The 57,671-nt window shown below is 36.7% G+C and carries 49 protein-coding genes (2 of these 49 running past the window's edge); 31 read left to right on the forward strand and 18 right to left on the reverse strand.

The features are described from left to right. Nucleotides 1-1,096, reverse strand: partial view of a cyclic nucleotide-binding domain-containing protein gene (locus E4O07_RS12820; protein ID WP_371921984.1) — the 5' portion only. The gene continues 212 nt to the left of window position 1, outside the view; the window shows 1,096 of its 1,308 coding nt (coding positions 1-1,096); it begins with the start codon at nucleotides 1,094-1,096; its stop codon lies off the left edge, out of view. A gap of 66 nt (nucleotides 1,097-1,162) precedes the next feature. Here E4O07_RS12820 and glgX point away from each other — a divergent pair, with 66 nt between their 5' ends. Further along, entirely contained in the window at nucleotides 1,163-3,304 is a 2,142-nt protein-coding gene (gene glgX / locus E4O07_RS12825) for a glycogen debranching protein GlgX (RefSeq protein WP_253686431.1), read from the forward strand. A 68-nt stretch (nucleotides 3,305-3,372) separates the two neighbouring features. Next, a complete protein-coding gene (locus E4O07_RS12830) occupies nucleotides 3,373-5,343 on the forward strand; it encodes an alpha/beta hydrolase family protein (protein ID WP_253686433.1) in 1,971 nt (656 codons plus the stop codon). On the opposite strand, the gene E4O07_RS12835 is transcribed toward E4O07_RS12830, so the two are convergent. The 5 genes from E4O07_RS12835 to nox form a co-directional block, all read right to left on the reverse strand. Beyond that, nucleotides 5,333-6,619 carry a site-specific DNA-methyltransferase gene (locus E4O07_RS12835; RefSeq protein ID WP_253686435.1) on the reverse strand — a complete coding sequence of 429 codons (1,287 nt, stop codon included), beginning with the start codon at nucleotides 6,617-6,619 and terminating at the stop codon, nucleotides 5,333-5,335. The two genes, E4O07_RS12830 and E4O07_RS12835, sit on opposite strands and share 11 nt — an antisense overlap. A gap of 88 nt (nucleotides 6,620-6,707) precedes the next feature. Further along, entirely contained in the window at nucleotides 6,708-7,610 is a 903-nt protein-coding gene (locus tag E4O07_RS12840) for a Fic family protein (protein ID WP_253686437.1), read from the reverse strand. A gap of 209 nt (nucleotides 7,611-7,819) precedes the next feature. Further along, nucleotides 7,820-9,382, reverse strand: a complete 1,563-nt coding sequence (locus E4O07_RS12845; RefSeq protein ID WP_253686439.1) for an ATP-binding cassette domain-containing protein — start codon at nucleotides 9,380-9,382, stop codon at nucleotides 7,820-7,822. A gap of 8 nt (nucleotides 9,383-9,390) precedes the next feature. Further along, nucleotides 9,391-11,070 carry an ATP-binding cassette domain-containing protein gene (locus E4O07_RS12850; protein ID WP_253686441.1) on the reverse strand — a complete coding sequence of 560 codons (1,680 nt, stop codon included), beginning with the start codon at nucleotides 11,068-11,070 and terminating at the stop codon, nucleotides 9,391-9,393. Between the two features lie 129 nt (nucleotides 11,071-11,199). Further along, nucleotides 11,200-12,534, reverse strand: a complete 1,335-nt coding sequence (gene nox / locus E4O07_RS12855; RefSeq protein ID WP_253730564.1) for a H2O-forming NADH oxidase — start codon at nucleotides 12,532-12,534, stop codon at nucleotides 11,200-11,202. A gap of 161 nt (nucleotides 12,535-12,695) precedes the next feature. On the opposite strand from nox, the gene E4O07_RS12860 reads away from it, so the two are divergent. After that, nucleotides 12,696-14,000 carry an ATP-binding protein gene (locus E4O07_RS12860; RefSeq protein WP_305879947.1) on the forward strand — a complete coding sequence of 435 codons (1,305 nt, stop codon included), beginning with the start codon at nucleotides 12,696-12,698 and terminating at the stop codon, nucleotides 13,998-14,000. Nucleotides 14,001-14,109: 109 nt separating this feature from the next. Here E4O07_RS12860 and E4O07_RS12865 read toward each other — a convergent pair whose 3' ends face one another. Both E4O07_RS12865 and murB read right to left on the reverse strand, forming a co-directional pair. Continuing rightward, nucleotides 14,110-14,253 carry a hypothetical protein gene (locus E4O07_RS12865; protein WP_253686447.1) on the reverse strand — a complete coding sequence of 48 codons (144 nt, stop codon included), beginning with the start codon at nucleotides 14,251-14,253 and terminating at the stop codon, nucleotides 14,110-14,112. A 200-nt stretch (nucleotides 14,254-14,453) separates the two neighbouring features. Further along, the gene (gene murB, locus E4O07_RS12870; protein WP_253686449.1) at nucleotides 14,454-15,425 is read right to left on the reverse strand and encodes a UDP-N-acetylmuramate dehydrogenase; all 972 of its coding nucleotides are present in this window, start codon (nucleotides 15,423-15,425) and stop codon (nucleotides 14,454-14,456) included. A 61-nt stretch (nucleotides 15,426-15,486) separates the two neighbouring features. Between murB and E4O07_RS12875 the strand changes: the two genes are divergently transcribed. The 4 genes from E4O07_RS12875 to E4O07_RS12890 are packed head-to-tail and all read left to right on the forward strand — an operon-like array spanning nucleotide 15,487 to nucleotide 19,885. Further along, nucleotides 15,487-16,965, forward strand: coding sequence for a cysteine--tRNA ligase (locus E4O07_RS12875; protein WP_253686451.1), 1,479 nt, complete (start codon nucleotides 15,487-15,489; stop codon nucleotides 16,963-16,965). Between the two features lie 44 nt (nucleotides 16,966-17,009). Next, a complete protein-coding gene (locus tag E4O07_RS12880) occupies nucleotides 17,010-17,552 on the forward strand; it encodes an RNA polymerase sigma factor (RefSeq protein WP_253686453.1) in 543 nt (180 codons plus the stop codon). After that, nucleotides 17,536-18,216: an anti-sigma factor family protein gene (locus E4O07_RS12885; RefSeq protein ID WP_253686455.1), complete on the forward strand. Its 681-nt coding sequence runs from the start codon at nucleotides 17,536-17,538 to the stop codon at nucleotides 18,214-18,216. Before E4O07_RS12880 ends, E4O07_RS12885 begins: the two co-directional genes overlap by 17 nt. Beyond that, nucleotides 18,206-19,885 (forward strand): transglutaminase domain-containing protein, encoded by a 1,680-nt coding sequence (locus E4O07_RS12890; RefSeq protein WP_371921931.1) that lies wholly within the window; start codon nucleotides 18,206-18,208, stop codon nucleotides 19,883-19,885. The genes E4O07_RS12885 and E4O07_RS12890 overlap by 11 nt, the downstream gene beginning before the upstream one ends. 33 nt (nucleotides 19,886-19,918) lie before the next feature. Here the strand turns inward: E4O07_RS12890 and E4O07_RS12895 are convergent, their stop codons facing one another. Both E4O07_RS12895 and trkA read right to left on the reverse strand, forming a co-directional pair. After that, entirely contained in the window at nucleotides 19,919-21,361 is a 1,443-nt protein-coding gene (locus E4O07_RS12895) for a TrkH family potassium uptake protein (RefSeq protein ID WP_253686459.1), read from the reverse strand. A gap of 7 nt (nucleotides 21,362-21,368) precedes the next feature. After that, on the reverse strand, nucleotides 21,369-22,769 hold the full coding sequence (trkA, locus tag E4O07_RS12900; protein ID WP_253686461.1) for a Trk system potassium transporter TrkA: 1,401 nt from the start codon (nucleotides 22,767-22,769) through the stop codon (nucleotides 21,369-21,371). Nucleotides 22,770-22,895: 126 nt separating this feature from the next. On the opposite strand from trkA, the gene E4O07_RS12905 reads away from it, so the two are divergent. From E4O07_RS12905 to E4O07_RS12930, 6 genes are read left to right on the forward strand one after another with little or no spacing between them, the layout of a single operon-like run. Then, nucleotides 22,896-25,727 carry a PD-(D/E)XK nuclease family protein gene (locus E4O07_RS12905; protein WP_253686463.1) on the forward strand — a complete coding sequence of 944 codons (2,832 nt, stop codon included), beginning with the start codon at nucleotides 22,896-22,898 and terminating at the stop codon, nucleotides 25,725-25,727. A gap of 23 nt (nucleotides 25,728-25,750) precedes the next feature. Continuing rightward, nucleotides 25,751-29,143 carry a UvrD-helicase domain-containing protein gene (locus E4O07_RS12910; protein WP_253686465.1) on the forward strand — a complete coding sequence of 1,131 codons (3,393 nt, stop codon included), beginning with the start codon at nucleotides 25,751-25,753 and terminating at the stop codon, nucleotides 29,141-29,143. A gap of 56 nt (nucleotides 29,144-29,199) precedes the next feature. After that, entirely contained in the window at nucleotides 29,200-30,984 is a 1,785-nt protein-coding gene (gene ptsP / locus E4O07_RS12915) for a phosphoenolpyruvate--protein phosphotransferase (RefSeq protein WP_253686467.1), read from the forward strand. Then, nucleotides 30,971-32,410: a ribosome biogenesis GTPase Der gene (gene der, locus E4O07_RS12920; protein WP_253686469.1), complete on the forward strand. Its 1,440-nt coding sequence runs from the start codon at nucleotides 30,971-30,973 to the stop codon at nucleotides 32,408-32,410. The genes ptsP and der overlap by 14 nt, the downstream gene beginning before the upstream one ends. A gap of 36 nt (nucleotides 32,411-32,446) precedes the next feature. Next, nucleotides 32,447-32,761, forward strand: a complete 315-nt coding sequence (locus tag E4O07_RS12925; RefSeq protein WP_253686471.1) for a MerR family transcriptional regulator — start codon at nucleotides 32,447-32,449, stop codon at nucleotides 32,759-32,761. Next, nucleotides 32,758-34,182, forward strand: a complete 1,425-nt coding sequence (locus E4O07_RS12930; protein WP_253686473.1) for a small ribosomal subunit Rsm22 family protein — start codon at nucleotides 32,758-32,760, stop codon at nucleotides 34,180-34,182. Before E4O07_RS12925 ends, E4O07_RS12930 begins: the two co-directional genes overlap by 4 nt. Here the strand turns inward: E4O07_RS12930 and E4O07_RS12935 are convergent, their stop codons facing one another. Both E4O07_RS12935 and E4O07_RS12940 read right to left on the reverse strand, forming a co-directional pair. Continuing rightward, nucleotides 34,183-36,321: a methyl-accepting chemotaxis protein gene (locus tag E4O07_RS12935; RefSeq protein WP_253686475.1), complete on the reverse strand. Its 2,139-nt coding sequence runs from the start codon at nucleotides 36,319-36,321 to the stop codon at nucleotides 34,183-34,185. Between the two features lie 28 nt (nucleotides 36,322-36,349). Continuing rightward, on the reverse strand, nucleotides 36,350-38,632 hold the full coding sequence (locus tag E4O07_RS12940) for a peptidase U32 family protein (RefSeq protein WP_253686477.1): 2,283 nt from the start codon (nucleotides 38,630-38,632) through the stop codon (nucleotides 36,350-36,352). Nucleotides 38,633-38,787: 155 nt separating this feature from the next. Between E4O07_RS12940 and E4O07_RS12945 the strand changes: the two genes are divergently transcribed. After that, complete coding sequence (locus E4O07_RS12945; protein ID WP_253686479.1) at nucleotides 38,788-39,450, forward strand: hypothetical protein; 663 nt, start codon at nucleotides 38,788-38,790, stop codon at nucleotides 39,448-39,450. Between the two features lie 37 nt (nucleotides 39,451-39,487). Continuing rightward, nucleotides 39,488-39,967 carry a hypothetical protein gene (locus E4O07_RS12950; RefSeq protein WP_253686481.1) on the forward strand — a complete coding sequence of 160 codons (480 nt, stop codon included), beginning with the start codon at nucleotides 39,488-39,490 and terminating at the stop codon, nucleotides 39,965-39,967. 19 nt (nucleotides 39,968-39,986) lie between these two features. Here E4O07_RS12950 and E4O07_RS12955 read toward each other — a convergent pair whose 3' ends face one another. The 3 genes from E4O07_RS12955 to E4O07_RS12965 form a co-directional block, all read right to left on the reverse strand. After that, on the reverse strand, nucleotides 39,987-40,814 hold the full coding sequence (locus E4O07_RS12955) for a sigma-70 family RNA polymerase sigma factor (RefSeq protein ID WP_253686483.1): 828 nt from the start codon (nucleotides 40,812-40,814) through the stop codon (nucleotides 39,987-39,989). Nucleotides 40,815-40,959: 145 nt separating this feature from the next. Beyond that, a complete protein-coding gene (locus E4O07_RS12960; protein WP_253686485.1) occupies nucleotides 40,960-41,976 on the reverse strand; it encodes a KamA family radical SAM protein in 1,017 nt (338 codons plus the stop codon). A 19-nt stretch (nucleotides 41,977-41,995) separates the two neighbouring features. Further along, the gene (locus tag E4O07_RS12965) at nucleotides 41,996-43,231 is read right to left on the reverse strand and encodes a M20 family metallo-hydrolase (RefSeq protein ID WP_253686487.1); all 1,236 of its coding nucleotides are present in this window, start codon (nucleotides 43,229-43,231) and stop codon (nucleotides 41,996-41,998) included. 158 nt (nucleotides 43,232-43,389) lie between these two features. On the opposite strand from E4O07_RS12965, the gene E4O07_RS12970 reads away from it, so the two are divergent. From E4O07_RS12970 to E4O07_RS12985, 4 genes are read left to right on the forward strand one after another with little or no spacing between them, the layout of a single operon-like run. Then, nucleotides 43,390-44,637, forward strand: a complete 1,248-nt coding sequence (locus E4O07_RS12970) for a Crp/Fnr family transcriptional regulator (protein ID WP_253686489.1) — start codon at nucleotides 43,390-43,392, stop codon at nucleotides 44,635-44,637. 14 nt (nucleotides 44,638-44,651) lie between these two features. Continuing rightward, the gene (locus E4O07_RS12975) at nucleotides 44,652-45,251 is read left to right on the forward strand and encodes a hypothetical protein (RefSeq protein ID WP_253686491.1); all 600 of its coding nucleotides are present in this window, start codon (nucleotides 44,652-44,654) and stop codon (nucleotides 45,249-45,251) included. Then, a complete protein-coding gene (locus E4O07_RS12980) occupies nucleotides 45,241-45,756 on the forward strand; it encodes a DUF192 domain-containing protein (protein ID WP_253686493.1) in 516 nt (171 codons plus the stop codon). Before E4O07_RS12975 ends, E4O07_RS12980 begins: the two co-directional genes overlap by 11 nt. Before the next feature lie 13 nt (nucleotides 45,757-45,769). Then, complete coding sequence (locus tag E4O07_RS12985) at nucleotides 45,770-47,086, forward strand: ATP-dependent 6-phosphofructokinase (RefSeq protein WP_253686495.1); 1,317 nt, start codon at nucleotides 45,770-45,772, stop codon at nucleotides 47,084-47,086. A gap of 36 nt (nucleotides 47,087-47,122) precedes the next feature. Here E4O07_RS12985 and E4O07_RS12990 read toward each other — a convergent pair whose 3' ends face one another. Together E4O07_RS12990 and E4O07_RS12995 are read right to left on the reverse strand one after the other, a co-directional pair. Beyond that, nucleotides 47,123-48,610 (reverse strand): DUF5312 family protein, encoded by a 1,488-nt coding sequence (locus E4O07_RS12990; RefSeq protein ID WP_371921985.1) that lies wholly within the window; start codon nucleotides 48,608-48,610, stop codon nucleotides 47,123-47,125. A 178-nt stretch (nucleotides 48,611-48,788) separates the two neighbouring features. Then, nucleotides 48,789-49,280: a PTS sugar transporter subunit IIA gene (locus E4O07_RS12995; protein ID WP_253677851.1), complete on the reverse strand. Its 492-nt coding sequence runs from the start codon at nucleotides 49,278-49,280 to the stop codon at nucleotides 48,789-48,791. 177 nt (nucleotides 49,281-49,457) lie between these two features. Between E4O07_RS12995 and E4O07_RS13000 the strand changes: the two genes are divergently transcribed. The 12 genes from E4O07_RS13000 to E4O07_RS13055 all read left to right on the forward strand — a co-directional run bounded on the left by E4O07_RS13000 (nucleotide 49,458) and on the right by E4O07_RS13055 (nucleotide 56,668). After that, on the forward strand, nucleotides 49,458-49,964 hold the full coding sequence (locus E4O07_RS13000) for a YfbM family protein (RefSeq protein WP_253677852.1): 507 nt from the start codon (nucleotides 49,458-49,460) through the stop codon (nucleotides 49,962-49,964). A gap of 69 nt (nucleotides 49,965-50,033) precedes the next feature. Next, entirely contained in the window at nucleotides 50,034-50,714 is a 681-nt protein-coding gene (locus E4O07_RS13005) for a hypothetical protein (protein WP_253686500.1), read from the forward strand. Between the two features lie 148 nt (nucleotides 50,715-50,862). Beyond that, the gene (locus E4O07_RS13010) at nucleotides 50,863-52,155 is read left to right on the forward strand and encodes an ATP-binding protein (protein WP_253686502.1); all 1,293 of its coding nucleotides are present in this window, start codon (nucleotides 50,863-50,865) and stop codon (nucleotides 52,153-52,155) included. A 117-nt stretch (nucleotides 52,156-52,272) separates the two neighbouring features. Further along, a complete protein-coding gene (locus tag E4O07_RS13015) occupies nucleotides 52,273-52,716 on the forward strand; it encodes a hypothetical protein (protein WP_253686504.1) in 444 nt (147 codons plus the stop codon). Further along, a complete protein-coding gene (locus tag E4O07_RS13020) occupies nucleotides 52,692-53,156 on the forward strand; it encodes a winged helix-turn-helix domain-containing protein (RefSeq protein WP_253686506.1) in 465 nt (154 codons plus the stop codon). Before E4O07_RS13015 ends, E4O07_RS13020 begins: the two co-directional genes overlap by 25 nt. Nucleotides 53,157-53,257: 101 nt before the next feature. Further along, nucleotides 53,258-53,641 (forward strand): VOC family protein, encoded by a 384-nt coding sequence (locus E4O07_RS13025; RefSeq protein ID WP_253686508.1) that lies wholly within the window; start codon nucleotides 53,258-53,260, stop codon nucleotides 53,639-53,641. A 261-nt stretch (nucleotides 53,642-53,902) separates the two neighbouring features. Continuing rightward, nucleotides 53,903-54,145 carry a single-stranded DNA-binding protein gene (locus E4O07_RS13030; RefSeq protein WP_371921932.1) on the forward strand — a complete coding sequence of 81 codons (243 nt, stop codon included), beginning with the start codon at nucleotides 53,903-53,905 and terminating at the stop codon, nucleotides 54,143-54,145. Between the two features lie 136 nt (nucleotides 54,146-54,281). Beyond that, a complete protein-coding gene (locus E4O07_RS13035; protein WP_253677892.1) occupies nucleotides 54,282-54,512 on the forward strand; it encodes a helix-turn-helix domain-containing protein in 231 nt (76 codons plus the stop codon). Between the two features lie 251 nt (nucleotides 54,513-54,763). Beyond that, nucleotides 54,764-55,159, forward strand: coding sequence for a DUF3021 family protein (locus E4O07_RS13040; RefSeq protein ID WP_253686509.1), 396 nt, complete (start codon nucleotides 54,764-54,766; stop codon nucleotides 55,157-55,159). Nucleotides 55,160-55,234: 75 nt separating this feature from the next. Then, a complete protein-coding gene (locus E4O07_RS13045) occupies nucleotides 55,235-55,399 on the forward strand; it encodes an ASCH domain-containing protein (protein ID WP_253686511.1) in 165 nt (54 codons plus the stop codon). A 254-nt stretch (nucleotides 55,400-55,653) separates the two neighbouring features. Next, entirely contained in the window at nucleotides 55,654-56,211 is a 558-nt protein-coding gene (locus E4O07_RS13050; protein ID WP_253686513.1) for a DUF4143 domain-containing protein, read from the forward strand. Between the two features lie 232 nt (nucleotides 56,212-56,443). Continuing rightward, the gene (locus E4O07_RS13055; protein WP_253677896.1) at nucleotides 56,444-56,668 is read left to right on the forward strand and encodes a hypothetical protein; all 225 of its coding nucleotides are present in this window, start codon (nucleotides 56,444-56,446) and stop codon (nucleotides 56,666-56,668) included. Between the two features lie 48 nt (nucleotides 56,669-56,716). On the opposite strand, the gene miaA is transcribed toward E4O07_RS13055, so the two are convergent. Beyond that, nucleotides 56,717-57,671, reverse strand: the 3' portion of a protein-coding gene (miaA, locus tag E4O07_RS13060; protein ID WP_253686515.1) for a tRNA (adenosine(37)-N6)-dimethylallyltransferase MiaA. 38 nt of this gene lie beyond the right edge of the window; 955 of the gene's 993 nt are visible here — the last part of the coding sequence; its start codon lies beyond the right edge, outside the window; its stop codon occupies nucleotides 56,717-56,719.

Raw genomic sequence — 57,671 nt, forward strand, 5'->3', positions numbered from 1 at the left:
TTAAAAAAGCCATTTCGCCTATAAAGATGTCTGCAGGGGTTAAAACGGACATCAGCTTATTGTTTACATAGACAGCGTACCGTCCCGAGCTTATATAGAAAAGGTCGCTTGAGTCTTCGTTTTCACGGCAAACAATCTGCATATGCTTAAAGGTTAGTAATTGCTGCGATTTTAAAATAGCCGGGGTCAGGTTTGCTATGTGTCTTTGGTTTTTTACCTCAAAAGAAACCTCATTTCCGATGTTATTGTAGCGTATATTTTTTACCAGAGTTTGAGAAAGTTTAATGCCCATACCGTGGAGGCCTGCTTCAAAGTCTGCTTCAAGGTGGCTCCTCCAGTCAAAGCCATTTCCTTCATCCTTGATAGTTATCTTTGTTTTTTCGGGCAATACCGAATATGTGATATAAACCTTTTTCTTTTTTATTTCGGGATTTTTTTGTTTTTCGGCAATAAGGTCAAGCATATTCTTGCCGCTTCTCAGCCATTTGTTCTTTTCCTCATAGGAAATATTACAGTTTCCATGCTCTACAGCATTAAGCAAAAATTCCATCATTGCCGTTTGTAAGGATGATCTTTCCTCTTCATTAACCCTGTCGGTATTGTATAGGTAGGTTCCAATTAGGTTTGCATAAAAGACAATTTCGAAAGGGTCCGTATCGCTTACGAAGTGTCCCGTTTCTTTTTCGTCAGGTCTTTGGTGCATACCGCGGTTAAAAAGGAAGTGCTGATGCTGATTTAAAATTTTTATTATTTGAGTTGTATTTTTTTCAAAGTCTTTTCGTGTACATACAAATAAAAAGTTCGGCTCTTTTATTTGTTCCAGTTTTGCCTTTTCATGGCGAGTCTCCGTTATTGCTATAATTCCTCCGAATAAAAGCCAAGGATCATCTTTTATGATTTTTAAGCAGGCCTCTGCATCTATATTGGGATCTGCAAAATCAATAATCTTAATTTCAGGCATTTCATATTTAAAGAATGAAACGATGTTTTCATATTTATCGAGAACGGCAATGTCGACGTTTTCAATATTCTCTGCAGCGGCTTTTAATCCGTTGACCGTAGTTTTTATTGTGCTTATTATGGGTACCTTTTTCATCATTATTTCCTTTAAAATATACTCCGCATTATAGCATAAATTTGAAATACATACTATACTTTAACGATGAATATGAACGATTTATCTTTTTTTCAAGGAAGATCCGCACCCCTTGGGGCTCAGTTGAGCCCGGATGGGGTAAATTTTAGTGTTTTTTCCAGAAATGCAAAAGAAATGGTCCTTCACTTATTTGAAACGGTAGAGGATTCCGAGCCTATAATCTCATATAAACTGGATCCGCAAATAAATAAAACAGGCGATATTTGGCATGTGTTTGCAGCAGGGCTGAAAAATTGGGCCTTTTATCTGTATACGGCAGACGGGGATTTTTTACCCTCAGCCGGCCATTTATTTGATACAAATAATTACTTGCTCGATCCTTATGCGCGGCTTATAAGTGCTCACTCCATATTTAATTCGGAGCAAATTTTTAATCAAATAAAAAGCAAGGTCTCCGGCGGTAAAAATCAAAATAAAAGAACGGCAAACGGTTTTCCTAAGTGTGTTGTTGTAAATGAAAGGGAATTCGATTGGCAGGGAGATAAGCCTTTAAATATCCCGCTCCAAAAATGTGTAATATATGAGGCCCATGTAAAAGGTTTTTCTTTTTTAAACGATAAGATAAGCCCTACTAAGAGGGGAAAGTATTCAGGGCTTGTGGAACTGATTCCTTATTTAAAAGATTTGGGAATTACCTCTCTTGAGCTCCTGCCGGTTTTTGAATTTGATGAAAACGAAAATATGAACGTGAACCCGAAAACAGGCCTCAGGTTAAAAAATTATTGGGGTTACAGTACCATTGCTTTTTTTGCCCCTAAAGCCCTCTATGCCGAGGATCCCGGGAATGCCGTAAACGAGTTTAAATTTATGGTGAGGGAGTTTCATAAGGCCGGTATCGAAATAATCTTGGATGTGGTTTTTAACCATACTGCAGAAGGAAACGAAAACGGTCCTGTTTTTTCTTTTAAAGGATTGGATAACTCCATTTACTATCATCTTGAAGATAATAAGCTTTATTATAAAAACTTTTCAGGCTGCGGTAATAGTATAAAGGCCTCAGAAACTCCGGTCATAAAATTTATTCTGGATTGCTTACGTTATTGGGTAACCGAAATGCATGTGGACGGATTCCGTTTTGATTTGGCTCCTGTTTTGGCACGAAATAAAACCGGAAATATAGATTTCAATTCTTTTATGATACAGGCCATTGCAGATGATCCGGCTCTTCATTCTACGAAGATTATAGCTGAAGCCTGGGATGCCGCCGGCGCCTACATGGTTGGAAAATTCCCCGGACGCTGGGCGGAGTGGAACGATTTATTTAGGAATTCGGTCAGGCAGTTTTGGCTTCAGCCGAATCCCGACATAAGGCACTTAGCAAGCAGGGTAACCGGTTCATCTGATTTATATTTTCAAAGCGGAAGACGGCCTTATCAGTCAATAAATTTTGTTTGCTGTCATGACGGCTTTACCCTCTGGGATTTATTAAGCTACTCCGAAAAACATAATGAAGAAAACGGAGAAAATAACCGTGACGGTTCAAACGAAAATTTAAGTTATAATCACGGAATAGAGGGACGGGCTTCTAACGAGGTTGAGCTTATGAGGATGAGGTCTGCAAAAAATATTTTGACAACCCTTATTCTTTCGGCCGGCACACCTATGATTAACATGGGAGATGAGGTATTCCGTACACAAAACGGCAACAACAATACCTATTGCCAGGACAATGAAATGTCGTGGTTTGATTGGGAGCTTGTTGAAGAAAATAAGGACTTTTTTGAATTCACAAAAAAACTTGTAAACTTGAGAAAAAGACATTTTTCTTTTTTAAGAAAACATTTTTTTACGGGTGTGCCTAAAAATAACGGAACTCCAAACGATATTACATGGTTTGATTATCAGGCTAAGACACCGGACTGGACCAAGCCTTCTAATTTTTTAGCCTTTCTAATAGACGGAAATAAAATTAATTTGGAAAGCGATGAAGACGACAATGATTTTTATGTTATGGCCAATAGTTACAATAACGATATGACGGTAAGACTTCCTCCCCCTTCTTCAGGCGGAAAGGTTTGGCACCGCCTGATAGATACCTCGTACACGGGCGGCAAAGATTTTTTAGATGAAGATAATACCGAGCAAATTATGAATCAACAAGTGTATGTCGTGCTGGCTAGAACTATTGTGGTTTTAATTGCGAAATAGAATAGTCCCCTTGTTCAAACTTCTCAATAGTGTTATAGTAATTTAACAAGAATATTTGAGGAGAATTTATGAAAACAATAAAGTTGGACGATTTTAAAAATTATTCATTTTTAAGTAATGTTAAATTTTCGGAAGACGGAAAATATGCGGCCTATGTGTGTGCCCATGCCGACCTAACCGAAAACGATTATAACAAGGCCCTTTTTCTTTTGGACATGGAAACAAAAAAGACAAAGCAGTTGACGGGCGAGGACGTAAATTCTTTTTACGGCTTTGACGGAGACAGGCTTCTTTTTTCTGCAAGAAGAACAAAAAAAGAAAAGGAAGAAAAAGAGAAAACCTTTGTTTATTCCATTCCCGTGTCGGGCGGTGAAGCCTTGCTTGCCTACACCTTTCCCCATCCCGTTTTAAAAATGGAATTTGCCGATAAAAAGACGGCTGTCGTTTTACACTCATGGAAGGATGACCCTTTTAAAAAGCTGCCTAAAGAAAAGGCCGAAGAAGCAAAAAAAGACGAGGCCGATTATGAGACCTTTGAAGAGATTCCCTTTTGGAGAAACGGAGGCGGTTTTACTTCACGCAAGAGGAACAGGCTCTTTGTTTACAATCTTTCAAACATGAAGGGTACGGCCCTCACAGATGAGTTCACTCAGGTTGACGGCTTTGACTTCGATAAAAAGACCCAAGAGATTTTATTTACAAAGTCTACTTATACAGATAAGATGCCCATCTATAACGAACTCATGCTCATGCCCTTAAAAACCAAAAAGGCAAAGCTCTTAAATGCAGGTCAGGATTTTATGTATGCCGATGCCAAATTCTTCGCAGATAAAATTCTTTATACGGGTGCCGACGGAAAAAAATACGGCGTTAATCAAGATGCCGATATTTATCTTATCCCCAAAACCGGAACCGGAGCCAAGATGATTTCGCCCAAGAATTACGACAAGAGCTTATGGAATTCCGTAGGTTCAGATTCAAGGTACGGGGGCGGAGCTAACTCTCATGTCAAGGACGGAAAATATTATTTTATTACAACCGAGGATGATTCTTCTTTTGTAAATGTCATTGACGAAAAAGGAGAATTAAAACAAGTTATTACAGAAAAGGGCTCGGTAGATTGCTTTGCCGTTCATGAGGATAAAATTCTTTTTATCGGGTTTAGAAAGCAGGAATTGCAGGAGGTTTATCTTTTTGACGGCGAAAAAGAAAACTGTCTTACAAAGCACAATGCTTACGCTTCAAAACTTCAAAAGATTGTTCCCGAAGAATTCGAGTTTACAAATGACGGCGTTAAACTCCACGGCTTTGTTTTAAAACCCTTAAACTACAAGGCCGGAAAAAAATATCCCGGTATTTTGACCATCCACGGCGGGCCTAAGACAGTTTACGGCTCAATCTTTTATCACGAGATGCAGTTTTTAGCCCAGTCAGGCTACTTTGTGTTTTACACAAACCCGCGAGGTGCCGATGGAATGGGCCGGGCCTTTGCCGACATCCGTGGCAAATACGGTACAATCGACTATTCCGATTTAATGAAGCTTACAGATGAGGTTCTAAAAAAATACAAGGATATCGATAAGGATAGGGTAGGCGTTATGGGAGGCTCTTACGGCGGCTTTATGACCAACTGGATTATCGGCCACACAAACCGCTTTGCTGCAGCCTGCTCCCAGCGTTCTATTTCAAACTGGATTTCCAAATTCGGTACGACCGATATCGGTTATTATTTTAACTCGGATCAAAACGGAGGTGTTACTCCTTGGAAGGGGTTTGAAAAAATGTGGGATCACAGCCCCCTCAAGTATGCCGATAAGTGCAAGACTCCGACTCTCTTTATTCAATCGGATGAGGACTACCGCTGTTTTGAGGCCTGCGCCTTCCAAATGTTTACGGCCCTCAAATATCACGGCTGTGAAGCAAAGCTTGTCTTGTTCCACGGGGAAAATCACGACCTCTCCCGAACAGGAAAGCCCAAGCACCGAATCCGCCGTTTAACCGAGATATTTAACTGGTTTGAAAAGTATCTTAAAAAGTAGGCTTTTGCTCTCCGCTTAATTTCAAATACTTGAAACCGAAAGTTTTTTCCGGGAACCTTTTTTGGATTAGTGAGGAGGCTCTTATAATTCTTTCCCTGCCCAGCTCGGCTATCGTTTTGAAACCGGACGTGAGGGCAGGGGAGTCCTCAGGGCAGGGCTCGTCCCTTTGTACCAAAATAAATTTTCGGGTTTCGTTAAACTCTGCGTTTAGTTCCATTACGGCTTGGGCTGTTGTTGCCGAACCCGAAAAAAAATCTAAAACAATAGCATCCTCCGAATCGGGAACCAGTTTAAAAAGATATTTTAAAAGAGTGACAGGTTTTGCATAATCGAAAAGCTTTGCTCCGAATAAAACTTTTTGTTCATAAGCACTTTGTATATTTGTTTTAACATACTCCGTTGGGAGGAGCGATTTAGGAACGGTTTTTTCTTCTTTTTCAAGGTAGGTTTTTACCCATACCGTCCAACGGGTAGGATTGCCGTTTATGCCCTTAAAAACGGACTTGTCCGTTTTTTTAAATACGATTAAATCTTTTTCTAAAAGGTTTAAAAAACTTTTTTCGACAAAGCGGTAAATATACCCTTCTTTAGGAACGATAAAATTTCCGTCAGGAGTTTTTATCGGATATCTTTGATTTTTTGCCTTCGTTTTATTTTTCCATGCAAATTGCTGATACCTAAAAAGCCGGCCCTCATCGTCCCTGTATTTATACATTTTTTTTGCCTTTTCAGGCATCGGGGCTGTCATGGGTTTTACCTTAGCTTTATCCTTGGCATATAAGACGATGTACTCATGAGATGTGTTGATATGTTTTTTCCGCAAGCCTCCGCCTGTCGAGTTATTCCAGACAAGGGTAGAAATAAAATTTTCCATACCGAAAATTTCGTCAAGGATGATTCTTAAATAAGGATAGGCCTTATCGTCAATGCTTATAAAAATAAGCCCGTCATTACTTAATAAGGTTTTTGCGAGGCTCAATCTTGTATAAAGATAATTCATCCATTCGGCCATGCTTTGAAAACTATCGGCATAAGTAAATTTTTTTCCCGTATTATACGGAGGGTCGATGTATATTATTTTTATTTTTTCTTTATAATCTTTTTGCAAAAAAAGAAGAGCGTATAGATTATCTGATTCTATATAAAGATTTTCTGCAATGTCTGCGTTAAAACTTTTGTGTTTGTTTTCGGTAAAGATAAAATTATTTTGATTTTTTAATAGATTTTCCAATCTTTGTGCGGTCTCATTTTTTCCTTCCCATGTAAAAAGTTTCATATCTGGCACACTCATAAATAACTATATAATAAAAAAAATTTTTATGCAATAATGTGTCGGGTAAATAAGAATTACCTGAAATTAATGACTAATTATACATAATACCAAAATAATCCAAACATTGTTTCATTAAATCCTGTCCGGTAAGACATGTATCTCTTAAATAACCTCTTTCATTTTTCCAATTTTTAATTCCTCTGTAATAGTAAATTTTTAGTTCTTCAGTAATTATGAAAGGGACGATATTATGTTTAAGACATTCCTTAAACATTATTAATCTTCCAATACGGCCATTGCCGTCTTGGAATGGATGAATAGCTTCAAATCGGACATGAAAATCTAAGATGTCATCAAAAGTGATCGCCGATTTTGAATTATATTCCATTAATAATACTTTCATCTCTGATGCAACATCAGAAGGTTTTGTAGTTTCATCGCCGCCCGCTTCATTTTCCGGCATTTTATAATCCCCAACCTTAAACCATGATTTCCGGTTGTCAGTTGTGCCGTACTTTAGAATATAATGAAGCTGCTTTATAAAACTTTCTGACAGTTTCGTATGTGCACCTTCTATTATTAAATCAATACAATGGAAATGATTTACCGTTTCAATAATATCATCAACTCTAACAACCTCATCTGTAATGCCAAGTGTTTTTGTTTCAAAAATAAATCGAGTTTGGTCATGTGTAAGTTTTGAACCTTCAATGTGATTTGAATTATAAGTAAGGTCAATCTGAATTTTGTGATAAATTCCGCCTTTTAAACCCGTTTCCTTTTCACGTTTAAGAAACGATAAAAGAGTATCCTGTTTTGCTGTATGACGAGTTTTTCGGCGAGGTTTTTTTGCATCGGAAGGGATTTTCCATGTTTTACCTTCTAAAAGAGCTCCAATAATTCTACCCTGCAAACAGTAATTCCTTACACTCCGTTCACTAATTTTCCAGTGTTTTGCAGTTTCTTTAACAGATATGTATCTTATCTTATTCATAGGTATATTATAACATATTATCGGCAATATATAAAGCGGATTTATGTAGTTAAATTCAATTTTATTTTGCCTTTAATAAAACGGTTTATTTGTACATTTATATTACTTTACCGGCCCACAGGGCTGCGTATATAACATTCGCTTAACCTGCTTTTGTAAAAAGAACAGATCCGATTTGAAGTTCGTTATTTTAATTAGTTCTATTTGTATTAGCACACCTTTATCTGATTCTGATCAATGCAATAAATTTTATCAAACAACTGAGCTGTAGCCGTTCTGTTTGTAACTGCAATTACGGTCAAGTCTTTATATGATAAAAGATGTTTGACGATTTTTGTTTCTATTGCAGAATCAACACTACGAGAAAATTCATCCAAGAGAATAATTGGAACTTCAGAATTATAAACAAGACTACGAACGAGTGCTAAGCGCATATTCTCACCGTCAGAAATGGTCATTTGATTCATATCGATTTTTGTATCAAAGCCATTTGGCAGACTATTTAAAAAAGTGTTTAATTCAAATTCGGTACAAAGCTTTTCAATCTTTTCTTTATTTATATCAAAATCTTTATTAAATGTTAAATTTGTTTTTAGAGAAAGATTGAATAAATGAGGTTTACTCCACACTGCTGTAACAAGCTCCGGACATGTATGAGCAATTATCTTTAAAAGGGTAGACTTTCCTGAACCATTTTGACCTGTAATAGCAACTTTTTCACCTTTTCCTATTTTTAAACATGCATTATCAAAGATAGTCTTCTCAGCCGTTTTATATTGAATATTTTGCAAATCCAAAATTGTATTATCATGTATTTGCTTTTTTTCTAAAGAGTACTCTGCCTTATTTTTTGTATTTAAAAAATCAATATGCCGGCTGACACTGAGTGAAAGAGTTTTTATATCAATAATTCCATGTATAATATTATTTGAGGCCGAAGATATTATTGAACTTACAAACATAATATTTGCAATATCAGAAATTAAAATATAATCTGAAAATGAATATAAAAATAGAACACCGAGCATTTGCATTATTAATGACTTTAACTGAGTTATCGTATTAACTACTTTTTCCAAGTTAGACATTTTTACACTGACATTTAATTCTTTTCTATTTTTTTCATCAATAAGATACGCACAAACTTCATCTGCTGCATTTAGTTTCACAGACACAATTGCATCAAAAACATCTTGGGTTATAATTTGTGACTCTAATCCATTCTCATCAATTTCTTGTCTATAGCTTTCAAATTTTTTGCGGGAGATAAATAAAAACAAGTCTAATCCAATTGATATTGCAACTAAAAATAACGCAAATGGAGAAAACAAAGAAAGAATTACCGATACCGTTATAAAAATTAACATATCCGAAAAAAACCTGATCCTTGCAAGGTAGAAAGGAATAATAGTTTGCGGTAAACTTATGATTGAAAAAATACCGCTGCCGGCTTGTGAGTTTCCAAATATTACCGAAGAATCATTGGTACATTTCTCGAAACTCTTTTGCATAATTTTTGATAATGGTTGAAACATTAAGTATTTTTCGCCCAATAAATTAAGACTAATTGTCAACGCTGAATATATAAACATGGTAATAGCAGTACATGTTAAATATATAAATTGATTTTGATTAGTAAATATTCTCGATACGAATGCATTTGTTGCAAGAACTATGGCCGATAAAATATGCAGAACAAAAATACACAGTACAATTAGTTTCTTGTCATTATAATATAATTTTTTATATTCTCTAATATAGTTTGTTTCCATATACCCTCCTATTTTGCATCTTCTGTATTGCCTATTTGATGAGAATAAAATTCTTTTACCTCATCAGTATTCAAGGCTTGCTGCATTGGCATATCAAGCCCAATTGTGTTTCCCTTTAAATAAATAAGCCTATTAAAATATTTTGCCGTTGTATAGTTATGACTTATTGCAATAATTGCTTTTACCTTTTGCTGTGCAAATGTTAGAATAATTTTTTCAATTTCCGCAGTCATTCCGGACGTTGCTTCATCTAAAAATAGAACTTGAGGCTGTGCAAACACACAGCGTAAAATAGAAATCACTTCGCGTTCACCATCAGAAACTTCATCAGAGCTAATTACACTATTTAAATCTGCAAGCCGCGGCATATACTTTAAAATCCCCATTTTTTCTAATTGGCTTTTAATTTCAGTTTCAGAAAGAGAATTATTGAATTGAAGGTTTTCCAAAATAGAACCTGTTATAACATAACCTTTTACATCACAATATCCAATTTGTTTTCTCATTGCCTGTAAGTCAACAGCCGCCATGTCTACACCGCCGATTGTCAGCGAGCCTGTACACGGGTAATCAACACCCATAAGTGCATTTAATAAAACAGACTTGCCGGTACCGCTTCCTCCAATGATTAACACTTTTTCGCCGCCATGTATATTTAAATTGAATTTATTAATCAATGTCTTTTCTCTAAGCGTAACCGAAAAATCGGTAAGTTTGTACTTAAATATTTCAAATTTTGTATTTCCGGTTTTTTCATCAGGCGTTTCAAAAAGCTCTTGAAGAGGTTCTTGAGTAATTTTTACATTTCTATAAATCTGCTTTAGCAAAAAAAGATTATACAGATTTGGTATCATAAGTGTCAAAAAATAAAAGCCAATAAAAAAACTTGAATCTGTTGCATTATTAAAATAGATATAAACTAATATAGCAAGCAGCGGAATAATGCGTTGAGAATTTACGAATACAAGTTGTTGTAATCTTTGAGTTTTTGAAACCGCATATAAGCCATTCATTGTTAAATCATCAAAATCGGTTTTAAATTTATTTTGAAAAAATGGATAAATATTATTTGTAGATATATCCAACGCTCCTGTTAAAACATCCTTTAACTCTCTAAAAGTTTTTGGAAAAAGTTGATTTACATTTCTTTTTATATTTTGTATTTTTTTTAAATATACAAGATGAACAATGATTGAAGGTATTGAAAAAACTAAGAATAGCAATGTGAGCCAAAAATTTTTATAAAAAAGGAAAGCAAGAATAATTGCAGTCAATAAGCTTTGCGATACATTTTCAAAAAAAGCAATCGTATTCGATATGGAACTGGCAGAAAACTGATAAATTGATGATACAATATCCCCTGCGTTGTGCTCATAAAAAAATGAAAACGGCAAACTAAAATATTTTTGTATAATTTTATTTTGCATTTTTAGTGCAGATTTTTTAAAAAATCGCGAGTTCAGCATTAGCTTAAAAACTATTTGAAATATAAAAAAAGTTAAGATCACGCCTGCTGTTTTTAAAACTTCCAAAAATTTCAGATTCCCTAAACTTGCCTCAGCCGCAATTTTTGAAATCATATTCGAAGAAGCAATCGTAAAATAAAAATTTACACAACCAAATAAAATTAAAAGAAGTAAAAAATACTTATTTAACTTAAAAATATCAGACGGATAATTTTTTTTCATAGACTTACCTTAAAATTAATTCATCAATACAATTTGAATTTAATATTTTTCTTTTTGCGTGCGTTAGTGCGTCGTCCTAACTCTTGTACGGCTCGCTTAAAATTGCAAGCCGTACACAATTGTTAAAGCTTATTTTGCTCCCAAGGCCGCCATCGTTATATAATTATACGGTTTGTTGAAGTGGGGTAAAAAGAAGATGTCTAAGAGTTTAAGCTTATCGATTGTAAGTTTCTCTTGAATAGCAAGGGAGAACATGTGGATGCCCATAGACATATCATAGGTTGAAGCCATTTGAGCTCCGATTATAACCCTTGTTTTTTTGTCGTACACGATTCTCAATTTTACGGGCGGATTATCGTGTTCCATAAATTCGGGGCGCTGCAAGTCTTCAAAGTCGGTAAAGTCAACGTCAAGGCCGAGTTTTTTTGCGCGCTCTACAGTAAGGCCGCTCGATACCATCTTTAAGTCATAGATATTGATACCGTTAGAACCTTGAACGCCGATACCTTCTAAGGGAACGCCTGCTGCATTATGGGCGGCCACAATTCCGCTTCTTACTGCATTTGTTGCAAGGGCGATGTAGGATTTTTCTCCTAAAGAATTATCGAAAACGGTTGCGCAGTCGCCTATGGCGTAAACATCCTTCATGCTTGTTTCTTGTTTTAGGTTGACCGAGTAGGCTCCGTTTTTAAAGGTTTCAAGCCTATCCTTTCCGAGGCCGGTGTTGGGTCTGAAACCGATGCAGACTACCACCATGTCGGCAGGATATTCTCCCTTGTCTGTAACAACGGCTTCTACCTTTGAGGTTCCCTTAATCTCTTGAACGAGTTGATTGTATGCAAGTTTTATTCCGTGATCGCTTAGATTTTTATCCATTAAATCGGTAAAGGGTTTATCGTAATAGTTGGAAAGACTTGAGGGCATCGCATCGATGAGGACTACATTTTTTTGATGGCGTTGGAAGGCTTCGGCAAGCTCGACACCGATGTAGCCTGCTCCCACTACGGCAATGTTTTTGATTTCGGGATTTTTTAGTTTGTCGATAACTTCTTGAGCATTTTGAAAAATCTTTACTTGCTGCACATTTTCCAGATCCATGCCCTTAATCTTGGGCATTATGGGAATTGAACCTGTTGCAAGGATCAATTTATCGTAGGATTCTTCTATAGGCTGAGAGCCCTTTACCGTTCCGTATACGATTTTTTTATCGAAGTCGATTCGGGTAATATCGGCTTCCATTGTAACCCTAGCTCCTTTTGCTTCCAGTTTTTCCTTATTGGAATAAAAGAGACCCTCAGAGCCCCTGATTTGATTTCCTATCCAAAGGGCCATTCCACAGCCTAAAAAGCTGATATTGGTATTTTTGTCAAAAACAACTACTTCATTTTCTTTTGAAAGATCCGTCAAAAAATTAATGGCCGATGTTCCGGCATGATTTGCACCCACCACTACAATTTTGATCATATTTAGCTCCTTTACTGCTTTAAAATGCAGTTCTTATATTTTACACATAAATTCTTATTTAGTATAGGGTGCAGACTGTATTGTAAAAAAACGCAATCCATGTTATTATATATACGAAAAAAAAGGTGGAAATACACCTAAATTTTTCGACTGAGGTGCATGTGATGATTAAAAGAGATTATTATCTAGAACAGCTGATCCGTAAAAAAGACAATGGCCGCGTTAAAATAATTACGGGTATTAGGCGCTGTGGAAAATCTTATTTGCTATTTAAGTTATACCGAGAATATTTGTTATCGCAAGGCATAAAAGAAAATCAGACTATCTCAATCGCCTTAGATGAGATTGAAAATATAGAATATAGAAACCCATTTAAGTTGAATGAATATATAAAAGATAAGGCTAAGAATAAAAACAAAAAATACTATATATTTATTGACGAAATTCAATTATCAGAAACTGTAAAAAACCCTTACATTGAAAATTCTGAAAACAATATTACCTTTGTTGATGTACTTCTTGGTTTAATGAAAATTGAAAATTTAGATATTTATGTGACGGGCAGTAATTCAAAAATGCTATCTGGTGATATTCTGACACAATTTAGGGATCGAGGTGATGAAATCCATGTAAATCCCTTATCTTTTTCTGAAATATACGATTTGTATGAAGATAAAGTACAGGCTTTTCAAGATTATGCTATTTATGGAGGTATGCCCTATATTTTTTCTTTGGAGAGCGATGAAGAAAAAAGTAAATATTTAAAGGATTTGTTTTATGAAACATACTTAAAAGATATTCTTGAAAGACATAAGATTCAAAATGAAAAAGAAATTTTTGAAACCTTGTTGGACTTTGTATCATCTGCCATCGGATCTTTAACTAACCCGAATAAATTAGCAAAAAGATTCTTATCCGAAAAAAGGATAAAGATTTCTTCTTTAACAATTTCTAAATATCTTGCATATTTTGAGGAGGCTTATGTATTGTATTGTGCAAAGCGTTATGATGTTAAGGGAGCACGATATTTTAGCACACCGGTCAAGTATTATTTTGCCGATGTAGGCCTTAGAAATGCCAGATTAAATTTTAGGCAAGTGGAAGAAACTCACATTATGGAAAACATTATATATAATGATTTGAGGAGAAGAGGTTATAATGTTGATGTAGGAGTGGTAGAGCATGAAGTGAATAAGGATGGATCTAGAAAAAAAATACAGCTGGAAGTTGATTTTGTCGTAAATAAGGGACATATAAGATACTATATTCAATCGGCATTATCTGTGGCAGATGAGGAAAAAAAAGAGCAGGAAACAGCATCTTTAAAAAAAATAGGAGATTCATTTAAGAAGATAATTGTTGTAAAAGATAAGATTGTTCCAAGGCATGATAATACAGGGATTTTATATATAGGTCTGGAACAATTTTTATTACAAGAAACTTCTTCAGATTTAGATATATTATAGAAATTATTATGACAGGCAAAAGACAAAAAAAGACCCGCTTTCGCGGGTCTTTAGTTTTATGGATAAATCTTTACCTAAAGATTTTATAGCCTAAACAATGTTTACAAAATTAGATTGTAAAGTAATTGCTTCCTACGTGAGCCTTCCAAACAAGGGCCTGTTCGTGGACTTTGTCTTGGGGTGTTAGTATTTCAGATCTTTGAGGGATTCCGTTTTTTTTGTTCGACTTAATAAGCTTTAATAATGTTTTCATATTTTTCTCCTTAAATATGTTGGCAGTCTTTTATCTGCTCTTGATATATCTAATATACCTTAAAGAAAAAAAGAAGTCAAGCGAATTTAAAAGAATTTTATGTATTTTTATGTAAAATTAAAGAAAAATTTACGATTATTTACGATTATTTACGGTTATTTACGGTTATTTACGGTTTATTGCGGTAAAGTCTAAAAACTCTAAATCCAGTCTCCTGCAAAAATAACTTCAGGTTCAAGTAAAAAGCCTGTTTTATCTTTAACCGATTTTTGTATTTTTTCGATTAAAGCTTTTACGTCTGAAGCGGAGGCTCCGTCCTTGTTAATCACAAAATTTCCATGCCATGGAGCTACCTGAGCTCCTCCTTCACAAAGGCCTTTTAAGCCTGCATCCTCTATCAGCTTGCCGCTGGGCTGTCCGAAAGCTCTGTTATTTTTAAATGTGCTTCCTGCAGATGGAGCCTTAAAATGTCCCTTTGAAATTCTGTCTTGAATTTTTGCCTCGGTTTTTGCGGCAATTTCTTCTTTTATTCCATGATTCAAGGTAAGCGCTGCGGAAAGCACTATCTTCCTATTTTTTTTAATTTCTGTGCTTATAGGATATTGCTGAAACGGTGAAAGTTTATAGTCCCAATCCGAAGCCTTGTATTCATATTCTGCAAATTCGGCCTTTTCATCACCGGTTAAGATATATTTTACAGACTTTAATCTATCCGAAATTGAAACGTCATAACAGCGGGCATTCATAAATACGGCTCCGCCTACAGATCCGGGAAGCCCTCCGAAGCACTCCAGACCTGAAAGAGAGTGTTCAACAGCCCATTTTGTAAGGTCATCAATCAAAACTCCGGCTCCAGCTTTTATAAAGACCTCTCCTTCGGATTCACTTATAATTTCTATTTTGTTTAAATTTTTTAGACTTATTAAAACGCCCTTAAAACCCTTATCCGAGACAAGAATATTCGCTCCGCCTCCTATCAAAGAGGCCGGAATCTTATTTTTTCTAAAAAAAATAAGAGCTTCTTTTAAATTTTCCTCGGTTAGGGGGTAAAAAATAGCTTCTGCAGGTCCTCCAATCTTGTATGATGTCAGCTCTGCTGTAGGTTTATCGAATTCTATAGTTCCCTCTTGAAATAAAGGGGTATTATGAAGTATACTAAATAGATTATCCATATAAATGTTAGTATACTTTATTATGTATTTGAATAGCAAGGGATATGGAAGGAGACAAGGCATGAGTTTAAAATTATATAATACCCTGGGTAATAAAAAAGAAGAATTCGTTCCCATTCATGAGGGAAAGGCCGGTGTTTACGGCTGCGGTCCTACAGTTTATGACTACGCACATATAGGAAACTTACGTACCTATGTTTTTCAAGACATCCTTGTTAAGACTTTAAGATTTTTAGGTTATGATGTTACCCATGTTATGAATATAACCGATGTCGGGCATCTGACAGATGATGAAGATTCGGGTGAAGATAAGATGGTAAAGTCCGCAGAAGAGCGCGGTAAATCGGTTCTTGAAATTGCAGAATTCTATACCAAGGCCTTTTTTAACGATACCGAAAGGCTTAATATCGAAAGGCCGGGTATTGTCTGCAAGGCTACCGAGCATATAAACGAAATGATAGAGCTTATAAAAAGAATAGAAGCAAACGGGCACACCTACATGGCCGGAGGGAACCTCTACTACGATATTTCTACCTTTCCAAAGTACGGTGAACTGGCAAATATAAACCTTGAAGACCTTAAGGCCGGAGCCCGTATCGAAATAGATAAAAATAAACGCAACCCCCATGACTTTGTTCTCTGGTTTACAAAGAGCAAGTTTGAAAATCAAGCCCTTGTTTGGGATTCGCCCTGGGGGCGAGGTTATCCCGGCTGGCATATCGAATGCTCTGCCATGAGTATGAAGTACTTAGGCGAACAAATCGATATCCACAAGGGCGGTATAGATCATATAAGGGTACATCATACCAACGAAATAGCTCAATCCGAAGGAGCTACGGGTAAAAAATGGGTAAATTACTGGCTGCATAACGAATTCCTTGTTATGAATAAGGGTAAGATGTCTAAGTCTGCCGGTTCCTTTATCATTTTGGAAGATGTTATCAATAAGGGTTTTTCACCACTTGACTACCGTTTCTTGCTTTTGGGAGGGCACTACCGAAGCCAGCTTACCTTTTCTTGGGAAGCTATGGAAACGGCAAAAAACGGCAGAAAAAACTTGAATATGAGGGTTTCTAAACTGATGGAAGGTTTATCCGAAGCAGAAGTTAAGGATTTTATCGCTTTGACGGAATCCGTTGATCTTAAAACTGCAAAGGAGAAGATTAAAAATCAGGTAGTATGCGGCTATTTTGATGATTTTACGGCCGCCATGGAAGATGACTTATCCACACCGAAAGCTCTATCGGAACTACAGCTTTTGATAAAGGAAAAGAATATTCCGCAAAGGGATGTTTTAACAGCTCTCGCCGTTATGGATTCAATTTTGGGTATCAAACTGATTGAAGAAGCATTTAACATCCTTGACCATAAACATTCTCTTGAGATAAATGAGTCCGAAATTATTAAACTTATTGAAGAGAGAGCTTCGGCAAAACTTGACAAAAATTATAAACTGGCTGATGAAATTCGGGATAAACTAAAGGGCATGGGTATTATCCTTGAAGATCAGGCAGGTAAAACAACGTGGAAAAAATTATAAGTTACATGTTTTTTTTATAAAACTGTAACGTCTTGGAGTTCGGAATGTTTAAGGAGAAAGGTTGTTTGAGGGCAACATCAGATGAAGATTTTAGGTCAATGTACGAGGCCCTCATGCCTGTTATTTATAAAGTAGCTTACAATATAGTCAGAGAAGGGGACATAGCAGAGGATATATGCCATGATTCTTTGATAAAAATGACCGAAAAAAAGATGGAGTTTCCATCTATGGATGATGCGAAATACTGGCTCATTAGGGTTACAAGGAACGCATCTCTTAATCATGTAAAAAGGTGCGGTCGGGAGCGAAAGGCTTATGCTAAAGCGTTAAAGGAAGATACTCGCAAAGTCGATACTGGAGAAGAGATAGTCTTGAAGCAAGAATCTATAAATTCGGTTCAAGCAGCTCTCGAAAAATTGCCTAAAAACCTGAGGGCTGTTTTGCAGCTAAAAGAGTACGGCAGTTTGAACTATAAGGAGATAGGGAGTATTCTTGGAATAAGTGAAGGTAACGTGAAGGTCCGGGTGTTTAGAGCCCGAGAGCAATTAGCGAAACATATAGGAGAAAGCGATGTCTACATGCCCTGATAAAGATTTATATTCAGCTTATGTTGATGGAGAACTACAGTCCCCTTGGAAAGAAAAAATAGAAGCTCACCTGGCTTCTTGTGAAAAATGCAGTATAGTTGTTGACTCATATAAAAAAATAAGTCTAAAACTATCTGAAAATTCGTTTTGTGAACTGGATCTTGAAGGTTCTTTCCTTAAGCTTTATGCCAAAAGGCAGGATTGCTTAAAAAGAATGGAGCTCAACAAGAACAAGCCGACAAGCTGGTTTTATAAATCCAATAGGATTCCTGTTCCGGCCTTAGCTGCGGCTGCTTTGTTTCTTTTTGTGCTGACACCGATTATTATGCTCAGTACCCAAAAAACCTTAGCTCCATCAGACTCTGTTGCTGAAGGAGAGTTTAAGTCTATTGACCCCATCGTTAGTGATTTTAAACTAGGTAATGATTTAAAACCGGTAAATAAATTCAAGTTAAATGTTTCAAATGTTTTGGGGGTAAACGAAAATTCTTTAGTTTTTGAAGGAAAAAAGAGGGGAATAAATCTACGTCAATATGTAAATTTATATCTGCCTTCTTCAAATAAGGAAGAATTTGATATATTAAAACAAGAAATAAAGCCTCAGGTTTTATTTTTAAGCACTCAAAAAATCACAAATCTTACCTCTGTAAACAATGGGCAATAGATTTACTTATTTATTTAGAAAATTTTTTATTTTTAGGTTTTTTGTATTCCTTCTTATTTTCTGCGGTCTTGCAGCCTTTATTTTATATTTAACGTCCTTGACTGCTAAATATCCTTTGATAAAAGAAATCAAGCCTCCCATTGCGCAAGCAGGAGATGAAATTGTAATAGATGGCGAGTACTTTGGAAACGAAGGAGACTCCTCATGGATTGAAATAGGAGATGCCATTATTCAAGCGGAAAATTGCACTGTTTGGACCGATAAAAAAATTATTTTTAAATATCCTGAATATCAAAGCGGCGGAATAGTATATGTTGTTGTACAAAATAAAAAATCTTTGCCTTCATTTATGGCTTCAGTTTCATCAATTCCTTTAATAAAAGATAAGACCTATTCGGGCGGAATTCCTTCAATCCTTGCTTTAGATAAGGATTTTGCTGAGGTAGGCAGCATTATAAAAATTTCAGGTGAAAATTTTGGAGAAACAAGGGGTAGCTCTCAAGTTTTGTTTGTCTCCGATTTTAATTCTTCAATGATTGAACAAGTTGAAAAAAAAGAAGATATAGAAGCAGCCCGATGCTCGGACTATGATTATGATTTTGTGCTTTGGTCAAATGAAGAGCTTCATGTAAGGGTTCCGGATGGGGCGGATTCGGGAATGCTTTTGGTTGTAACCTCTTCCGGAGCCAGCAACTCTGTTCCCTTTAGAGTAAAAAATAAGATAGGGACAAAAACTTATTCCAATAAAAAGAATTTTGCAATTGCAGCCGAGGTTGATATTTCGAATGTAGAGGCTGCCGAAAAAAATTCTCTTTTTATAAAGGTTCCTCTGCCGGTTCAATCCTATTCGCAGAGGGATGTTAAAGTCCTGTCTATTTTACCTGCACCCTTTGTTGCCGATTATCAGGGAGCTGCCATTCATCAATATGAAAATATAAATTCCTCTACAAAAATTCACATAAGGCAAGAGTATGGCGTAAATACCTATGAGGTAAATACAAGGATTAATCCAGTTAATGTAAGAGTTAATTCCCGCCAAAACAAGGCTATCTATGATAACTATGCTATTGCCACTGAGCTTATACCTTCTAATGATCCCGTCATTCAAAGAACGGCAGCAGAAATTGTCCAAAATGAAAGAAACCCTTATAATAGGGCAAGACGTATATATAATTATTTATTAAGAAATGTCGAAATAATTCCGGCTTCAATATTGAATTCCGGGGCTTCGCCTGTAAATGCTTTGATAGAAAAAAAGGCCGATACCTACGATATAGCTATTTTGTTTGCAGCCCTTGCAAGAGCTGTAGGTGTACCTGCCCAACCGATTGCCGGTATTATAACTGATGTTTCTCAAAAGGCTTATCTTCACTGGTGGGCGGAGTTTTATCTGGAGGGCTTCGGGTGGATACCTGTAGATCTAGGTTTAGCAAAATCAGTTCCCTTCGATATGGGTGTGCCCCAAAGCGAGAGTTGGTATTTCGGTAACTTAGATGCTTTTAGGGTTGCATTTTCACGAGGTGAAAATATTCAGCCGCCGATGGCATCTAACAGTACAATGGTATCAAAAGAGCGAAGTTACGCCTTTTATAACGGCTGGGAAGAATTTTACGGTCTTACAAAATATAATTCAGTTTGGCGGACTCCGAACATAATCGCTATTTACTAAGCAGCCGATATCCGGAAATAAGTTGTTAGAGTCTTATCTTTTCCAAAAGGCCGGCATAAAATAGATTATCATTGTGTACAACTCCAAGCGGCCTGCCAACATTACAAAAGAAAAGAAGATCTTCACAGGCGATGAAAAAAATGCAAAGTTACCCGCAGGGCCTACCCTGCCGAATCCCGGGCCAATGTTGCCTATAAGGGCTAGAGAAGCCGTAAATCCGCTTAATAGGTCAGCTCCGTCTGCGGCTGCAACCAGGGCTGTAATAAGGGTTAAAAGAAAGTAACAAAACATAAAGCCTGCAACGCTGTATACTATGTCCTTTCTCCCCGGCCTGTTATTAAGCTGAATACCGAAAACGCCGTGGGGACTTAAAAGCCTTTTTGCTTCCATTCCTGCTTGTTTTTGCAGGATGAGCCAGCGGATAACCTTTATACTTCCTGCCGTTGAACCTGAGCAGCCTCCGACAAACATCAAAAAAAACAGAACCATTTTTGCGAATTCGGGCCATGCGTTATAGTCGGCCGTTGAAAAGCCGGTTGTAGTTATTACTGAGGCAACTTGAAAAAAGCTTTGCCTGAATCCCCCTCCGAGGCCGTAAATAGGATAGACAGAAACGGCAATTAAAACGGTTGATATAAATACTATTTTAAGATAGGCTTTTAGTTCCGAGTTATGGAAAAACTCTTCCGGATGGCCTGTAAACAGGTGAAAATAAAGGCTGAAGTTTACACCGGCTAAGATCATAAAGACGGCGCAAATGATTTCGACGGCCGGGGAGTTGAAGGCACCGACGCTTGCATTTCTTGTTGAAAAACCTCCAGTACCCAAAGATGCGAAGGTGTGGCAGAGGGCTTCAAGAAATGGAAGACCTGCGAGCATCAAAAGGATTATCTGCACTATGGTCATTCCAAGATAGATAAACCAAAGAGCCTTTGCCGTGTGGGTTATTTTTGCCGTTACCTTTCCCTTGTCGGGGCCGGTTGTTTCACTTTTGATCAGGTGAAAACCGCCGACACCTAATAGCGGAAAGAGGGCAACGGTTAGGGCTACTATTCCCATGCCTCCAAGCCAGTGCATCTGGGTGCGCCATACGTGCATTGTCATTGGGCAGGCTTCGACGTTAGTAAGAATTGTTGCTCCCGTTGTTGTAAAACCCGATACCGATTCAAAGAGGGCATCTGCGAAGTTGGGTATTACGCCTGAAATAAAAAGAGGCAGTGCTCCCAGAATGCCGGCAGATATCCATGCTGTTGCAACCAATATTATACCGCCCGAAATCGAAAGTCTTACTTTTTTGTTTCTCAAAAAAAAGAAAAAAACTGCTGCAATTGCAAAGATAAAGGCTGTAGGGATTAAAAAAGACGGAATCAAATAAGCTTCATTTTCATAAATGGCTGTTCCAATCGGAATTATAAAGCTTATGGAAATTATTGCTAGAATCATAAAAATAATTCGGATATATTGGAGTGCTTTCATTTGAAATTTAATTGCCTCCGAACATTTTTATAATTTCATCGCTTCGCGAAGATTTTACTATAAAGACAATCTTATCTCCGGCTTCGACTTCTGTATCGCCGGTAGGAATCTGTTCGCCGTATTTATCTGTAACAAGAAGAACAAGATATACTCCATGTTGAGATATATCTTTTAGTTTTTGTCCGAGAACAGGGCTTTTTTCGGATACTTGCAATTCTATTATTTCAAGTTTCCCGTCACCCATTGTATGAACGCTTGTTACATTTTCGCTTACAAGATGACTCATAATAGAGTCTACAACTACATCCTTAAAAGAAACTGCAACATCGACACCTATCTTATATGCAACATTTTCAAGTACGGCGCTTTGAACGAGGGATATGGTTTTATAAACGCCAAGAGTTTTTAGGTAGGCACAGGCAATCATATTAAATTCATAGTTCGGTGTTGTGCATATTACTAAGTCGAATGAGTCAAGCCCTATTTCGTCTACAAAGGATTCGTCTGTAACATCAGCCTTATAGATCGAGGCTTCGGGGAATTCGGCTGCTACTTCCTTCGCTTTTTTATCATTAGTTTCTATAATGGAGATTTTCCATTTTTGATTTAAGTTTGCCGGTAAAAGTTTTGAAAGAAAGGACTTGCCTTTTGAGTTTTTAAGCAGGTATTCTGCAACGCTTTTTCCTATGCGTCCCATTCCGACTAAGGCAATTTTTTTAAATTCTTGAGTTCCAAAGCCTGACAGCTCATAGAATTTTTTTATATGCTCCGGCTTTGTTAAAATCGAAACTCTAGTTCCTGCCGTTAAAATAGTATCTCCTGATGGGATCTTATTTTTTCCGTTTTGCTCCACGCTTACAACAATGAAAGGTATGTCTACATATTTTCTGATATCGAACACGGCAAGGCCGTCCAGAGTGCTTTTTTCGCAAACATTAAAGCGTGTAAGCTCGTAACTTGAATTTTCAAAAGATAGGATATCGCTGACAGCTCCGTGTTCAATCGCTTGTATAACTGCAAGGGCTGCTTCTTCGTCGGGGTAAACGAGAGCATTGATACCTAGGGTTCTTTCTTCTGAAAAGTTTAGAGCCTTTACATAATCTTCATTGCGTACTCTGGCTATTTTTATAACTTCAGGGGCGAGACTTTCAGCAATGCCGCAGATTATCATATTGAGTTCATCCGAATCGGTTACGGCTATCATGGCATCGGCTTTTTTTATTCCTGCATCCAATAGGATCTGTGTATCGTTTCCTGCAGCTTGTACAACCATACAGTCAAGTCTGTTTGCTGCATGGCGTGCCGTTTCTTCATCTCTTTCTATTAAAACAACATCATGTTTTTTTCTTATAAGCCTGCGGGCTAATTCGGTTCCGGTAACACCGCCGCCTACTATAATTACTTTCATTTTGTAATAGTACAATAAATTTTACTTTTTGAAAAGAGCATAAAAATTCTTAATTAAAATATTCTTAATTTAGAGAAAAATAAGCCCTTAATAAATTTGATGTTTTATGATATAATCGTATGCGATATGAACTTAATAGAACAAACAATAAAGACCTATGGCAGGGATTTAAAAAATGTTTTTGTATTTCCTTCGAGGATTGCTTCAAGGCTGTGGTTTCAAAAATCTCTTGGTATTACCGGATTGGGAACCGTTCCTTCGGAAAATTATATGTCATGGGACGGCTTTAAGGAATCTTGCCTTGTTTCGAAAGCCTCGTCTTTAAGTCCTGTATCAAATACGGTGCGGAGAATTTTTTCCCAATACATAAGCCGCGTTAATTCCGAAAAAGCAAAAGACGGGACACCTTTGTTTAAGTCTCTTATTCCTGAAAGCTATGCCGAAACCGGTACCGTATTTTCAGAATGGATTGCAGGGGTTTTGCCTCAGCTTGATCACTTTGAAAAACGCTATGCCGATAAGGGGGCGGATTTTTTGGAAGATGACGAAATGAAGGACTATATTCTTTTAAAAAATGAGTATGCCGATTTTTTAAAAAAGAATTCTTTGTTTGAGCCTTCTTGGGTTTCTTCCGAATTTTATTCATATCAAAAAAAATATATTATTATTTACCCCGAATTGATGGAAGATTTTGCCGAACATGCAGAACTTTTAGATTTACAGAAAGATATTATCTATGTTCCATGTCCTAAATTCAATCAAAAAGAAAATTCGATTGATGTTTATAAAAATTCCAGGAGCGAGTTAAAAAATACTGTCTTACAAATTGAAAAACTTCTCGGTGAGGGGGTGAGAGCGGATGAGATTGCCGTAAGTGTACCCGATATTGAAAACTATGCAGCTTATATAAAAAGAGAATTTTATCTTAGAGGTGTGCCGGCAGAATTCCGTTCAGGGTTTAAATTAGGACTTGAACAGGCGGGTAAACTTTTTTCTCTTATTTATGATTGCGTACAAAATAATTTTGCCTTTGAATTTATGAAGCCCATAGTTTTAAATAAACATATTCCGTGGCAGGATGCGGCAGGTGCTGAAGCCTTAATAGATTACGGCGTAAAAAATAATTGTGCCGTATCATGGAAAGAAAATAAAGAAGATAGGATTTATAAAAATATTTGGATTGAATCTTTTAAAATAAACTATGAAAAAGACGAAGCCGAGCTTGAACAAAAGAAAAAAGCAAGGGATTGGTTTTATAGTTTTTATTATGCCGTAAATAGAATTTGTCAATCTAAAACATTTAACGATTTACAAAAAAATTACTTTTTGTTTAGAAAAGATTTGATAGATGAAACTCGTTTTTCCGAAAAAGATAATGCAATCTTAGGCCGCTGTATTTCTTGTCTTCAAGAACTTTTATATTTGGAAGATAAGTTTGAAGCCTACATGCCGTCCGATAGGTTTAAGTTTTTTATTTCGGAATTGGATAAGGCTATCTATGTTCCGCAAAATACAGGTCTTGCCGTAAGTATATTCCCCTACAGGGTTGCAGCGGCAACGCCTTTTGCTCATCATTTTATTTTAAATTGCAGTCAAGAGCATACAAACATTATTTACAATAAACTTTCGTTTTTGCGAAAGGATAAAAGGGAAGCCTTAGGTGTTTATGAAACCGATGCATCCGCTCATTTTTTTGAAGCTTATACCGCATCGCCCAATACCGTTTTTAGTTTTAGTCCTCACAATTTTAATTCGTATTTAATTATAAATAATCTTTTTGAAATTTCTGAAGAGGAAGAAATTAAAAATACCGAAAGGATAAATAAAAAAATAAAAGAATTAAAACCCTACGATTCTTTTTTACTCGATTATACCTTCGATACAAAAAATGAATTGAAAAAGAATTCAGCGGTATATAAAATTCAAAAAAATGCGGCCCTTGCTTTTTCGGCATTAAAAACAAAAAAATATTTTTCTTATTTAAAAACTCCGTATGATAAAATTAGTGAAGAATTAAATTCCTTTATCGAAGAAAATTTATTTAAGGACGGAGCTCTTAAATTAAGTCAAACCGATTTAAAAATTTTTACCGAGTGTCCTGTTTTATGGTTTTTAGAAAAAGTGCTTTCCGTTTTTTCGGAAAATTACGATGCAGGTATTTTTGATGCGAGAAATATCGGCAACCTTTCTCACAATGTTTTAGAAGCCCTTTATAAAGAAATAGGTTCAACGGATAAGATTTTTAATTCTGCAAATTTGGATAAGTATGTTGAAAGAGCCTCTTTAATATTTGATGATATTGCAGAAAAATCCATGGACTTTAGAGGTGCTTTGGCGAAGCCCTTTATTCAATCCTTAAAAAGAAGGGTTTTGGAAGCCGTTAACTTTGTTTTAAAAAGCGATGCTTCTCTTTTGGACGGCTATGCTCCCAAATGGGTAGAAGAATGGATTGAAATAGAAAATGAGGGTATTTTGTATCGGGGAAAAATTGACAGGGCTTCTTTTCCCCAAGATGAAAGGAGCGGTATAATTATAGATTATAAAACAAATAATATGCCGGCATACTCTTCATATGGTAAAAAAAATTCAAATACGGAAGATATAGAATTAACCGATTTTCAAATACCCATGTATATCTTTTTAGCAGAATCCAAATTAAGACGGGATACAAAAAAAGAAAATTTTGAAACTATAGAACATGCATGGTTTTTAAGTTTTGTGCAGCAAAAAATAAATAAGGTTGTAAACGATAATGAGGTTGTTCCAGTTACGCGTGCCGGCTCTGAAAGAACACGGGAAGATTTTCAATCTTCAATCGATGCATTTATCAGAGAGGCTGAAAAGTTTGCAGAAATGGTGAAAACCCGAGATTTTACAAAGCCATCTTCCGTTTCATTTGAAACATGCAGTTCATGCGGTTTCAAACATATTTGCAGAACAGCTTATTCAGTTAAGTAAGGACTTTATTGGAGAAAATTAAGATGAATGATTATATAAAAAATATAATGGATAGTTTAAATGAAAATCAGAGAAATGCGGTAACTGTTGAAAAAAATTCGGTAATTGCAGCCGGAGCCGGATCGGGAAAAACAAAGGTGCTGGCTGCCCGTTATGTTTATTTTGTTGTTGAAAAGGGAGTAAGTGTAGAAAAAATAATAGCCCTAACCTTTACCGAAAAGGCTGCTGCAGAGATGCACAAAAGAATTTATAACGAATTAAAAAAAATAGATCATCCGAATGCAAAAACAGCTATCGAAAAATTTCATCTTGCTAAGATTTCGACAATAGATTCTTTTTGTAATTGGATAGCAAAGACTGCATGCAGGAACTTCGGTATTTCCCCTGATTTTACTATTGATAATGCCGAGTCCGAAATGTTGGCTTATCGTATAGGTTTGGATTTCTTTTTAAAAATGCGGGCCGACAAAACCATGCAATTTTTTTTAGCGGATAATGGAATAGATGATTTTGTTGCAGGCCTTTTTGCAAGATTATTAAGCAATTATGTTTTGATTTCAAAACCTATTGATTTTAAAAAAAGTTTAGAGGCTCAAATAAAATATCATGCTGAAGAAGAAAGAAAAGCCTTGTCCGAATGTTTTGATGTTTTTGAATTTATAAAAGAAAATGATCCTTCTAAAAATTTTACTGAAGAAGCTGTAAGTGCATATTCGAGTCTTTCTTATTTTCCTGAATCGGTAAAAGATGAAGCCTTTCTTAAACTGCTTCCTATTGTCGATAAAATTTCTAAAACGGCAAAAGGTAGAGGAAACGATGCCGTAAAGGAAATAAAAGAGAAATTAAAAGGCATATATGAAAAACTTGTGTGTATTTATAATTTTGAGTACTCGCGGGAGTACTTAGTTCCTTTTTTTGCCATGCTTGAAGAGCTTCAAAAAGAGTATATATATGAAAAAAAACAAAGAGGCCTTTTAACTTTTTCGGATGTGTCGCAGCTCGCCGTGGACGTTTTGATAAAGGATGTGGACTTGCGGAACTTTTATAAAAACAATGCAGAAATTATAATGATAGACGAGTTTCAGGATAACAATAGTCTGCAAAGAGACTTACTCTTTTTAATTGCCGAAAAACTTGAACGTTCCGAAAAATCTATTCCATCTCCTCAGGAACTTTGTCCGAATAAATTGTTTTTTGTAGGTGATGAAAAGCAGTCGATTTATGCTTTTAGAGGGGCTGATGTTTCCGTGTTCCGAAAACTTGCAGACGATATTTCGGATAAGGAAAGGCTTGCCGCTACAAGGCTTCTAATAAATTACCGTACGGAACCTTCTCTTATAAATTTATTTAATACAATATTTTCCAAAGTTTTTTATTCCGAGATAAATAGGCCCTTGGAAAAAGAATCATCCGTTCCCGCCTATGAAGCGGAATATGTTCCGACTGAAACGAGGGCGCCGATAAAAGAAGTTGAACCGAAAATTGAAATAATGTTTTTTGATAAAAAAAGATTTAATGCCCTAGAAGATTCAAGTGAGTTTCTTAATCCTGTAGAAACGGAAGCCTTTTATCTTGCAAAAAGAATTTTAGAATTACATAATCAAGGTTTTAAGATTAGAGACGGGAAAAATGCAAGACCTTGTTCATGGAACGATTTTGCAGTCTTGCTTAGGGCATCGACAAAACAGAGCGTTTATGAAAGAGTTTTCCGAAACTTAAGTATCCCCTATAGGAGTGTGCAACAGAGGGGCTTATTCAACGATGCCCCTATAAACGATATTTATGCTATGCTTAAAATTATAGCCTATCCTTCGGATAAAAAAACTTATGCGCAAGTTTTACATTCTCCTTTTGTAAATATCGATGATGATGCCTTTGCCGTCTTGCTTTTAAATTTTACAAGGGCCTTTGATAGTCCTTTAGCGGAAAAATTAAACGGAAAAAATAAAGAAGCATATTTGCGTGGCTGTGGCTTATTTGCAAGACTGAATGAGCTTGTTTTAACAATGACTTCTGCCGAATTAGTTACATATCTTTGGTATGATGAAGCTTACAGATACTTTTTATTGACCAATGAAGAAAATCATCATTACATAGATTTGTATGATTATCTTTTTGAGCTTGCCTGCCAAGCCGATATAAACGGATTAACTTTTTCTCAGTTTGTAGACTCTCTCGCTTCTCATATCGAAGATAATGAAAGACTTGATGATATGGAGCTTCCCTTGGATGATGAAAAAGACTCTGTGAGATTTTTGACTGTGCATAAGAGCAAGGGTTTGGAGTTTCCCATTGTTATAGTCCCCGATTGCGGTAACAGGGGTATCCCCGAAAAAAAAGAAGGTCTTGTTTTTTATAATGAAGATATGGGTCCTGTTTTGTATTCACCGAATGCTTATTGTTTGTCGGCGAAGCCCGGTAATCTTATTTTTGAGTCTTTACGCGATGAGGCTAATGCAAAACTTGTTGCCGAAACCAAGAGGCTTCTTTATGTTGCGGCTACAAGGGCAGAGTCCTATTTAATAATGAGCGGTGTGTACAATTATCTGCAAGATGAAGATTCAACAAATAAAGATAGCGAGTATTCATCTGAAAATCCGCGAAGTCTTGAAGATATAAAGGCTATGCTTAAAATTTCGGATAAGACTATAAGTTTTTTTGAATTGCTCCTACCTGCTCTTCCTAATGAACATAAAGATATTATCTTTAATGAAATTTTACCGATTGAAAGACAAAATTTATTTAATAATTTAAAAAAAGAACGAAGAGAAAAAATAAATTTTCAAAAGCTTTTTGCTTCTTATAAAGTAAAAGAATTTAATCTTGCAGAAAAAAGGATAATGACTGCCACAGGCCTTGCTCATGAGGTAAACAAAAAGAGGGGAGAAGAATCTGTTTATTCTTTTATTTCCGAAAAAGATAAGCTGCCTAACTCTTCTAAAAATATGGATGAACAAAAAGAATTTACTGCTGCCGAGCTTGGAACTCTTGCACACTCTTTAATCGAAGCCCGCCTTTTAAATAAGGAATTTGTTTATCCAAAAGGATACTCCGAAACCGAAAGGAAAAAGATTTATGCTTGGGCCGATAATTTTTTTAATTCGGATATGTATGCTCTTGTCAAGGATGCCGAATACTTAAAAAGCGAATACGGCTTTTTAACTGAGTATGAGGGGCAGCTTGTAAGCGGACAGATCGACCTTCTTTTTAAAAAAGAGAAAGCAGTCTATGTTGTCGATTATAAAACAGACGAAATAGAAAATCCTGAAGCACACTTAACTCAGCTGAAAATTTATAAAAAAGCCGCCTTCGATCTTACAAAAACAGAAGTGAAAACATTTATCTTCTATTTAAAAACAGGACACTGTGTTGAGCTTGAGACAGACAATGAATATCTACATAAATTTCCGATGTAGTCTTTTTTCCCCTAATAGTTGCCAATCCCCTCATTTTCTACTATAATAAAGATAGTATGAAAAAACTTAACGGACTCATAGCTTCCGACGGTTTAGCCGCCGGGCCCTTATATTGTGTGATGGAGCAGCCTGAAACGGTTATTCCCTCTTATTCCATATCCGAAAATGAAATCGCTTCGCAAAAATCAAGATTGGCCGGAGCCGTCGAAAAGGCAAAAAACGAGCTTTCCGAATTAATCTCTTCATCTTCGGATGTGGAAAAAAGCGAAAACGACAAAACCGGCGAAGATATTATCTCTACCCACATTCTTATGTTGTCGGATACGGCATTTTTGGATTCCGTTTTTGCCGATATCGAAAAAACAAGAATGAATGCCGAGTCCGTTTTAAAAAGAAAATTGGACGAAACCGTTGCGATGTTAAAATCAGCCGGGGATGAGTACCTGAGTGCAAGAGCTGTGGATATTCAGGATGCCTTTGAATCCGTCTTTGTCCATCTTCTCAAACAGGGGCCGAGGGATTCAAGATTTACAAAGGTTCCCAAGGGTGCGATTATTGCGGCCAAACTGATAAAGCCCTCTGAAGCCCTCTTGGTCAAAAACGCGGGAGTAAGCGGTATAATCATGGAAGAAGGCGGAGTTACCAGCCATATCTCGATTATGGCCCGCGCTTGGGATATCCCAATGCTTGTGGGCGTAAAAGATTGTATGGATTTTGCCAGAACAAATATGCCTGCAGCCCTCGATGCGGACGGCGGCTTTGTTTTGTTTAACCCTTCCAAAGCCCTCATAAAAGAATATGAGGTCCGTATCGAAAAAAGAAGGGCTGAAATTAAGGAGCTTTTGGAAGCTCAAAAAAACTATACCGAGCGGCTTTCGATCACAACAAAGGACGGAGTTAAGGTTTCGGTAAATGCAAACATTGCCTTCCCCGAAGAAATCGAAAATAAATTCGTTACCGTCTCGAACGGCATAGGCCTTTTCCGCTCCGAGTTTTTATTTTTAGAGGACGGAAAAATCCCCGATGAAGATACTCAATTTGAAGCCTATAAAAAAGTTGTTGAAGCCATGGGCAAAAAGCCCGTAGTTATCCGCACCTTTGATGTGGGCGCCGACAAGATGATTGACGAACAAGAAACCTTGCGCGAAAAAAATCCTCTTCTCGGATGGCGGGCAGTCCGCTATTGTATAGACAGAAAAGAGGTGTTTAAAACCCAAATCAAGGCCATCCTAAGAGCCGGAGTATTCGGAAACGTTTTTCTTTTAATTCCTATGATTTCAAACATTGAAGAAATTATCGAAGTAAAAAAAATAATTGAAGAATGTAAACTCGAATGTAATGCTGCCGGAAAAAAAATAATTGACAAGGTCAATGTAGGAATCATGGTTGAAGTTCCATCCACGGCTGTAGCTGCCGACCTCTATGCTCCGCATCTGGATTTCTTTTCTATCGGAACAAACGATCTTATTCAATACACAATGGCCGCAGACAGGGAAAACACGAAGGTTGCCTATCTTGCAAACTATTTTGAACCGGCTGTCCTGCGCCTTATCAAAAACGTTATCGATGCACAAAGGTTTATAAAGGAGCAGGAAGGGCATTTGGTTTCGATGTGCGGAGAAATGGCCTCGCATGAAGATGCGGCCTTTTTGCTTTTAGGAATGGGCTTGAGGCATTTTAGTATGCCTGCCGGAAAAATTTTAAAAATGCAAAAGTTTATGCAGTCGGTAAATGTCAAGGATGCGGAAGCCCTATACGAAGAAATTAAAACTTTAAACTCTGCAGCTGAAATAAAAGAAAAGGTAGAAAAAACATTGGAGAAATATTATGCCGAAAAATAAAGACGACTTTTTTGATGAAGAAAATATAAACAATGAGAGTTCGGAAGTTTCAGGATTTTCTCATCAAAAAAAATATAAGAACATTCCCTTGATCGCCATTGTAGGCCGCCCTAATGTCGGGAAGTCTACATTGTTTAACCGCTTTTTAAGAAAGCGCCGCTCGATCACGGATCCGACTCCCGGTGTAACCCGCGACCCTGTTGAAGCTCAGGCAATTGTAAACGGCCTTCCTGTTCTTCTTGTAGATACGGGCGGTTTTAAGCTGACTAGGAGCGGAGACAAATTTGAAGATACGATAGACGAGCTCGTTATGGAAAAAACTATTTCCACCTTAAAAAAAGCCGATAGAATTTTGCTCCTCCTTGATGCAGGACTTGCGACTGCTGAGGACGAAGAGTTTATTCAATTTTTGCGTCCCTATTTTAATAAGCTGGTTGTTGCCGTAAACAAGACCGAGGGCGGAAGGCTCATGGCGGAGGCTTGTAACTATTACTCTTACGGCTTTAAGTCCTTGACCTGCATAAGTGCAGAACACGGAGACAATATTTCAGACTTGGCTGAAGTATTGACAGAGGGACTGGACTTTAGCAAGGTAGAGGAGCTTGAAGAAGACGCCGGAATAAGAATTACTATTGTCGGTAAACCTAATACGGGAAAATCGACCTTGGCAAATTATCTTACAAATTCTTCCGCCTCGATAATTTCGAATGTTGCAGGAACCACACGCGATATTGTTGAAGGCGAATTTTCTTATAAAAATAAAAAATTCGTTATTCAAGATACAGCAGGGATAAGGCGCAAGGCAAAGGTGAACGAAGGCATAGAATATTATTCCGTAGTGCGTGCAATTAAAAGCATGGACAATGCCGACATAGTTTTTCACATGATAGATGTTCAAGAAGGCTTAACCGAACAGGATAAAAAAATTATAGTGCAGGCTACCAATCGGGGACTCGGCGTTATCTTTGTTTTAAACAAATGGGATTTGATGGAGCAAACAAAACAAGCCTTTAAGGATGAGGAGGAACGCATAAAGGTTATGTTCGGCAAAATGGACTATGCTCCGGTACTTGCAATTTCGGCAAATGAGGGAACGGGAATTAAGGAGCTTTTAAATACTGCCGTCAAAATGTTCGAGCAGCTGAATAAAAAAATAGAAACCTCAGCCCTTAACATTGCCTTAAAAGATTGGCTTCAGGCAGCTCCTCCTCCGCAAGGCCGTCAAACAGCCTTTACCTTTAAGTACATTGTACAGACCGGTTCCCGCCCGCCTGAGTTTTTATTGTTTTCAAACAGGCCCGATTATGTGACGGAATCCTATATGCGCTATATTCAAAATAAAATCAGAAGCGATTTGGGTTTTGAAATGATTCCCATTTTGTTAAAAGTTAAGGGAAGCCGAAAGCGCTGGGAAGAAAGGCTTTAGAACAAAGCACCGCAAATTAAATTTAAGGTTTTGGTAATGAAAGGTTTTTCGATAGGTGAGGTTGAAAAAATTACGGGAGTAAAGTCTCATACTCTGCGATATTGGGAAGAGAATGTTCCTATCTTGCAGCCTAAAAAAGACTTAGGCGGAAGAAGATTGTACAGCTCTTATGATTTGGGTATCATCTATCGGCTGGATTATTTAATAAATAAAAAAAAGTACACGGTTGAAGGAGCTGCTGCCGAGATAATAAATCAAAGTGCAGCTCAAGGGTCGGTTACGGCGAAAATATCCGAGCTTAGGGATCAGCTTTTAAGTATCTACGAAATTATACGGGAAGAAAAAAAATGACGGAACAAAATAAACCATTTTACGAAAAATTTGTAAAGAAGAATGAATTAAAATTTCATCATCAAAAGAAAAAAGAAATTGATGAAGATCCGAATAAAGAAAAAAGAATCGAAAAGAAAAATACTCGGGATGATTTTCCTATAAAAATTGTAAAGACAAAAAATACTGGGAAAAATATTTTTAAGGAAAATGATGAGAACACAAATCGTCTTTTAAATTCCTTTGACCTTATCATAAAAGATGCTCTTAAACTTTCTTCAAAGCAAATTTCTTCGATCCCTAAGGATATCCGTATTCTCTTCCATGAACTTACAAACGAAAGGAGCTCCAGAAAAGTAAATTACCTAAACAATCCCGTAAAATTAACGGCCTATATTTATCACTACATGTGGTGGAACTTGGTACGCATTTCAAAATTGATAGGCAATCTTGATTTTGACCTAAAAGACGGAGATGTAATTGCCGACTTCGGCTGCGGGCCTATGACCCTCATGTGTGCTTTTTGGATTGCCAAGCCCGAATTGCGCTCAAAAAAACTTCATTGGTATTGTGCCGATATTTCGGGGAAGGCATTGGCGGCAGGAGAGGCCTTGTTTAACTCTCTTGTTGAGTTTACAAATCAAAGTAAACACGAAACAGAGCAAGTTTCAAACTGGAAGCTCACAAAACTTAACGGCAGCTTCGGCCTTCCGCTAAAAGAGAAGATAAAGCTTTTTGTAAGTGCAAATATGTTTAACGAAATATTTTGGGATTCGTCAATTAAGGTTGAAGGCGAAGCTGAAAGAGCTGCAAAAGCAATCCTGTACTATCTTGAAAAAGACGGAGCCGCCTTGGTAATTGAGCCCGGCATACCCCTTGCCGGCGAATTCGTTTCAGCCTTACGCAAAAACTTTCTCGAGAAAAAATGCGGGATTCTTTCTCCCTGTCCGCACGCGGGAATCTGTCCTATTCCCGGGAAAAAAGTATCTGAAAAAAACGATATAAAATATCCTATAGCCTCGGATAAATGGTGTCATTTTTCTTTTTATGCGGATGATGCTCCTCCAAAACTTGTTGAGCTTTCTGAAGCTGCAAGACTTGAAAAGACTAGGGCAAGCCTTTCTTTTATATATTGCAGAGGCGAAGAAAAAAAAGAAAAGCCGATTGAGTATAAAAATGAAAAAAAAGAAAAGCAGTCTGACCTTGAAAATGAAAAAAAAGACTTCCTTGCACGCATAAGCTCCGAAATAATAAAGCTTGGCGATGGAAAGATCGGCCGTTATGCCTGTTCCGAAAAAGGTTTTTTACTCTTAACCGAAAAAAAAAGCTCTCGGTCAAAGCTTAAAGAATATGTAGACGGCTCTCTTATAAAAATTGAAAACGAAAAAATAAACCGGTTCTTCCATGACAGAAAAACCGGTGCTTTGATTATTCAGGTTTAATTATACCTTAAATTTATTAACCTCAATAGACAGCTGGTCGATACTGGCCTTATTTTTTTTCGATATATCGTGGACTTCCTTACTTGATTCATTTATTGCAGAAGCTGCCGATGCCATCTCGTTCATGCTATTGGTTATATTTTTGGTAAGGGCGTCTAGTTTTTGCATTTCTTCCGAAACCTTGATGCCTCCCGAAAGCATTTCTACCGATCTGGTCTTTACTTCACCCGTAATCGTATTTATGTTTTTTATTGCATCGAGGACTTCATTGCTTCCGTTTTCCTGTTCTTTCATTGCAAATACCATAAGCTCTTCTTGCTGTGAAATTTGGTTTACCAGTTCATAAACCTTAATAAAAGATTTTTCAGCTTCTTCACCGACAACCGTGAGTTTTTCGATAATCTGGGTAGATTTTTTCATAACCTCACCTATCTGCTTACCCTGCATATTAGACTGCTCTGAAAGTTTTCTTATTTCATCGGCTACAACGGCAAAGCCCTTTCCGCTTTCTCCTGCATGAGCTGCTTCAATTGCGGCATTCATGGCTAAAAGGTTTGTCTGACTTGCAATGTTTTGAATAATCTCACTCGTTTCAAGCAAGGAGGCTGATAAAGATGCTATTTGTCCAACTACGTCATTTGCTAATCTTGCGCCTTCTTTACCGCTCTTTGTTTGTTCATATACTGTTTTAATAAGAGTATTGTTTTTTTCAAGATTGCTTGTAACTGAAGCTATGTTAGCAACCATTTGTTCAACTGCGGCAGAGGATTGTTCGATACTTGCTGCCTGTACTTCAATGTCGCTGTCTAGTTCTCCGAGTCTGCTTATAACCTGCTCGATCGTTGCAGATGTTTCTGTTACACTGCTGCTTTGATTAACGGCTTGAGTTTTTACAGACTCTATATTTTGAGTAATTTCGTGTATTGCACTTGCTCTTTCCGATATATTTTGTGCAAGTACTTCACCAACATCTTTCATTTCTTGCGAGTGCATTAGAACGCTCTTTATCATGTGACTTATTTTTTCAATTGTATCGGAAAAATAGCCTGTCAATTTTCCTATTTCATCATTTCCCCGTGAAGGAAGTTTAACTCGCAGATCTCCTTCAGATATATTTTTAAGCGATTTGATAATCATATTAACCGGACGAATTATAAACAGTTTTGTAAAAATTATAATTGTCACAACAAATAGAATAAATATAAATAGTAAAACAACAGTTGTCTTTACAAAGAAATTTGTTTGATTCCTTTGAATTGCTTCAATAGAATATAAAAATTTTGAATATCCTATGATATCTCCCGAAAAGTCATAGATGGGATAATAAGCGGCTGCATTAGTTCCATCAATTTTTATCATTATTTCTTTGTTTCCGATTTGTTTCATAATGGATTCGGAGTCTTCGGAGTTTTCATTTTCAAAGTTAGAACCCATTATTTTATAAATATTTTGTAATGTTTTTGCATATACGCTTATGTTTAAACCTCCTGCCAAAACATCAGGTGTACAGGTTGATATAAAATTTAAAATAAATTCCGTATCTACCGCTCCTCCATATTCTACGGAGCCTATATGCTTATTACTTTGATCAAAAAGAGGTTTGACGACTCTAAAACCTAAATCACTTACTCCTACCTCAAGACCGTATATTTCTTTTTTTTCGGAATTTGCTTTTATAATGGTCTTTCTAAATGATGAAAGATCATCTCCAAACTTTTTTGGATTTTGTACTCTCAAAAACGAAACAGCCGGAGCTGTATGAAAATGGAATTGTTTAGCCCTATATTTTTTCTTCATATCATTGAATATAGGAAGGGCAAGATCCGTAAGAGTTTTTCTATCTCTTTCTGCAAAGGCCTGTATTAATTCCTCATCCTTTGCTACACTATCCAGTAATATTTGTCCCATAAGCTGATATGTATTCAATTCATGATTGAATGCCGAATGCTTTAAGTCACCCATCATTTTGATTTGATTTTCAGAGAATTTTTTTAAACTGCGCCAATCCTTGTAAGCGATGATCAGGTATTGGGCCAAAAGTAAGATAACCGTAAAAAGCAAGAGCTTACTTCCGATGGAGTAAAAGCGGCTTTTAACTGAGCCTGTGACATTTTGAGAAAGAGTTTGTTTTTCCGACATATAGCCTCCATTCGATGAATTCGTACAACTACTTTTGTTTTCGGGCCTCAATCTTTACAGGGTCGTAAAAACCTTCCTTCCAGTTAAATCTTGAAGTGTCTTCCAGTAATGTTCCTTTACGGCAAGAACCGACAATATGCCTATATTCTGTCCGCTCAATTTCCGTATGAGAGAAATCTAGGAGGAATTTATCAAACCCCTTCTTTTCGAGAGCTCCGATACGGTCGGTTATCGAAAAGGGTTTTTCAGGCAATACAAAAGAAGACGACGGTGTTGAAAAAGTCTTGAAAGCCTCTCCCTGTTTATCGGAAAAATATAAAAAATCATAAGCCTTTGGAAGAGTAAACCTCATTCTAAATAGGGCCGGATAAGCAAAAACCGGAACTAAGACCTGCTTTCTCATGCCCGGGGCATAAACATCTTCAAGGTTTTTTTGCGAATTTTCTATTGGAGATACAAACTGCAAAATATTGTTTTCTTGAAGCCATTTTACGGCCCAGCGGTTAAATCCGTAAAGATAGGGACCTGCAACAAGATTCAAGTTTTTGTTTTTCAGCATCGTAATATGGGCAGGATTGTTTATGATAAACTGGTTATACCCTTTTTCGATAAGGTTCAAAAGATAAAGCTCAAGCTCATCGCTTTCAGCCTGCCCCATAAAGGGATCGAGCGAAATAAAAATTTCCCGTTTTGAGAAAGGCAGAGGTTTATCGATTTTTCCCGTACCGGCTAAGGCCTCTTTTGTATCTTCGTTAAGGTTTATAATTACCCGTACAGGCCTATCGGAAAGAATTGTGTGGAGGCTGCTTATGGAAGATACTTGCACATAGAGGCCGTCAGGGAAGATGTCGATATTGGATTTACTCAAAATCTTTTTACTCCGCTTATCTTCTTGTTTATTTTTGCTTCCTGTTTTAGGTTCGTTCTTAGGGGAACCCTTGGCGGCAGTCTTTGCATTCTCGTTAATGCTTCCTGCCTGATTCCCTTCGGGGTAGAGCTTAAGCTCGGGAAGCCTATCGTCTCCCGGCCTTTTTCTAAAAGGACTTAAACTTTTGGGAAGCACCGGAGCATAACGCTTACTCATGCTCTTGGTCTGTAAGAGGTAAACACTGTCCCCGATTCCAAAATCGGCAGGAACCTGAATCCATACTTCTTCTGTCGGCCCGCCTTTTTTTGAAACCGATTTTTCAATTCTTATATCTTGAATTTTCCAGCTTTCCCTTCCGCGGTCGTCCTTTGTATGAAGCCTAATCGAATCTCCGAAATCCGGAGTGTAAGAACCTCCTTTTAAAAGTGCATAGTGTACCTTGCGCATCGGGTCTTCCTTAGTTTTCCCTTCAACTTCTTTAATTTTAAACCGGGCAGTTTTGTCTATCGTGCCTAAAAAAATGCCCGTTCCGCCCGCCTGATTCGGGTTTAAAATTTCTTCGGCCTTTGAAGAAACAAATAAAAAGCTCGTTTTTTTTCGGGCAAAGTCTCCGGCTAAAATTCGGCGGCCCGTTTCGAGGGCTTCCTTTTTATTGTTTTCCCAATTGTCGATTACATGGCGGTAGGCCGAAACTACGGTTCCCACATATTCGGCGCTCTTCATTCTTCCTTCTATTTTAAATGAAGAAACTCCGGCCTTTATAAGATCGGGAACATAGTCGATGAGCTGCAAATCATGGGGAGAAAAATAATAGCCGTCTTTGTCGCCCTGAGGAGTGTGGGCCGTATAAAGTCTTCGGCAGGCTTGGGCGCACATTCCGCGGTTCGCCGATTTTCCTCCGAGGTATGAGGAAAACATACAAAGCCCCGATTGGCATACGCAGAGGGCTCCGTGCACAAAGACTTCAAGCTCACAGGAGGTGTTTAAGTTTACTTCTTCGATTTCCTTTAATGAAAGCTCCCGGGCTAAAACAACCCGTGATATTCCGAAGCGGCTCAAAGCATTCGCAGCCTTGGCAGAAGCTATATTCATCTGGGTTGAGGCGTGAAGCTTTAATTTTGGAAAATGTGTTTTAGCCATTTGAACGACACCCAAATCTTGAACAATGATGCCGTCAGGCCCAATCGAGTCAAGGTATTTTAAAAAGCGGTACATCTTTTCGGTTTCTTCTTCGGTTAAAACCGTATTTACCGTAACATAGACCTTTTTATTCCTTTTATGGAGACTGTCTACGGTTGCCTCAAATTGGCTCCATGCAAAATTGGAGGAGCGCATACGCGCATTAAAAGTTTTTAAGCCTAAATATACGGCATCGGCTCCTTCGTTTGTGGCGGCATCAAGGGCTTCAGTATTCCCTGCCGGAGCTAAAAGTTCTATGTTCATGTTTATACCTCTAGCCCCATTGTACCACATTTTACAAAAAAAATCAGGTGGCAAAAAAAGATGCATTTAAACCGAATGTTGACAAATCTATATAGGTTTGCTAAACTAAGATATAATTCATTTTTGCCATAAAAAACTAACCGGAGATACTCTGAATGGAAAAATTTGATTTAATCAATTTAGTAAAAACTGGCCAAGTATCCATTGAGCTATATTTTGCTATATGTTTAGGATTATGTTTATTATTTATATCTTATCTACTGAATAATAGACATAACATATTTTATCATAATTTTTTTTATTTGGCCATTATATTTGTAATGTCTTTTAGTTTTTTTATTGCAAGTCTTTTAAATATAAAAATATTTTTAAATGTGGAAATGAATATATTTATCCGCATATTCATTATGGTTATCTCTCTATTATTAATGTTTATAAGCATAAAAAGTGTATTTGAAAAATACTATATTAGAGACAACAGCTTAATTATCATTCGAAACTTTAAAAAAAGAGAAATAAATATTCAAAATATATACAGAATAATTTATGATTATAAAGGAGACTCTGACGGATTTTTTAAGATATGTTTAACTAATAATGAAAATATTGTTATAAGTCACAGTATTAAAAATTTAGATAAGCTAATGGAAATTATAAAGAGAAAAAATCCTCAAATACTATATGATATAAAAGATAAGAATATTCTTAGTAACATACTTAGAATATGTTTTGATACTATCTTTAATTTTTTTTGTTTTGTTGTATTTGTTTATTTTTTATTATATGTTATTGTAATTCTTAAAAATTTATTTGCATAAAGTATGCTTACACAAAATTTGAGTAAGTGAGGAGACTATGGTGAAAAACTACATTAAAAAGAAATGGCCTGTTTTTTTTGTGGGATTACCTATGAGTTTGGTATTATACCCATGGTTGATTATTCATTTTTCAACATCATTAAATGAATTCAATCTTGAGAATAAATTAATTTTAAAAGCAAATCAGGAAATAAATGCAATTTTAATTGATAGGGGTTCAGTAGGAGGTTCTTATTCTACTTATCGTTTTAAAGCAGAAACAGGAAAAAAATATCGTGCGCCTTTATCTCCTCCTTTAATAAGAGGTAAACTACCAAAACTTGGAGATCAAGTCCGAATATTAATACATCCGGAATTGGATTCGTGTTTAATAAAAACTATCAAGGATGATCAAATTTTTTCATATAAGGCTGTATTAATTGCGTATCTTGTAATTACTTGGCTATGTTTTATTCTTGTTGAATTAATGATTGTTGTAATTTTCCTTGATATGTTCGGTAAAATCAAAAACAACTAAAACTGCCGGCCGGCAAAACCTACACCGAGACCATTGCCTTAATCTTATTTCTGTCGGCTCTTAATTTTCTTAAAGCCCGCAGCTGGGTTTGGCGGATGGATTCTGCCGAAATGGAATATTTTTTTCCTAAGACTGCAAAGGGGATTGCTGTCATGATGCCGTCAAGGCCGTATCTGTTTTTTAAAACATCTTTTTCGCGGTCATTAAGTATTTCCAAACATTTATTTAATCTTTCTTTGAATTCTTTATCGACAACCTCTTCTTCAGGATTATAGGTATTGCATGGAATAAAATCATAAAGAGAGGAAGATGTTTCTTTATCAATAGGATCGTCTAGGCTGCATATTTCGGTATAATTAAAAGATTTTATTTGAGCTATAATATCTATTTTTTCGTTCATTATTTCTGCAAGCTGCTTATATGAAGGCGAAATTCCATACTTTATCTTATAATTTTCTTCTTCTTGGCGGACCTGTCTGATTAAAAGCTCTTTTCTTACAGGAAGTTTTATAGCCTTGTCTGCCGAATTTAAATATCGTAAAAAAGATTGTTTTATCCACCATGCGGCGTAGCTGGAAAAGCGTACCTTAAACGATTTTGAAAATTTCGAGGCAGCCTTCATCAATCCAATATTGCCTTCTTGTATTAGCTCCATAACTTGGGTTTCATTTGAGCTGAACTTTTTTGCCATCTTTATTACAAGCCTCAAGTTTGATGTGACAAGTGTCTCCAATGCTTCTTTGTTGCCTTTTTTTACTTTATCGGCTAATTCTGCTTCTTGTTCGGCTGATAAAAGAGGATATTTTTTGCTATCCTTAATGTATTGTAAAAGCAGATCTTCCGTCATAATTTATTACCTCATAAAGTTCTAAGCAAAAAATGTGCTAAGATTTGCTTTTTTTCTCGCGGAAATAATGGAGTTATTTAAATTTATGGATATTTTTAATTAGGAGTATTGATTTTTAATAAAAGATTGTATATTTTTGTATACATTAATATGTATACTTATGTATAACACCATCTATGCCGACAGCCTTAAAGCCTGTACCTGCTTTTTGCTCTATGATTTTTTTAGAATAAAGAAGTGCCGAAAGGGGAAATTTTCCTCCGCCTTCCGGAAGGTCTACAGCAAACTGAGGCCGCGACAAGCCTGAAAGCTTTGCTTCTGCTTTTTCCCAAAGCTCTAGGGCCTCACCTAAGGGAACTCGAAAATGGGAAGTCCCGGCTGCGGGATCTAGCTGAAAAAGATAGCCGGGTTTTATGCCCATGCAGGCAAGGCCGTGAAAAAGGTTGACTAAGGTTTTTTCGTTATCATTTACGCCTTTTAAAAGAACGGTTTGGCTTTGAATGGGTATACCGGCTTCAATGCAAGTCTTTAAAGCTCTTTTTTGCTCCTTTCCAAGCTCTGCAGGATGGTTTATATGGGGAATAAGCCATAGGGGGCTCACCTGTTTTAAAAGCCGTAAAAGTTTTCCCGTAAAAAGTTCGGGGGCAAATATCGGAGCCCTCGTACACAGCCTTATCAAAAGGTCATTTTTTATGGAGCGTAATTCTCTTAATACCCTTTCAAGCTTTTCAAAGCCTCCGCTTAAGGGATCGCCGCCTGAAACAAGGACCTCTGTAACCTGCGGATTTTTTTTGATATAGCCCGTAACTTCCTTTAATTCTTCAGCCCCAATGTAGTTTTGAGAGCGGGCTGTGAGTCCCCGTCTAAAGCAATAACGGCAATATGAAAGGCATGTACCCGTCGTTATAAGAAGCACCCTGTTTTCGTACTGGTGAACAAGATAAGGGCTTATGCAATATTTTTGCTCGCCGAGCGGGTCTGAGGTTTCGTAAGGACAGGCTGTTTTTTCATGGACGGAAGGCTCAACTTGAAGGCGCAAGGCCCTTGCATCTTGAGGCTCGGCTTCTTCTATCAATTTTTGAAAAGCGGAGGAAATTAAGACGGGCTGTTCAAAATCTGCTGTTTCGGCAGCCGAAAATTCCCTCCAGTTTTTTTCTCTCATATTTTAAGTGCTTTAGGTTTTAAATATTTTCGACGCCGAACATCAAGGCTGCCATAACCTTTGCATCGTTTACTATATTGTCTATAAATGCATACTCGTTGGGCTGATGGCAGCTGTCATCAAGGGAGCTCCAAACAACGGCATTAAAGCCCTTGGCCCTAAGGCAGGCTGCTACAGTTCCGCCTCCTATTCCTATTATAGAAGTTTCAATTCCTTTTACCTTTTTTACGGCAGATGAAAGAACTTTTACAATCTTTGAGTCCTTAGGCGTTGCAGGAGAGGCTTCCGGTTCATCATATTCAAGCCTGATAGTAACACCGTATTTTTTTTCAACCTCTGAAGCTCTTTTTTGCATTTCTTTTAAGACCTCATTTACATCATACGATGGAAGAATGCGGCAGTCCACATAAAAAACGTCATCTCCCGGAATTGTGTTTACATTCGGTACATTGGCTTCTTTTTTAGTCGGCTGAAAGGTCGAATAATTAGGTGAAAATAAATCGTCTTTTTTGTTAAAGTGATTTTCAAGATCGTTTAAGCGAAGGGCAAGGTCGCAGGCTGCAACAAAGGCATTCTTACCCGTGTTCGGCATTGAGGCATGGGTTTGAACTCCCTTTGTGATAACCTTAAGCCAAAGGCTTGTTTTTTCGGCAATTTCTATTGTTTCTCCCTTAGGATCTCCTCCGTCCGGTACAAGAATCAAATCGTCTTTTGTAAAAAGATTGTGGTTGTTAAGAAGGTAGATAATACCGTATTGCGAGCCGACTTCTTCATCGGCAACAAATAAAAGCTTAATCGTGTGCTCCGGGGTGATTCCCAATTTAATAAAACTCAAGGCTGCAAAAACCGAAGAAACAAGGCCCTGCTGGTTGTCTTCAACTCCGCGCCCGATGAGCTTTCCGTCTTTTTCGATTACTGTCCAAGGGTCGCTTTCCCACTTAGACAGGTCTCCGGGAGGAACAACATCCAGATGGCTCATAATCCAGAGCCTTTCCCTATCGTTTTTTCCGGGAATGGTAACAATCAAATTGGGGCGTATCTTTGAAGAAACCCTCTCATCGGGGGCATCAAATCTTTCAAAATTGCTAAACCCTGCCTCTTTTAAGTATTTTTCCAGGGCTTCACATTTTTTTAATTCTCCGTCCCCATCGGATTCCGGAGCCATTGCAGGAATCGAAGTTAAAAGCTTTTCCAATCCTATAATATCTTCTTTTTTGGATTCAATAAAATCGGTAATTTTTTTAAAGGTACTCATTTGCGTATTTTATCAAAAAAAGTTCAAAAATACAATCGGCAGAAGATAATTAATAAAGTATTTTAGGTAAGTAGGTTGACAATTCGACTTTTTCAAAATATACTATAAATGTGCAATGTTTCTATTTTTCAATGCACAAAGGTATGAGAGGTTAAAACTTGTTACAGCTGTCATTTTTGAATTTTAGAAAAGGCTCATATATTCTCATAGAAGGAAAGTCGGATACCGATCATTTTTATATTATACAAAGCGGAAAAGTGCAGATTGCAAAGGAAGATGAAGTTGTTGTTGAAGAAGGCGGAAACGTTTTGGGGCCGGGCGACTTCTTAGGTGTTGTTTCCTGCATGTCGGGACATAATCAAATTGAAACAGCTATCGCTTTGACTGATGCACTTTTGATTTCAGTTCCATACGGTCAGTTCCCCCATCTAATCGAAAAGAATACTTCTGTTGCTATGAAGATAATTTATTCTTTTTCAAAAAAAATGCGTTATTTGGATGAGGCCTTGACCCGCATTACTCTAAAGCGGAATGTTGTAACCAGTATTTCCCATCTTTTTACTATAGGTGAATATTATTTGAGGATGTCTAAATTTGATTTGGCTCTTTATGCATACTATCACTATTTGAAGGCTCAGCCCAAGGGTGAATTTGCAGATGCAGCCCAAAAAAGGGTTATGGCAATTAAGGCGATGGGGGTTAAGATACCCATGGAAGTCCTTGAACCTCCTACAAACCAAATGATAAGGCTCTACGATAAAGAACATATGGTTTTTTGTGAATGTCAATCCGGGGCGGAATTGTATATTATTCAAAAAGGACATGTAAAAATCACAAAGATTTTGGATAACAATGAAGTTCTGCTGGCCGTTTTAAAAGAAGGCGATATGTTCGGTGAGATGGCCCTTTTGGAAAATAAACCCCGATCTGCAAGTGCTATTGTTACAGAAGAAGGATGTCAGCTTTTAGCGGTAAACCGCCAAAACTTTAACCAAATGGTTTCAACTCAGCCTCAGTTGATTGCCCGTCTTACAACTACTTTCGCCGATAGGATCTGGGCAATGTATAAACAGCTTGCAAACACTCTTATAAAAGACCATGTCGAAAAAATGTACGATATGCTTGCAATTCAATTGGAAAAATTGAGAATTAAACCTGTAAAGGGCAAATACCACACCTTTAATTTCGGTCCCGTTGAATTGGCAAATATGTGCGGCATACCTAAAGAAGAGGTATCTGAAGCTGTTACAAGATTTTTAAAACAGCCCATAGTAAGATGTGACGGCTCAAAAATTTCCATAACGGACGAACTTGAACTTTCAAAGCAGGCTGCTTATTTTAAAAAGATGCAGGAAATTGAAAAATCGCGTATAAATGCCCGTGCAAAAAGCGGCGGATATTGGTAGAACGGAAACACATTATGAAAAAGTTATTTTTTTATATAGTTTTTATTCTTATTAGTACTGTTTTTACTGAAGAAGCAAGTTTAGAACAAAAAACTCCCGAAAATAAAAATGAGACGGCTCAAAAACTTGAAGATACGGATTCAACTTTTGCCGAGCTTCCTGCCGGCTATAGAGAAATAAGTCTCGGCATGAATATGGATGCCGCTAAAAAAGCCCTTTTAAAAGACTCTATATTCGGATACAGGGGTGAAAGGGATATTTCTCTTTTACCGGGAAAAAACCGAAGCCTTATTGAAACAAAGGGTTCAAGTAATATTAAAAGAGCTTGGTTTCAATTCTATGAGGAAAATCTTTACATTATTATTATCCAAATGGATACGGATAAGATAGATTATTATTCAATGTATTCCGCTTTGACCTCCAAATACGGAGAGCCTTTAAGCATAGACCCCAAGAGGGCTGTCTGGAAAAATGAAACCGTATCAATGATTTTAGAGCGCCCCTTGGCAATAAAATACATTGATTTGAAAGTCTTTAATGAACTTTTAGAAAAAAGTCAAACCGATAAGGCCTACAGTGATATTTTACGAGAGGAATTTATAAATGATTTTTAAAAAGGCCATAATAGCGGTTTTGATGCTTTGTTTTTTTTCTTCATGCGACGGACAAGATAAGATGGAGACTCAAGATATCTTTATAGAAAAAATTTTAAGTGAGGAAACTAACGAAGAAACAAAAGCGGAAGATTCAGTTAAAACGAATATCGAAAAAATAAACGTAGAGCTTGCAATTACACCTGCCCAGCAGCAAAGGGGCTTTATGGAGCGGAAGGTAATTCCTGAAGGTACAGGAATGATTTTTTTATACAAAGAAGATGCAAAGCTCAGATTTTGGATGAAGAATACTCCTCACCCTCTTTCAATCGCTTTTATCGACAGCTCAGGGCTGATTAAAGAAATATATGATATGATGCCTTATAGCTTGGAAACGGTTGAAAGTACCTATTCTGTACGCTATGCCCTTGAGGTTCCTCAGGGTATGTTTAAAAGAATGAATATAAAAGAGGGAGATAAATTGACACAAGAAACAATTTATCTTTTAAAGAGAAAGATTAAATAAAAAGGAGTTTATCATGAAAAAAACGGACTTTTCCATTCCTTCATTGGGAGAATGTAAAATACAGTCTCCTATTATGCTGTCTGAAACCCACGGAGATCTGATTGCAAATTATGTAACCGATAACGAATTTATAAGATATAATTTAGAGGCCTCAATGGGTGAAGTCGGTGAGCCTCTTACTCATGCCGATCTTATCGAAAAGGCCGGGCCCCGCCAAAAGATATATTTTAGTCCTAACTATGTACATGCAGCAATTGCTACCTGCGGAGGTCTATGCCCCGGTATAAATGATGTTATAAGGGCTATAGTCCGCTGTCTTTGGACAAGATACGGAGTCCGCCGAATCAGCGGAATAAAATTCGGCTACAAGGGTTTTATTTCGGAATATGGCTTTTCCCCTATTCAATTAACTCCTGAAGTTGTAAACGGAATCCACAAAACGGGAGGCTCTTTTTTGGGTACGTCCCGAGGCGGAGGAACCAGAGTAACCGAAATAGTAGACGGAATCGAACAGATGAATATCAATATGGTCTTTTTTATCGGGGGTGACGGTACACAAAAAGGAGCTCTTGAAGTTTCAAAAGAGATTGAAAGACGTCACTTAAAGATTTCCGTAATAGGTATTCCCAAAACGATAGATAATGATCTTTCCTTTATACAAAAGTCCTTCGGCTTCGATACGGCTATTGCAAAGGCTACGGAGTCTGTGGCAGCAGCCAACATGGAAGCGAGTTCCCAGATTAACGGTATAGGCTTGGTAAAGCTCATGGGAAGAGAGTCCGGGTTTATAGCAACACATACGGCCATCGCCTGCCACGAGGCTCACTTTGTTCTTATCCCCGAAGTCCGCTTTGAATTAGGCGGAGAGAACGGCTTTTTAAAACTTTTGGAAAAAAAGCTTGTCGAAAACGGCTATGCCCTCATTGTTGCAGCCGAAGGAGCCGGCCAGCACTTAATGAATATTGAAGAAGGAACTGATGCTTCAGGAAATAAAAAGCTTGCTGATATAGGTTTGTTTTTGAAGAAAGAAATAACCGATTACTTTGATAAGATCGGAATGCACATAAACCTAAAATACATTGATCCCAGCTATCAGATTCGGTCTTCAATCGCGGCCCCCATCGACTCTGTTTATTGTGAACGATTGGGAAACAATGCGGTTCATGCTGCTATGTCAGGAAAAACCCGTACACTTATCGGGCTTGTCAACAATAAATTCGTGCACTTACCGATTGAGCAAATAGTCTCAGAAAGAAAGCATGTTAACCCTGAAAGCTCTTTGTGGCGGGATGCTTTGGATGCTACAGGTCAGCCCACAACAATGATATAAACTAAGATAGGATGTAGATTTTTGTGAAGCGGCTTTTTATTCTTTTTTGATAAAAAGCTGCATTAGCATGGTAAAGTCGTAGATTTTTTTGTAGGCCTCGACAAGCCACTCCCTTACAGGCCTTTCAGAATGTTGTTCAATTTCTTTCCAGTTTTGGATTAATTCCCGTCGAGGCTTGTCATAATCGGCTATTATTATTTTAAAGTTATTGCCTATTACTATTATGTGTTTTAGTGAAATATTTATAAGCTTAAGGGCTGTTTCGTTTACATCATTTAAAAGCTTTGCGGCCTGCCTTCCGGCTTCCTTTTCTCTTTCCATTCTGGAAAGAAGGGTCCGGAATTTTACCCCTACATCGGAAACTTCAGAAAGTTTGTCATCGAACTCTATTGTTTTGGAAGTTATTTGAATTATTGCATGGAAACTATTGGAAAAGTCCGATGTAGTGCCTGCAAAGCTGCCCCAATTACCCCTTACTAAAAATAAGTCGCACAGAGCCCTGACGTCCGTTTTTACATATTCTATTAAAAAGGATTTTAGATAGCTCAGTTCTTCGGTATAGCTATATCCCGACAAGCCTCTTTTTGTAAAAGCCTTGTTGGCGTCCGCAGTGTAGTTCTTCATCCCGGAAATTATTTGATCTCCGAATATTTTACTTATCAAAACCGCTACCTTTGAAGATCTTTGTTCCTCGATGAGCTTGTTTATCACATTTTGGGTAGATGTTTTAATTTGAGAAACATAGGTATCGGTTACTTTTTCGGTAAATGGAGAGGTTTCAACCGTGTAAATTATATCTTCTGTAATATGTTGAATAATATATTCGAGAGCTCGTGAGCGGCGGAGGTCATTTAGGGCTCCTAAAAGCTTTTTCCATTGGCCTGCATGAACCGGCTGAATATTTTTATAGGTTTTTATTATATCGAAGATAAGATTCCAATCGGTATCTATACTCAGCTGATAAAAAACCGAGGCAAAATCTTTTAAGTCTTCGGTAATATATTCTCCCCTTATTGCCTGAAAGTTGGGAGTGTAGTTGAAATTATTTTCGACAAAGTTAGAATCGAATTTTCGAAGTAAAAAATAGTAGTCAAAAAGCACAAAGTGAATAAAGGCATCAAGATGTTGATAGCTTAGGTCGATTTTTTGCGTTTGATTGGAATCAAGCTCCCCTACAAAGGTTTTTAATTCCTTTTTTACCTTTTCGGCAAGGATCTCGGCATTAACGGTTTTTGATTGTTCGATAATTGACTCTTCGGATAGAGTTTCAAGTAACTTTTTTTGCTTATCTGAGAGAGCATTTTCGACTGCAACATTTTTTAGTACCTTTGAAGATGCGGCACCGGCTAATAGGGGCCTGGCCGGGCCTACTACCTTATATATACTATAAAAAAACTGAGCTGCTTGAGGTAATACCTCTTGAGAACTCGATTTATACCATTTGCTGTATCTGGTTTTTCCTATATTTTTTGCAATATCCTTCAACTTCCGCCTTTTTAAGGCCTCCGGACTGTCTGAGGACATAAACAAACCTAATATTTTTTGGAAAAAACTTTCTTTTTTACTGGGCATGGTAATAATATGAGTTAAATCAGCTGATTTGTCAACCGGTTCAGATATTCACAGCGTAAAACGAGTTGAGCAAAAAATAACGGCCTGTGCCAGGGCAGGCATAGGCCATTATCTAAGGCTTTTTAACCTGTTACTCTTCGTCGCTTTCCATTAAAAGCTTGATTACAGCTTGTTCACTTGCCGCCCTTAAAAGCTCTTCCCTTTTTTCTGCACTTTTAAATAACAAACTTATCTGTGCAAGGAATTGCAAGTGAGGACCTGTCTTATCAAGGGGTGACAGAGTCATAATAAATATTCGGGCCGGTTCTTGATCAAGAGAATCAAAGTCTACCGGATTATCTGCGATGCCTATACATGCAACGAGATCGCTTACTGAATCAGTCTTTCCATGAGGTATGGCGATACCATGCTTCATACCTGTGGACATCTTGCGTTCCCTGTCCATAACACAAGCCTTGGTAGCAACCTTGTCCTTTACTTTTCCGGCTTTTACAAGCGTATCAAGTAACTCATCAATAATAGCTTCTTTTGTAGTCCCTTTTAAGTGCAGATTAATGGTTTCAGGAGTAATGACATCCTTTAAATCTACAGAATCGGGTTTCAATGCATCTTTAAATTCCATGCATACATTCTAAGCCTCTTTTGATTAAAAGTCAAGTTTTTTTTAGTTTTTTTTCAAATTTCTTTTAATATTGCAAAATAAAAGCCTTTTTTGTTCAATTGCTGACAAAATACGGAAAAAATGATAGAATGGACTAAATGAAAAATTGAAAAATTAGAAGTTTAGGAGGAAATAAAAATGGGAATAAGAGCAAATTATCAATTTTTAAGTGACGAAAACTTAAAAGAACTCAAATCTTTTAATGCAGAAGAAGATGAAATCTTTGAGACTGCAGAAGATTGGAATGAAAATGCAGAGATATTACTCGATATAGATAAGATGTGGGATGCACTTCATTTTCTGCTTACCGGAGTGGATAGCGGCAAGCCGATAGAAAATGACCCTCTTAGTGAAGCGGTCGTTGGTGTATCTTCTCTTGATGATGTAGAAGAGTTTATAGCTTATACAGAAAAAACCAGAATTGCTGATATTGTTTCAGCTCTCGATAATTTTGATATAGAAAAAGCTTTAGAAAAATTCAGTATGAAAGAATGCAAAAAAGCGGATTTATATCCGAACATCTGGGGCTATGAAGAAGAGGCTGATGAAATAAAAGAGGAATTAATCGACTGCTTTCAAAATATGAAAAAGTTTTATAAGCAAGTGCTCGAAGTTAACGGCAATGTATTAGTTACTATTTATTAACCGGATTTGAAATTTTAGAGAATATTGGAAAAGATATTAACTAAATTATAATTTGCGGAGGCTAAAGAGGTGCAGAAAAATAATAGAAAAATAGCGTTGATTGCTATCTTGTTATTTACTATCATTCCTGTTTTTATTGTCGGAATCGCTTTTACAGTGTTGGCAGTAAAAACAAATAGAATCCAAGATGACTATGCTGTTGCTATAAATAATGAAAAGTATCAGACTCCGGTTTTAGTTGAGGGCCTAGAGGTTATAAATCAGGATGTTTCTTGCGGATATGCTGTAATTGAAATGTTTTCTGCATGGAACGGCGGAAAACTTACGGAAGAAGATCTTTATAAAAAATATGGAAAAGTCGTGACTTCCACAGGGAAAGCTTTTTGTGATGAGTTTAACCGGCAGTTCCCCGAATTTCAGACAACAATGTACAAATATCTTACTAATAGCGAGTTGATTTACAAAGTATATGACTGTTTAGCAGATGGTGTTTCTGTCCCATTTGAATGGGCAGCAAAGCACAATGAAGAATGGACATTACATTATTCGCTGGTAGTTGGAATGGATATAAGAAATGACAGCGTTATAATTGTCAATCCATACGGATATATTGAAACAGTTTCCTTAAATGAATTTGTAAATAGGACAAGTTTTAATTCATTTGAAAACATGCCTTTGTTTTATAAATTTGGATTTGCATTCGGTATTTTTGAAAAGAACACAGTTTTTATTCCAACAAGGGTACAATAAATCCCGTTTGCCGAAGTAAAACAATTAAATAAGATTGCTATGTAACAAGTACTAAAATACTTGAAACGGCTCATTAAAAATGATAAAATATATACGAATAAAAACTGTGGTATGCCACGTAAAATATTTTATATGGACTGGTGATAGTATGATTATAAAAAGAAAACAATATCTGGATCAACTTATTAAGAAAAAGGATAATGGAAGAATTAAGATAATTACAGGGATACGGCGATGCGGCAAATCATATTTGTTGTTTGAGCTATACAAAAATTATTTATTGAAAAACGGCATATCTAAAAAACAAATTATTGAAATGGCACTTGATGATATTGAAAACATTCAGTATAGAGATCCATTTAAGCTCAATGACTATATCAAGAGTAAAATCGATAATAATAAACAGTATTATATTTTTATTGACGAGATACAATTTTCAAAATCGGTAAAAAATCCGCATATCGATGACGAAGAAGAAAAAATTACTTTTGTTGATACATTACTTTCTCTGATGAAACGGAAAAATCTTGATATATATGTTACCGGCAGTAATTCAAAAATGCTTTCTAAAGATATTCTAACACAATTTAGAGATAGGGGAGATGAAATTCATATGTATCCTTTATCCTTTGCTGAAATGAGCAGCTGTTATGAAAATAAAGATAAAGCGTGGGAAGATTATGTACTCTGTGGCGGGATGCCGTTTATACTTGAACTTGAAACATTTGAAGAAAAAAGCAACTATTTAAAAAACCTATTTGAAGAAACCTATATTAAAGATATTATCGAACGAAATCAGATAAAAAATAGCGAAGAAATCGTAGAAGTTTTACTTGATTTTGTATCTTCAGCAGTAGGCTCCCTTACAAATCCCCTTAAATTATCAAATAGATTTGCTTCTGAAAAGAAGATGAATATATCTAATAATACCATTTCAAAATATTTATCTTATTTTGAAGAAGCATATATTTTGTATGCTGCTAAGCGATATGATATTAAGGGAGCAAAATACTTTTCTACGCCGCTTAAATACTATTTTGCTGATATTGGATTGAGAAATGCCAGACTCAATTTTAGGCAAGTTGAGAAAACACACATTATGGAAAATATCATTTATAATGATTTATTACGGCGAGGATTTAATGTAGATGTGGGAGTAGTGGAATATTTTCCAAATGTAAATGGAAAAACAACAAGAGTACAGTTAGAAGTTGATTTTGTTATCAACCGAGGAAATCTTAGATGTTATATTCAATCAGCCTTTGCTATCAATAGTGAGGAGAAAAAAGAACAAGAAAGAAACTCTCTAAAAAGAATTGATGACTCCTTTAAAAAAATAATCATTGTTAAAGATAATATAGTGCCGAGATACGATGAATATGGAATTTACTACATCGGAATTAGGGACTTTTTATTGATGGAAGATTTTCTTAAAGCATAGTTGGAAACACAGTTTCGGATACCGATGATATTAACTTGATTAACTGACAGAATATTGAAAAAGTGATATAATGGATTGGACGAAAAATTGACAAAGTAGAAGTTGACAAGGAGCAGCATGAAAACAAAAACGCTATATAGACAAAGCGTCTTCCCATGTGAAATTGATAGAGTGTATTCACTTTTGAAAAATCTTTCTACTTTGCAATGTATCGCAATACCTTATGCAACATTTGAACCGCAAACCAAAAGTGATGATATAGAGTGGTATCCTGGGCAGACAATAACATTCAGATTCAAAATATTTGGCATAATTCCTTATGGGATTCATACTATTAATGTTATTGAGTTTTCTAAAGAGGGGATATATACAAACGAAAGCAATACACACGTTCCTATGTGGAATCATCGAATTCAATTGATAGACAACAAGGATGGCACTACTACATATAGTGATGAAGTTGAGATTGGTGCAGGATGGAAGACGATTTTTGTATGGATGTGGGCAAAATGCTTCTATGCGCATAGACAGAAAAAATGGATTCGGCTGTTGGAAAGATAACTCCCGGTTTTAATTTTAGTAATGAAACATTTGCAGAAAATTCTTGGTATTTTAGAAATGCTTTAGTTAGAGCAAATTATAATGATTTGCAGAACGGTATCCATGCAACAACTGAGTTCTTGGAATTGTTTTTTGAAAATCTTTTGATGGATGCCGAACATGAGCTGAAAAACAGATATATGCATATTGAATATGACGGCAAAAGCGCTGATCAAAGTGCAAATGTAAATATTTCAAAGTGCAAAAATTGCACTTTAGAAGAATTAGCTATTATGAAAGAGCTGATAAGAAATCCGAGTATTACACAAAAAGAATTGGCTCGTATTATTGGAAAATCAGAAAGAACCATTAAGACAAGAACCATAGAAATGCAAGAAAAGGGCTTAATTGCTCGAGAAAATGGGAAACGAAACGGTAGGTGGAAAGTATTCATAGAATAGTTACAAGAACAAATATTCAACTTGATTAACTGACAGAATATGGGAAAAGTGATATAATGGGGTGGATGAGAAATTGACAAAATAGAAGTTGTTGAGGTGATATGATGCATCATATTGAGATTTATGTAAGTAATTTAGACAAAAGCAAGGAATTCTATTCTTGGATACTTAGCATTTTAGGCTTTAAGTTGTTTCAGGAATGGGAAGACGGATTTTCTTATAAAAAGGATGGATTTTATATTGTCTTTGTGCAGGCAAAAGAAAAGTATCTAATTAGGGGATACAATAGATGCAGTATCGGATTAAATCATCTTGCTTTTCGGTGTCATAGCAAGGATGAAATCGATCAAATTAGGAAGTTGCTTATTCAGAGAAATATAGTTTTGCTATATGATAATAAATATCCAAATGCCGGTGGGAATGAACATTATGCAGTTTATTTTGAGGATCCGGATAGAATTAAAATAGAAATTTGTTTGGACTAACTTAAAAAAATTCAATACTTATAATCATAGATAAATCCCAGTTTGTCGAAGTAAAACAATTAAATAAAATTATAGAGAGGAAGTAAAAGCAAATAGCCGATACTTCCTTTTTTGATGCTTAAAAACAAGGAGGATACAATGAGAATAAGGAACCGATCTCCCACTATATCGGTGGAAATAATCAGAATAAGCAAGTAGTTAGGGCGATAGAGAGGAATCCTATCGTCTATTTTTTTACTCAAAATAAGAAAGGATAAGGAAATGGACAAAGAAAAAATGATTAACATCAATGCCAGTCTTGTGGAAGAACCGGTGTTTAGCTCATTTGAAAAAGATGGCGAAGAGGTAAAGGTGGCAAACTTCACTTTGGTGAAGAAGTACGGAGGCGGTAAGGAATACACCAAATGCTCGGTGTATGGCGAAAAAAGTGAGATGGCAAGGAACTTTAAGAAAGGCGATTTTATCCATGTGTTCGGCTACTTCAAGGAAAGAGCCAAGGCGTAAAGCATTTAATGGCAGAATAAAGACGGAATAACAAGTGAAACAAGGTTTGCAAAACTTAAATTCGAGAACATTAGATTGAGTTTATTCAATTTATATGGTATAATTGATAAAGTTTATGCAGATAGTAGAATGAACGATGGCACTTAATTATAAACCGTTATGGATACAACTAATAAAAAAGGATCTGATGAAAGTCGATGTCATAAGAATGGCGGGACTCACCACTAATGTTATGGCACAGATGGGAAAGAATAAGCCGATTACATTCAAAAACCTTGAGAGAATATGCAAGGCACTTGAATGCACTACGAATGATGTGATTAGTTTTGATGATAATTATGGAAAGGAAGAAGATGAGAGAAATTAAGTTAAAAGATGAAAGTGCAATGAATGTATTTTATGATGAAATTAATATTATAGTTGCTTATTTAAGTAACTATATTGTGATGATATAAATTAGAAGCTGTCTGATGCATATTTAGTGTTTAGAGAAACGCAGAATGGTTGTGTGAAATATGACGGATACTGAAGAGCAGTAGTTTTAAATAACATGAATCGGCAAGATATAAGAAAAGAGATTATCTTAAAAATAACTATCTATTTAGAAGGGAGAAACATATGCAACTGAAAAGAAAAGTGATTAGGAGTGGTCTGCTGAGAGGCGGCATCTTATTGATTATTATGGGTATCGGCACATATTTTACTTATAAAAGCGGAGATCTTAAGCAATTTCGGATGATGGTTGCAATTACGATTATATCGGCTTCAGTATCAGGGTTTTCGGCATTATATGACTATGATGTTTGGAGCGTTAAGAAAAAAATCACTCTTCATACTATAGCTATGCTTTGTACCGTTTATCCGGCTTTATTATACAGCGGATGGTTTGATACAAGTAAGATTTCAGGCTACTTTATTGCCTTGGCCTCTTTTGCGGGTGTTGGAATTGTACTTGCTTCTATCGGTTATTTGGTAAGTAAATATATATTGAAAAATGTCCCGGAAGAAAAATGATTTTGTAATAGAGGCTGAAAAGAGTTTAAACCCATTGATTCAGGAAGGGGAACTGACCTCGGAATGGTGGATATAATGCCTTATAAATTAATTACAACGGAACATGCATGGCATGAAGGAGAGGAAGATAGGATCTATCGGTATTGGAGAGATGTTCATGACAGCTTTTTTTCTGAAGAATATAAATCGGTAGGAAAAAATTTCTATGAACAAGCTTCGATGATATGCGAAGTATTTTAGACAAATCCCGGTTTGCCGCACTAAAGCAATTAAATAAAATCACTAAAAAGAAGTAAAAGCAAATAGCCGATACTTCCTTTTTTGATTCCGAAGAAATGTATATATACACATAAAAATGGAATGAATATTGAAATCGGCAGTAATTTGTGATAGAATATCGTTAATAAAAAGTGTGCAAATGAACAAAAATAAAGAGTGAAAGGGATAAAGAGAATCACCTAAAAAATATTTTTACAAATGTATATCTAAAAGATGTGATTGAAAGAAACAAGATTCAAAGTGCGGATGAGCTTGGAGTTTTGGTTGACTTGCTTGCCTCTGTAATCGGTGCTTCAACCAATCCTACGAAAATTGCCAATACCTTTGCAAGTGGGCATCAAATGATTTATACCAATAAGACGATTTCCAACCATATTGAACATTTAGCGGATGCCTTTTTGATTTCCAAGGCGAGCCGGTATGATATTAAGGGACGGAAGTATATTGGAGCAAATATGAAATATTACTTTACGGATTTAGGACTTCGAAACGCTCGTTTTAATTTCAGACAGCAGCAGCCTACTCATATCATGGAGAATATTGTCTATAATGAGTTATTGATTCGCAGCTATAATGCGGATGCCGGAACGGTCTATATGACAAAGAGGGCAAGCGTATCCGCAAGCAGCTGGAGGTTGACTTTGCGGCAAATCAGGGGAACCGGCGATATTATATTCAAGTTGCATTTGACATCAATTCGGAAGCTAAACAAAATCAAGAGTTTTATTCACTGCATAACATTCCCGATTCTTTTAAGAAGATTATCATTATAAGCGGCCGCAAGAAACCGTGGAGAAATGAAGATGGTTTTGTCATTATGGATATGAAAGATTTCCTACTCAATACGGATATTTTGGATATTGCGTAGATGAGAAGTTGTCGTCACTGCCTATACACTTAACAATCTCCTAAAAACATAGTATAATTAGGCGAAAGGAAATATTTGGATAGGCAGCAACCGTAGAAGCCGCTAAAATTTTTTGTAGGTTTTTCCGATAAAAGAGTATGAATTCAACCGGTTTTTTTTATGTGGTAAAAAATGTTGTCCTTTCTCCCATAGTAATTGGTGTTACTATCGTTTGCGGCCTACTTTTAAGCTTTATTTTTTATGTAATGAGCTATAAGAAAAAGCCTAGGCACTTTGTCACAAAAAAGAAAACTCCCAAGCCTGAAAAAGAAAAAACTCCTCCCCCCGAAGAAGAGTCTGAAGCCGAAGAAGATGAAGAGTAAAGAGTCCGTCCATTTGTATCGTTTTAAACTTTTTCCTGCCGTACTAAGTTAAGATATTCGTCTCTTCCCATAAAACCCGCAAATATCCCTATAAAGCCTCAATATCTCAGCCTCATCTTCTATGAAATAGCGGTGAACATTGGGGATTGCCTTAAAAAAAGTTTCCTGCCGCTTGGCGTAGTGCTTGGTATTCCGTTTTATAAGAGCCGAGACTTCTTCCAAGGCCGATTCGGGTTTTAAGCGGTTGTTTTCATCGAAGAATTCCCTGTAGCCTATGGCTTTGAGCCCTGGGCTTTCTCCCGTATAACCCATTTCGTAAAGCTTTTTTACCTCATCATAGAGCCCCTCGGCAAACATTGCATCGACCCTTTTCTCGATTCTTTCGTATAGAAGAGAGCGGGTTCTTTCAATACTTAAGATAAAAAACGCGTATTCTTTTCTTGGGGTTTCTGGGAGGGCAAAAGAACTTAAAGGCCTTCCTGAGGCGGCAAAAACCTCGTGAGCTCTTACTATTCTGTATTCGTCATGGACATGAAGCCTTTGGGCCGAGACAGGATCTATTGTTTTTAGCTCATTCAAAAGGACGGCTGCACCCTCTTCCCTTGCGCGTTTTTGAAAGTGATCCCGGATTTTAGGGTCGGCTGTCGGAGTAACGGGAAGCCCATAGATAAAATTCTTTAAGAAAAAGGCCGTGCCTCCCATCAAGACCGGAAGTTTTCCCCTCGCATATATTTCGGGACAAAGCTTATCGGCCTCCCTTACAAAGTCGGCCGTCGAAAATTCTTCTGAGGGCTCTTTTACGGCGATTAAATGATGAGGGAGGTCTTCCAATTCTTCTTTTGAAGGGGAAGCCGAGCCGATATGCAGGTGCCTATACACCTGAACCGAGTCGGCGCTTATAATTTCGGCACAAGATGAAAGAGCCGAAATTTCGCCTTCTTTTGAGAAATCTTTTGAATGTTTATAAGAAAATATTTCGGAAGCTAAGCTTGTTTTCCCCGAA

The sequence above is a fragment of the Treponema sp. OMZ 798 genome, from assembly GCF_024181385.1.
Classification (GTDB): Bacteria; Spirochaetota; Spirochaetia; order Treponematales; family Treponemataceae; genus Treponema_B.

What these genes read in the sequence shown, in the direction of transcription:
- E4O07_RS12945 (WP_253686479.1), top strand. Translation starts at nt 38,788, where the DNA reads ATGGAAAAATTTGATTTAATCAATTTAGTAAAAACTGGCCAAGTATCC.
- E4O07_RS13030 (WP_371921932.1), top strand. Translation starts at nt 53,903, where the DNA reads ATGGACAAAGAAAAAATGATTAACATCAATGCCAGTCTTGTGGAAGAA.
- E4O07_RS12840 (WP_253686437.1), bottom strand. Translation starts at nt 7,610, where the DNA reads ATGAATAAGATAAGATACATATCTGTTAAAGAAACTGCAAAACACTGG.
- E4O07_RS12965 (WP_253686487.1), bottom strand. Translation starts at nt 43,231, where the DNA reads ATGAGTACCTTTAAAAAAATTACCGATTTTATTGAATCCAAAAAAGAA.
- E4O07_RS12990 (WP_371921985.1), bottom strand. Translation starts at nt 48,610, where the DNA reads ATGTCCTCAGACAGTCCGGAGGCCTTAAAAAGGCGGAAGTTGAAGGAT.
- E4O07_RS12910 (WP_253686465.1), top strand. Translation starts at nt 25,751, where the DNA reads ATGAATGATTATATAAAAAATATAATGGATAGTTTAAATGAAAATCAG.
- E4O07_RS12960 (WP_253686485.1), bottom strand. Translation starts at nt 41,976, where the DNA reads ATGAGAGAAAAAAACTGGAGGGAATTTTCGGCTGCCGAAACAGCAGAT.
- E4O07_RS12830 (WP_253686433.1), top strand. Translation starts at nt 3,373, where the DNA reads ATGAAAACAATAAAGTTGGACGATTTTAAAAATTATTCATTTTTAAGT.
- E4O07_RS13045 (WP_253686511.1), top strand. Translation starts at nt 55,235, where the DNA reads ATGCCTTATAAATTAATTACAACGGAACATGCATGGCATGAAGGAGAG.
- E4O07_RS12995 (WP_253677851.1), bottom strand. Translation starts at nt 49,280, where the DNA reads ATGGAATTTAAAGATGCATTGAAACCCGATTCTGTAGATTTAAAGGAT.
- E4O07_RS12930 (WP_253686473.1), top strand. Translation starts at nt 32,758, where the DNA reads ATGACGGAACAAAATAAACCATTTTACGAAAAATTTGTAAAGAAGAAT.
- nox (WP_253730564.1), bottom strand. Translation starts at nt 12,534, where the DNA reads ATGATCAAAATTGTAGTGGTGGGTGCAAATCATGCCGGAACATCGGCC.
- E4O07_RS13025 (WP_253686508.1), top strand. Translation starts at nt 53,258, where the DNA reads ATGATGCATCATATTGAGATTTATGTAAGTAATTTAGACAAAAGCAAG.
- E4O07_RS13000 (WP_253677852.1), top strand. Translation starts at nt 49,458, where the DNA reads ATGGGAATAAGAGCAAATTATCAATTTTTAAGTGACGAAAACTTAAAA.
- der (WP_253686469.1), top strand. Translation starts at nt 30,971, where the DNA reads ATGCCGAAAAATAAAGACGACTTTTTTGATGAAGAAAATATAAACAAT.
- E4O07_RS12975 (WP_253686491.1), top strand. Translation starts at nt 44,652, where the DNA reads ATGAAAAAGTTATTTTTTTATATAGTTTTTATTCTTATTAGTACTGTT.
- E4O07_RS12895 (WP_253686459.1), bottom strand. Translation starts at nt 21,361, where the DNA reads ATGAAAGCACTCCAATATATCCGAATTATTTTTATGATTCTAGCAATA.
- E4O07_RS13010 (WP_253686502.1), top strand. Translation starts at nt 50,863, where the DNA reads ATGATTATAAAAAGAAAACAATATCTGGATCAACTTATTAAGAAAAAG.
- E4O07_RS12925 (WP_253686471.1), top strand. Translation starts at nt 32,447, where the DNA reads ATGAAAGGTTTTTCGATAGGTGAGGTTGAAAAAATTACGGGAGTAAAG.
- E4O07_RS12955 (WP_253686483.1), bottom strand. Translation starts at nt 40,814, where the DNA reads ATGACGGAAGATCTGCTTTTACAATACATTAAGGATAGCAAAAAATAT.
- E4O07_RS13040 (WP_253686509.1), top strand. Translation starts at nt 54,764, where the DNA reads ATGCAACTGAAAAGAAAAGTGATTAGGAGTGGTCTGCTGAGAGGCGGC.
- E4O07_RS13035 (WP_253677892.1), top strand. Translation starts at nt 54,282, where the DNA reads ATGGCACTTAATTATAAACCGTTATGGATACAACTAATAAAAAAGGAT.
- trkA (WP_253686461.1), bottom strand. Translation starts at nt 22,769, where the DNA reads ATGAAAGTAATTATAGTAGGCGGCGGTGTTACCGGAACCGAATTAGCC.
- E4O07_RS12980 (WP_253686493.1), top strand. Translation starts at nt 45,241, where the DNA reads ATGATTTTTAAAAAGGCCATAATAGCGGTTTTGATGCTTTGTTTTTTT.
- E4O07_RS12865 (WP_253686447.1), bottom strand. Translation starts at nt 14,253, where the DNA reads ATGAAAACATTATTAAAGCTTATTAAGTCGAACAAAAAAAACGGAATC.
- E4O07_RS12880 (WP_253686453.1), top strand. Translation starts at nt 17,010, where the DNA reads ATGTTTAAGGAGAAAGGTTGTTTGAGGGCAACATCAGATGAAGATTTT.
- E4O07_RS12950 (WP_253686481.1), top strand. Translation starts at nt 39,488, where the DNA reads ATGGTGAAAAACTACATTAAAAAGAAATGGCCTGTTTTTTTTGTGGGA.
- E4O07_RS12905 (WP_253686463.1), top strand. Translation starts at nt 22,896, where the DNA reads ATGAACTTAATAGAACAAACAATAAAGACCTATGGCAGGGATTTAAAA.
- E4O07_RS12935 (WP_253686475.1), bottom strand. Translation starts at nt 36,321, where the DNA reads ATGTCGGAAAAACAAACTCTTTCTCAAAATGTCACAGGCTCAGTTAAA.
- E4O07_RS12885 (WP_253686455.1), top strand. Translation starts at nt 17,536, where the DNA reads ATGTCTACATGCCCTGATAAAGATTTATATTCAGCTTATGTTGATGGA.
- E4O07_RS12985 (WP_253686495.1), top strand. Translation starts at nt 45,770, where the DNA reads ATGAAAAAAACGGACTTTTCCATTCCTTCATTGGGAGAATGTAAAATA.
- E4O07_RS12890 (WP_371921931.1), top strand. Translation starts at nt 18,206, where the DNA reads ATGGGCAATAGATTTACTTATTTATTTAGAAAATTTTTTATTTTTAGG.
- glgX (WP_253686431.1), top strand. Translation starts at nt 1,163, where the DNA reads ATGAATATGAACGATTTATCTTTTTTTCAAGGAAGATCCGCACCCCTT.
- E4O07_RS12850 (WP_253686441.1), bottom strand. Translation starts at nt 11,070, where the DNA reads ATGAAAAAAAATTATCCGTCTGATATTTTTAAGTTAAATAAGTATTTT.
- E4O07_RS12940 (WP_253686477.1), bottom strand. Translation starts at nt 38,632, where the DNA reads ATGAACATAGAACTTTTAGCTCCGGCAGGGAATACTGAAGCCCTTGAT.
- E4O07_RS12835 (WP_253686435.1), bottom strand. Translation starts at nt 6,619, where the DNA reads ATGAAACTTTTTACATGGGAAGGAAAAAATGAGACCGCACAAAGATTG.
- E4O07_RS12875 (WP_253686451.1), top strand. Translation starts at nt 15,487, where the DNA reads ATGAGTTTAAAATTATATAATACCCTGGGTAATAAAAAAGAAGAATTC.
- ptsP (WP_253686467.1), top strand. Translation starts at nt 29,200, where the DNA reads ATGAAAAAACTTAACGGACTCATAGCTTCCGACGGTTTAGCCGCCGGG.
- E4O07_RS12845 (WP_253686439.1), bottom strand. Translation starts at nt 9,382, where the DNA reads ATGGAAACAAACTATATTAGAGAATATAAAAAATTATATTATAATGAC.
- murB (WP_253686449.1), bottom strand. Translation starts at nt 15,425, where the DNA reads ATGGATAATCTATTTAGTATACTTCATAATACCCCTTTATTTCAAGAG.
- E4O07_RS13015 (WP_253686504.1), top strand. Translation starts at nt 52,273, where the DNA reads ATGAAAACAAAAACGCTATATAGACAAAGCGTCTTCCCATGTGAAATT.
- E4O07_RS13020 (WP_253686506.1), top strand. Translation starts at nt 52,692, where the DNA reads ATGGATTCGGCTGTTGGAAAGATAACTCCCGGTTTTAATTTTAGTAAT.
- E4O07_RS13055 (WP_253677896.1), top strand. Translation starts at nt 56,444, where the DNA reads ATGAATTCAACCGGTTTTTTTTATGTGGTAAAAAATGTTGTCCTTTCT.